Origin of the sequence: Sphingobium sp., assembly GCF_049304695.1 — a bacterium.
Taxonomy (GTDB): domain Bacteria; phylum Pseudomonadota; class Alphaproteobacteria; order Sphingomonadales; family Sphingomonadaceae; genus Sphingobium.
The window spans coordinates 56,960-112,972 of sequence record NZ_JBAQOK010000100.1; the positions used below are offsets into that span (position 1 = coordinate 56,960).

Annotated in this window: 56 protein-coding genes (2 of these 56 only partly in view); 31 read left to right on the forward strand and 25 right to left on the reverse strand. The window is 63.2% G+C overall.

Annotated elements, in window-relative coordinates; all coding sequences use genetic code 11:
• The 4 genes in view from WA070_RS20900 to WA070_RS20915 are tightly spaced (at most 48 nt apart) and all read left to right on the forward strand, a layout consistent with a single transcriptional unit that may run on beyond the window.
• Positions 1-167: the 3' end of an alpha/beta hydrolase family protein gene (locus WA070_RS20900; RefSeq protein WP_422635831.1), read on the forward strand. Its footprint begins 727 nt before the window's first position; 167 of the gene's 894 nt are visible here — the last part of the coding sequence; its start codon lies beyond the left edge, outside the window; it ends in the stop codon at positions 165-167.
• A 48-nt stretch (positions 168-215) separates the two neighbouring features.
• A complete protein-coding gene (locus WA070_RS20905) occupies positions 216-1,229 on the forward strand; it encodes a DUF1838 family protein (RefSeq protein WP_422635832.1) in 1,014 nt (337 codons plus the stop codon).
• Positions 1,226-2,596 (forward strand): MFS transporter, encoded by a 1,371-nt coding sequence (locus tag WA070_RS20910; RefSeq protein WP_422635833.1) that lies wholly within the window; start codon positions 1,226-1,228, stop codon positions 2,594-2,596. The genes WA070_RS20905 and WA070_RS20910 overlap by 4 nt, the downstream gene beginning before the upstream one ends.
• Positions 2,597-2,627: 31 nt before the next feature.
• Entirely contained in the window at positions 2,628-4,886 is a 2,259-nt protein-coding gene (locus WA070_RS20915) for a beta-glucosidase family protein (protein WP_422635834.1), read from the forward strand.
• 153 nt (positions 4,887-5,039) lie between these two features.
• On the opposite strand, the gene WA070_RS20920 is transcribed toward WA070_RS20915, so the two are convergent.
• The 4 genes from WA070_RS20920 to WA070_RS20935 form a co-directional block, all read right to left on the reverse strand.
• Positions 5,040-7,565, reverse strand: coding sequence for a TonB-dependent receptor (locus WA070_RS20920; RefSeq protein WP_422635835.1), 2,526 nt, complete (start codon positions 7,563-7,565; stop codon positions 5,040-5,042).
• A 394-nt stretch (positions 7,566-7,959) separates the two neighbouring features.
• Positions 7,960-9,240 carry an NtaA/DmoA family FMN-dependent monooxygenase gene (locus WA070_RS20925; protein WP_422635836.1) on the reverse strand — a complete coding sequence of 427 codons (1,281 nt, stop codon included), beginning with the start codon at positions 9,238-9,240 and terminating at the stop codon, positions 7,960-7,962.
• The gene (locus WA070_RS20930) at positions 9,237-10,172 is read right to left on the reverse strand and encodes a hypothetical protein (RefSeq protein WP_422635837.1); all 936 of its coding nucleotides are present in this window, start codon (positions 10,170-10,172) and stop codon (positions 9,237-9,239) included. Before WA070_RS20930 ends, WA070_RS20925 begins: the two co-directional genes overlap by 4 nt.
• A gap of 15 nt (positions 10,173-10,187) precedes the next feature.
• Positions 10,188-11,495: a M24 family metallopeptidase gene (locus tag WA070_RS20935; protein ID WP_422635838.1), complete on the reverse strand. Its 1,308-nt coding sequence runs from the start codon at positions 11,493-11,495 to the stop codon at positions 10,188-10,190.
• Between the two features lie 173 nt (positions 11,496-11,668).
• Here WA070_RS20935 and WA070_RS20940 point away from each other — a divergent pair, with 173 nt between their 5' ends.
• From WA070_RS20940 to WA070_RS20950, 3 genes are read left to right on the forward strand one after another with little or no spacing between them, the layout of a single operon-like run.
• A complete protein-coding gene (locus tag WA070_RS20940; RefSeq protein ID WP_422635839.1) occupies positions 11,669-12,511 on the forward strand; it encodes an alpha/beta hydrolase in 843 nt (280 codons plus the stop codon).
• 37 nt (positions 12,512-12,548) lie between these two features.
• Positions 12,549-12,848: a hypothetical protein gene (locus tag WA070_RS20945; RefSeq protein WP_422635840.1), complete on the forward strand. Its 300-nt coding sequence runs from the start codon at positions 12,549-12,551 to the stop codon at positions 12,846-12,848.
• A 25-nt stretch (positions 12,849-12,873) separates the two neighbouring features.
• The gene (locus WA070_RS20950; RefSeq protein WP_422635841.1) at positions 12,874-14,016 is read left to right on the forward strand and encodes a class I SAM-dependent methyltransferase; all 1,143 of its coding nucleotides are present in this window, start codon (positions 12,874-12,876) and stop codon (positions 14,014-14,016) included.
• Positions 14,017-14,070: 54 nt separating this feature from the next.
• Here WA070_RS20950 and WA070_RS20955 read toward each other — a convergent pair whose 3' ends face one another.
• Genes WA070_RS20955 through WA070_RS20965 form a run of 3 tightly spaced genes read right to left on the reverse strand, consistent with a single transcriptional unit; the run spans position 14,071 to position 17,256 of the window.
• Entirely contained in the window at positions 14,071-15,369 is a 1,299-nt protein-coding gene (locus tag WA070_RS20955) for an MFS transporter (protein ID WP_422635842.1), read from the reverse strand.
• Between the two features lie 13 nt (positions 15,370-15,382).
• Complete coding sequence (locus WA070_RS20960; RefSeq protein ID WP_422635843.1) at positions 15,383-16,375, reverse strand: phosphotransferase enzyme family protein; 993 nt, start codon at positions 16,373-16,375, stop codon at positions 15,383-15,385.
• The gene (locus tag WA070_RS20965; protein WP_422635844.1) at positions 16,372-17,256 is read right to left on the reverse strand and encodes an alpha/beta fold hydrolase; all 885 of its coding nucleotides are present in this window, start codon (positions 17,254-17,256) and stop codon (positions 16,372-16,374) included. Before WA070_RS20965 ends, WA070_RS20960 begins: the two co-directional genes overlap by 4 nt.
• Before the next feature lie 241 nt (positions 17,257-17,497).
• Here WA070_RS20965 and WA070_RS20970 point away from each other — a divergent pair, with 241 nt between their 5' ends.
• Together WA070_RS20970 and WA070_RS20975 are read left to right on the forward strand one after the other, a co-directional pair.
• The gene (locus WA070_RS20970; RefSeq protein ID WP_422635845.1) at positions 17,498-18,490 is read left to right on the forward strand and encodes an alpha/beta fold hydrolase; all 993 of its coding nucleotides are present in this window, start codon (positions 17,498-17,500) and stop codon (positions 18,488-18,490) included.
• On the forward strand, positions 18,487-19,497 hold the full coding sequence (locus WA070_RS20975) for an alpha/beta fold hydrolase (RefSeq protein WP_422635846.1): 1,011 nt from the start codon (positions 18,487-18,489) through the stop codon (positions 19,495-19,497). Before WA070_RS20970 ends, WA070_RS20975 begins: the two co-directional genes overlap by 4 nt.
• Here the strand turns inward: WA070_RS20975 and leuD (WA070_RS20980) are convergent.
• The 3 genes from leuD (WA070_RS20980) to WA070_RS20990 are packed head-to-tail and all read right to left on the reverse strand — an operon-like array spanning position 19,482 to position 22,719.
• The gene (leuD, locus tag WA070_RS20980) at positions 19,482-20,087 is read right to left on the reverse strand and encodes a 3-isopropylmalate dehydratase small subunit (protein WP_422635847.1); all 606 of its coding nucleotides are present in this window, start codon (positions 20,085-20,087) and stop codon (positions 19,482-19,484) included. The genes WA070_RS20975 and leuD (WA070_RS20980) overlap by 16 nt on opposite strands.
• Positions 20,084-21,514 carry a 3-isopropylmalate dehydratase large subunit gene (locus WA070_RS20985; RefSeq protein ID WP_422635848.1) on the reverse strand — a complete coding sequence of 477 codons (1,431 nt, stop codon included), beginning with the start codon at positions 21,512-21,514 and terminating at the stop codon, positions 20,084-20,086. The genes leuD (WA070_RS20980) and WA070_RS20985 overlap by 4 nt, the downstream gene beginning before the upstream one ends.
• Positions 21,511-22,719, reverse strand: a complete 1,209-nt coding sequence (locus WA070_RS20990) for a CaiB/BaiF CoA transferase family protein (RefSeq protein WP_422635849.1) — start codon at positions 22,717-22,719, stop codon at positions 21,511-21,513. The genes WA070_RS20985 and WA070_RS20990 overlap by 4 nt, the downstream gene beginning before the upstream one ends.
• 82 nt (positions 22,720-22,801) lie before the next feature.
• Between WA070_RS20990 and WA070_RS20995 the strand changes: the two genes are divergently transcribed.
• Genes WA070_RS20995 through WA070_RS21035 form a run of 9 tightly spaced genes read left to right on the forward strand, consistent with a single transcriptional unit; the run spans position 22,802 to position 31,036 of the window.
• The gene (locus WA070_RS20995; RefSeq protein ID WP_422635850.1) at positions 22,802-23,752 is read left to right on the forward strand and encodes a hydroxymethylglutaryl-CoA lyase; all 951 of its coding nucleotides are present in this window, start codon (positions 22,802-22,804) and stop codon (positions 23,750-23,752) included.
• Complete coding sequence (locus WA070_RS21000) at positions 23,749-24,432, forward strand: isochorismatase family protein (protein WP_422635851.1); 684 nt, start codon at positions 23,749-23,751, stop codon at positions 24,430-24,432. Before WA070_RS20995 ends, WA070_RS21000 begins: the two co-directional genes overlap by 4 nt.
• Positions 24,432-25,337, forward strand: a complete 906-nt coding sequence (locus WA070_RS21005; protein ID WP_422635852.1) for a polysaccharide deacetylase family protein — start codon at positions 24,432-24,434, stop codon at positions 25,335-25,337. The genes WA070_RS21000 and WA070_RS21005 overlap by 1 nt, the downstream gene beginning before the upstream one ends.
• Positions 25,334-26,260, forward strand: a complete 927-nt coding sequence (locus WA070_RS21010) for a polysaccharide deacetylase family protein (RefSeq protein ID WP_422635853.1) — start codon at positions 25,334-25,336, stop codon at positions 26,258-26,260. The genes WA070_RS21005 and WA070_RS21010 overlap by 4 nt, the downstream gene beginning before the upstream one ends.
• Positions 26,257-27,639, forward strand: a complete 1,383-nt coding sequence (leuC, locus tag WA070_RS21015; RefSeq protein ID WP_422635854.1) for a 3-isopropylmalate dehydratase large subunit — start codon at positions 26,257-26,259, stop codon at positions 27,637-27,639. The genes WA070_RS21010 and leuC overlap by 4 nt, the downstream gene beginning before the upstream one ends.
• Positions 27,636-28,232, forward strand: a complete 597-nt coding sequence (gene leuD, locus WA070_RS21020) for a 3-isopropylmalate dehydratase small subunit (protein ID WP_422635855.1) — start codon at positions 27,636-27,638, stop codon at positions 28,230-28,232. Before leuC ends, leuD (WA070_RS21020) begins: the two co-directional genes overlap by 4 nt.
• Positions 28,233-28,236: 4 nt before the next feature.
• A complete protein-coding gene (locus WA070_RS21025) occupies positions 28,237-29,097 on the forward strand; it encodes an isocitrate lyase/PEP mutase family protein (protein ID WP_422635856.1) in 861 nt (286 codons plus the stop codon).
• Positions 29,097-30,221, forward strand: coding sequence for an alcohol dehydrogenase catalytic domain-containing protein (locus WA070_RS21030; protein WP_422635857.1), 1,125 nt, complete (start codon positions 29,097-29,099; stop codon positions 30,219-30,221). The genes WA070_RS21025 and WA070_RS21030 overlap by 1 nt, the downstream gene beginning before the upstream one ends.
• The gene (locus WA070_RS21035) at positions 30,218-31,036 is read left to right on the forward strand and encodes an alpha/beta fold hydrolase (RefSeq protein ID WP_422635858.1); all 819 of its coding nucleotides are present in this window, start codon (positions 30,218-30,220) and stop codon (positions 31,034-31,036) included. Before WA070_RS21030 ends, WA070_RS21035 begins: the two co-directional genes overlap by 4 nt.
• Before the next feature lie 38 nt (positions 31,037-31,074).
• Here the strand turns inward: WA070_RS21035 and WA070_RS21040 are convergent, their stop codons facing one another.
• Positions 31,075-31,368 carry a DUF1330 domain-containing protein gene (locus tag WA070_RS21040; protein WP_422635859.1) on the reverse strand — a complete coding sequence of 98 codons (294 nt, stop codon included), beginning with the start codon at positions 31,366-31,368 and terminating at the stop codon, positions 31,075-31,077.
• A gap of 166 nt (positions 31,369-31,534) precedes the next feature.
• Between WA070_RS21040 and WA070_RS21045 the strand changes: the two genes are divergently transcribed.
• A complete protein-coding gene (locus WA070_RS21045; RefSeq protein ID WP_422635860.1) occupies positions 31,535-32,617 on the forward strand; it encodes an LLM class flavin-dependent oxidoreductase in 1,083 nt (360 codons plus the stop codon).
• Positions 32,617-33,690: an LLM class flavin-dependent oxidoreductase gene (locus WA070_RS21050; RefSeq protein WP_422635861.1), complete on the forward strand. Its 1,074-nt coding sequence runs from the start codon at positions 32,617-32,619 to the stop codon at positions 33,688-33,690. The genes WA070_RS21045 and WA070_RS21050 overlap by 1 nt, the downstream gene beginning before the upstream one ends.
• Before the next feature lie 37 nt (positions 33,691-33,727).
• On the opposite strand, the gene WA070_RS21055 is transcribed toward WA070_RS21050, so the two are convergent.
• Together WA070_RS21055 and WA070_RS21060 are read right to left on the reverse strand one after the other, a co-directional pair.
• Positions 33,728-34,117 carry a hypothetical protein gene (locus tag WA070_RS21055; RefSeq protein WP_422635862.1) on the reverse strand — a complete coding sequence of 130 codons (390 nt, stop codon included), beginning with the start codon at positions 34,115-34,117 and terminating at the stop codon, positions 33,728-33,730.
• Positions 34,117-35,088, reverse strand: coding sequence for an alpha/beta fold hydrolase (locus tag WA070_RS21060; protein ID WP_422635863.1), 972 nt, complete (start codon positions 35,086-35,088; stop codon positions 34,117-34,119). Before WA070_RS21060 ends, WA070_RS21055 begins: the two co-directional genes overlap by 1 nt.
• 159 nt (positions 35,089-35,247) lie before the next feature.
• Between WA070_RS21060 and WA070_RS21065 the strand changes: the two genes are divergently transcribed.
• Entirely contained in the window at positions 35,248-36,627 is a 1,380-nt protein-coding gene (locus WA070_RS21065; protein ID WP_422635864.1) for an MFS transporter, read from the forward strand.
• Between the two features lie 64 nt (positions 36,628-36,691).
• Here WA070_RS21065 and WA070_RS21070 read toward each other — a convergent pair whose 3' ends face one another.
• The 3 genes from WA070_RS21070 to WA070_RS21080 all read right to left on the reverse strand — a co-directional run bounded on the left by WA070_RS21070 (position 36,692) and on the right by WA070_RS21080 (position 40,084).
• Complete coding sequence (locus WA070_RS21070) at positions 36,692-38,128, reverse strand: flavin monoamine oxidase family protein (RefSeq protein WP_422635865.1); 1,437 nt, start codon at positions 38,126-38,128, stop codon at positions 36,692-36,694.
• Positions 38,129-38,221: 93 nt separating this feature from the next.
• Entirely contained in the window at positions 38,222-39,241 is a 1,020-nt protein-coding gene (locus WA070_RS21075; protein WP_422635866.1) for a zinc-dependent alcohol dehydrogenase family protein, read from the reverse strand.
• Between the two features lie 114 nt (positions 39,242-39,355).
• Complete coding sequence (locus WA070_RS21080) at positions 39,356-40,084, reverse strand: GntR family transcriptional regulator (RefSeq protein ID WP_422635867.1); 729 nt, start codon at positions 40,082-40,084, stop codon at positions 39,356-39,358.
• 192 nt (positions 40,085-40,276) lie between these two features.
• On the opposite strand from WA070_RS21080, the gene WA070_RS21085 reads away from it, so the two are divergent.
• The 3 genes from WA070_RS21085 to WA070_RS21095 are packed head-to-tail and all read left to right on the forward strand — an operon-like array spanning position 40,277 to position 41,760.
• Complete coding sequence (locus WA070_RS21085; protein ID WP_422635868.1) at positions 40,277-40,951, forward strand: alpha/beta fold hydrolase; 675 nt, start codon at positions 40,277-40,279, stop codon at positions 40,949-40,951.
• Positions 40,951-41,100: a hypothetical protein gene (locus WA070_RS21090; protein ID WP_422635869.1), complete on the forward strand. Its 150-nt coding sequence runs from the start codon at positions 40,951-40,953 to the stop codon at positions 41,098-41,100. The genes WA070_RS21085 and WA070_RS21090 overlap by 1 nt, the downstream gene beginning before the upstream one ends.
• A gap of 6 nt (positions 41,101-41,106) precedes the next feature.
• Positions 41,107-41,760 (forward strand): hypothetical protein, encoded by a 654-nt coding sequence (locus WA070_RS21095; RefSeq protein WP_422635870.1) that lies wholly within the window; start codon positions 41,107-41,109, stop codon positions 41,758-41,760.
• A gap of 4 nt (positions 41,761-41,764) precedes the next feature.
• Here the strand turns inward: WA070_RS21095 and WA070_RS21100 are convergent, their stop codons facing one another.
• Positions 41,765-42,652: a VOC family protein gene (locus tag WA070_RS21100; RefSeq protein ID WP_422635871.1), complete on the reverse strand. Its 888-nt coding sequence runs from the start codon at positions 42,650-42,652 to the stop codon at positions 41,765-41,767.
• Positions 42,653-42,796: 144 nt separating this feature from the next.
• Between WA070_RS21100 and WA070_RS21105 the strand changes: the two genes are divergently transcribed.
• Positions 42,797-43,522: a hypothetical protein gene (locus tag WA070_RS21105; RefSeq protein WP_422635872.1), complete on the forward strand. Its 726-nt coding sequence runs from the start codon at positions 42,797-42,799 to the stop codon at positions 43,520-43,522.
• Entirely contained in the window at positions 43,519-44,442 is a 924-nt protein-coding gene (bla, locus tag WA070_RS21110) for a subclass B3 metallo-beta-lactamase (protein ID WP_422635873.1), read from the forward strand. The genes WA070_RS21105 and bla overlap by 4 nt, the downstream gene beginning before the upstream one ends.
• A gap of 39 nt (positions 44,443-44,481) precedes the next feature.
• Here bla and WA070_RS21115 read toward each other — a convergent pair whose 3' ends face one another.
• Genes WA070_RS21115 through WA070_RS21125 form a run of 3 tightly spaced genes read right to left on the reverse strand, consistent with a single transcriptional unit; the run spans position 44,482 to position 47,623 of the window.
• Complete coding sequence (locus WA070_RS21115; RefSeq protein ID WP_422635874.1) at positions 44,482-45,006, reverse strand: DUF3598 domain-containing protein; 525 nt, start codon at positions 45,004-45,006, stop codon at positions 44,482-44,484.
• Between the two features lie 23 nt (positions 45,007-45,029).
• The gene (locus tag WA070_RS21120; protein ID WP_422635875.1) at positions 45,030-46,034 is read right to left on the reverse strand and encodes a zinc-binding dehydrogenase; all 1,005 of its coding nucleotides are present in this window, start codon (positions 46,032-46,034) and stop codon (positions 45,030-45,032) included.
• Positions 46,031-47,623, reverse strand: coding sequence for an FAD-binding oxidoreductase (locus WA070_RS21125; RefSeq protein ID WP_422635876.1), 1,593 nt, complete (start codon positions 47,621-47,623; stop codon positions 46,031-46,033). The genes WA070_RS21120 and WA070_RS21125 overlap by 4 nt, the downstream gene beginning before the upstream one ends.
• A gap of 188 nt (positions 47,624-47,811) precedes the next feature.
• On the opposite strand from WA070_RS21125, the gene WA070_RS21130 reads away from it, so the two are divergent.
• Positions 47,812-48,744, forward strand: coding sequence for an MFS transporter (locus tag WA070_RS21130; protein ID WP_422635877.1), 933 nt, complete (start codon positions 47,812-47,814; stop codon positions 48,742-48,744).
• A 30-nt stretch (positions 48,745-48,774) separates the two neighbouring features.
• On the forward strand, positions 48,775-49,074 hold the full coding sequence (locus WA070_RS21135; protein WP_422635878.1) for a hypothetical protein: 300 nt from the start codon (positions 48,775-48,777) through the stop codon (positions 49,072-49,074).
• Here the strand turns inward: WA070_RS21135 and WA070_RS21140 are convergent.
• Genes WA070_RS21140 through WA070_RS21150 form a run of 3 tightly spaced genes read right to left on the reverse strand, consistent with a single transcriptional unit; the run spans position 49,067 to position 52,054 of the window.
• The gene (locus WA070_RS21140; protein ID WP_422635879.1) at positions 49,067-50,464 is read right to left on the reverse strand and encodes an FAD-dependent oxidoreductase; all 1,398 of its coding nucleotides are present in this window, start codon (positions 50,462-50,464) and stop codon (positions 49,067-49,069) included. The two genes, WA070_RS21135 and WA070_RS21140, sit on opposite strands and share 8 nt — an antisense overlap.
• A 7-nt stretch (positions 50,465-50,471) precedes the next feature.
• Positions 50,472-50,831, reverse strand: coding sequence for a hypothetical protein (locus WA070_RS21145; protein ID WP_422635880.1), 360 nt, complete (start codon positions 50,829-50,831; stop codon positions 50,472-50,474).
• The gene (locus tag WA070_RS21150) at positions 50,831-52,054 is read right to left on the reverse strand and encodes a class I SAM-dependent methyltransferase (protein ID WP_422635881.1); all 1,224 of its coding nucleotides are present in this window, start codon (positions 52,052-52,054) and stop codon (positions 50,831-50,833) included. Before WA070_RS21150 ends, WA070_RS21145 begins: the two co-directional genes overlap by 1 nt.
• Before the next feature lie 133 nt (positions 52,055-52,187).
• On the opposite strand from WA070_RS21150, the gene WA070_RS21155 reads away from it, so the two are divergent.
• Genes WA070_RS21155 through WA070_RS21165 form a run of 3 tightly spaced genes read left to right on the forward strand, consistent with a single transcriptional unit; the run spans position 52,188 to position 54,705 of the window.
• On the forward strand, positions 52,188-52,526 hold the full coding sequence (locus WA070_RS21155; RefSeq protein WP_422635882.1) for an REDY-like protein HapK: 339 nt from the start codon (positions 52,188-52,190) through the stop codon (positions 52,524-52,526).
• Positions 52,523-53,344 carry an SDR family NAD(P)-dependent oxidoreductase gene (locus WA070_RS21160; RefSeq protein ID WP_422635883.1) on the forward strand — a complete coding sequence of 274 codons (822 nt, stop codon included), beginning with the start codon at positions 52,523-52,525 and terminating at the stop codon, positions 53,342-53,344. The genes WA070_RS21155 and WA070_RS21160 overlap by 4 nt, the downstream gene beginning before the upstream one ends.
• Positions 53,341-54,705, forward strand: a complete 1,365-nt coding sequence (locus tag WA070_RS21165; RefSeq protein WP_422635884.1) for an MmgE/PrpD family protein — start codon at positions 53,341-53,343, stop codon at positions 54,703-54,705. The genes WA070_RS21160 and WA070_RS21165 overlap by 4 nt, the downstream gene beginning before the upstream one ends.
• A gap of 35 nt (positions 54,706-54,740) precedes the next feature.
• On the opposite strand, the gene WA070_RS21170 is transcribed toward WA070_RS21165, so the two are convergent.
• Positions 54,741-55,655: a polysaccharide deacetylase gene (locus WA070_RS21170; RefSeq protein WP_422635885.1), complete on the reverse strand. Its 915-nt coding sequence runs from the start codon at positions 55,653-55,655 to the stop codon at positions 54,741-54,743.
• An 18-nt stretch (positions 55,656-55,673) separates the two neighbouring features.
• On the reverse strand, positions 55,674-56,013 hold the final stretch of the coding sequence (locus tag WA070_RS21175) for a maleate cis-trans isomerase family protein (RefSeq protein WP_422635886.1). The gene runs 419 nt beyond the window's last position; 340 of the gene's 759 nt are visible here — the last part of the coding sequence; the start codon falls outside the window, past its right edge — the gene reads right to left on this strand; the stop codon is at positions 55,674-55,676.

The following is a 56,013-nucleotide window of genomic DNA, read 5'->3' on the forward strand; positions in this document are numbered from 1 at the left end:
TCTGCGAACCGACGCGCCCTGGCCCGCCCAAATTGCGCGAGATCGCCAGAGCGGCCGACGCTTCGATACTCTTTCTGCGGGCCTATGGATCCGGCTCGACGTCCGCCCGGCGATCGCTGGATGCACGGATCGGTCGCCACGACGGCATGGACATCACGCATAAATAGCGGGCCGCAGGGCCAAGCTCGTTCAACTATAATGGGGAATAAACGATCATGACGAACGATGGAATTACGCGACGCCAGGGTCTGGGTCTGGCAGCACTGGCCGCCGGGGCAATCGCAGCGCCGCGTGTCGCGTCGGCAGCCACGGGCACACCCTCCTTCGTGACGAAAATCGATTTCAAGGATCCCTTGTGGAACCGCGACACATTTGCGCGCCTGGACGGCGATCTTGATCCGACGAAGGAAAAGATCGGCTGGCTCAAGGGCAAGGCATGGGGCGTGCGCAACAATGAAAAGGTCCGCCCGCTCTTTGGCGTGGACGGGTTCAGCGTGGTTCGCGTCAAGAAGCTGGAGGATGGCGGCTGGCGTCGGATGCTGCGCGAGATCGTCTTCTATCGCGATCTGGAAAGCGGCGAAATCCTCAAGACCTGGCGCAATCCCTACACCAACGAGGATGTGCGGGTCGTGCCGATCGCCAACGACCCCTTCAACTTCACGATCAGCGAATTTGTGCCGCAGGCACCCTCCTACGGCGGTTTGCAGAAGACCGTCGCCGCGCCCAAGCCCTTCCTGCTCGACTGGAGCGATGGGCCTGACGACACGCTGGTGTGCCAGACCGGTATCGACATGATGTATCCCAACGCGCTCCAGCCCGACAAATGGCCGCGCGAAAGCTCGGGCGTCATGAACCGGGTGTCCGAACAGTTCATCTATTCGGTCAAGCGCACCGACGTGCTCAACCCCCGCCTGACACACCTGCCCCATGTCGGTGCGTGGCAGCGTATCACGCCATGGCTGCCCTGGATGTTGATGGGGCAGGCGCCCGGTCATATCAGCTACCTGACCAGCTTCGGCACCATGCCCAGCATTGAATCGCTGCCTGCCGATCTGGTGGCGGCGGCGCGGGCGATGGACCCCAAATGGCTGTCCGCGCCCACGACCGACTATGGACCATCGCTGTCCAGCCTTGAAAATTACGCCCGACAGCAGAAGCCCGCGCCAGTGCCTGCCGGCTGGTCGCCGCCTCAGCCGCCCGCAGCCCCCGTCGGGCCGGGCGCGCGATGACCGACGCGGCCGCCATCGCACAGGGGATCGATCCGGCTGAAAGAGGCGAAAGCGCCCTCGGCCTTGGCGGCCAGTTGGCCTATGGCGCGGGACAGATTGCGGGACAGGTGTTTCGCGATCTGCCCTCGCTTTTACTCTTGTTCTTCATGACCACCGTGCTGGGTATCGAACCGGCAGTGGCAGGCGCTGCTATCTTCGTGCCCAAGATGATATGGGGCATCGGCAGCGACATCGTCGTGGGCGTCCTGTCCGATCGCTGGCAACGACGCATCCACCGCCGCTGGTGGCTTGTCGCGGGCGCACTGGGCGCGCCGGTCGCGATGATCCTGCTGTTCCATGTGCCTGAAGGCTCCACCAGCCTGCGCATCGCCTATGTCGCCGCGACCTTCAGCCTCTACATGGTCGTCTTCGCCAGCTTTTCCGTGCCTTATCTGGCGCTGGCTGGCGAACTGACCGCTTCCCCGCGCGAACGCAACGTGCTGATGGCATGGCGTCTGGTGTTCACTGCTGCCGGTGTGATGGTGTCGGGCGCCCTTGCCCCAGCGCTGGTTCAGCGGTGGGGTGGCGGGCAGGCGGCCTATGAATCCATGGCGATCGTGCTGGCGGTCATCTGCCCGATGGCCTTGCTCTGCGCCTTTTTCGGCACGGGCCGTGCGGCGCGGATCCAGCGCGACGCAGCCCCCGGCGCACCGCGCATCCGCCTGACCGTGCGCGAAGCGGTGACCGTCTTGTCGCATCGCCGCTTCTCGGTCCTGCTGTCCGCCAACCTGCTCCAGCTGATCGGGCAGGGCATGTCCTATGCCTCCATGCTCTATTTCCTGTCTTATAATATGGCCCGGCCCGATGCGCTGACCCTGATCGGCGGCATCGTCCTGACTGCGTGCCTTGGCATCGTCGTCGCTCAGCCGATCTGGGTCGCAGCGGCAGCCCGCTTCGGCAAGCCGCGCTGCTATGCGGCGGGCGCGATCATCCATGGCGCGACCTATGGCCTGTGGGCTTTCGGTGCGCATTGGGGCGCTATGGCTGCGCTGGTCTTTTCCTTCGTGTCCGCAATCGGCAATTCGGGCTGGGCGATGCTGGGCTTCTCGCTGGTGGCCGACATATCGGCGGAGGATGATCGCCACGCCGGTCTCTATTCGGCGGTGTGGATCGCGACCGACAAGATCGCTTTCGCCCTTGGTGGCACGCTGCTGACTGGCCTCATCCTGTCGGGTTTCGGCTTCGACGCGGGCCGTGCCGTCATGGGCCTGCCGCAATCGGCCGGGGCGCTGACCGGCGTCATGCTCGCCTTCGGCGTCATCCCCGCGCTGCTCAATCTGGCAGGTGCGATCATCATGGGGCGGAGCCCCCTTTCGCGCGCCGCCTGAACCACCAACTTTCATTTCCGGGAGACTGGCCATGGCTGGCATGATTCCTCGCCTCGTGTCCTCATGCGCGCTCGGCGCGCTCCTCTTCGCGCCTGTCACGGTTCAGGCCGAATCCACGCCCGATCAGCGCGCGGACAAGGCGCTGGCGCAGATGACGCTGGATGAAAAGATCGCGATGCTCCACGGCAATTTCGGATCGATCCTGCGCAGGACGAACCCTGACGAAAAGCGCATCGGCGCAGGCCATGTCCCCGGCGTCCCGCGCCTTGGCATCCCGGATTTGTTCGAAAGCGATGGGGGACTTGGCGTCGGCAATGGCGGCTCGCTCCGCCCCGGCGACGTCGCCACTGCGCTGCCCTCCGCACTGGCGCTCGGGGCGAGTTTCGATCCCGCCATCGCCTATGCTGGCGGCGCGATGATCGGCGCGGAAGCGCGGGCGAAGGGGTTCAACGTTCTGCTGGCAGGCGGCATCAATCTGACCCGCGACGCATGGGGCGGGCGCAATTTCGAATATTTCGGCGAAGATGCGTTGCTGAGCGGCGTCATGGGCGGCGAAAGCATAAGCGGCATCCAGTCCAACGGCATCATCGCCACGGTCAAGCATTTCGCGCTCAACTCGCAGGAAAGCGGCCGTTACGTCCTTGACGCTCGGATCGGTGAGGGTGCCCTGCGCGAAAGCGACCTGTTCGCCTTCCAGATCGCGATCGAACGGGGGCAACCCGGATCGGTCATGTGCGCCTATAACAAGGTCAATGGCGACTGGGCGTGTGAGAATGCCTTCCTCCTGACTGACGTGCTGCGCCGCGACTGGCGCTATACCGGTTTCGTCATGTCCGATTGGGGCGGGGTGCATTCGACCGTGAAGGCCGCCAATGCCGGGCTGGATCAGCAATCAGGGCAGGAACTGGACAAGGCCGTCTATTTTGGCCCCGCATTGAAAGCCGCCGTCGAAGCGGGTGACGTCGCGCTGCCGACGATCGACGCCAAGGTCCGCCGCATCCTGCGCACGATGTTCGCCAGCGGCATCATCGATCGCCCATCTCCCACCACGCCCCAACCGATCGACTATGCCGCCCATGGCCTAGTCGCGCAGCGTGCGGCCGAAGCGGGCATCGTGCTGCTGAAGAATGACCGCAACACGCTCCCGCTTGCACGAGTGGCCAAAAGGATCGTCGTCATCGGCGGCCATGCCGACATCGGTGTGCTGTCGGGTGGCGGATCGTCGCAGGTGCAGGCGGTCAGCGGATCGCCGCTGCGCGTGCCCATTCCCAATGGCCCGAAGAATCTGAGCTTCATCAAGACGACCTATCAGGGCAACGCACCGCTCGCCGCGATCCGCGCGCGCCTGTCGCAGGCCGATGTGACCTATCTGGACGGCGCTGACATCGCCGCCGCTGCTGCCGCCGCGCAGGGAGCCGACGCCGTGCTGGTATTTGCCGAACAATGGCGCACGGAGGCGCTGGACATCGAAACGCTGGCGCTATCGGGCAATCAGGACGCGCTGATCAAAGCCGTCGCCGCCGCCAATCCGCGCACGACCGTTGTCCTGCAAACCGGCGGCGCGGTGCTGATGCCCTGGCTCGCTGACGTCGCGGCAGTGGTCGAGGCCTGGTATCCCGGCGAACGGGGTGGTGAGGCCATCGCCCGCATCCTCTTCGGCGAAGTCGATGCGTCCGGCCGCCTGCCGCTCAGCTTTCCCGCCCATGATCGCCAGCAGCCGCGCGCCGACATTCCCGGCCTTGCCAATGTGAAGGCAGCGATGATCGCCGAAGCCAGCAAGCCCCCGACTAAGGGTGCGACGACGATCGACATCAGCGGCGGCGTGCAGGGCTTCCCCGTCGATTATGTCGAGGGCGCGGATGTGGGCTATCGCTGGTTCGAACGGGTGGGCGAAAAGCCGCTCTTCCCTTTCGGCCATGGTCTGTCCTACACCCGTTTCGCCTATTCCGCGCTCAAGGTAACGGGCGGCGCAAAGCCGACTTTGGCCTTCACCATCCGCAATGTCGGCCAGCGCGCCGGAACGGATGTGCCCCAAGCCTATGCTGCTGTTGCAGGGGCGGACGGAAAGCCGATCCGCCGCCTTGTGGGTTTCCAGCGCGTTGCACTCGCGCCGGGGGAAAGCAAGCGCGTCACCCTGACCGTCGATCCACGCCTGATCGCGCGCTTCGACACGGCCCAGCGCAAATGGAAGGTGCAAGGTGGCAGCACGACTTTCAGCATCGGCACCGATGCGCAAACGATGGTCCTGAACGCTAATGGCCAGATCGCTCGGAGCAGCCTTCGTCCTTAAACCAAAGCCATTCTGCCGGACTGGCAAAGCCCCGGATACCGCAGATGACGCGGTATCCGGGGCTTTTTTGATCCCTGCCTCTTCAGCAGACCATGTGCGACGGGCAAAAAAAGGGGCGGCGATGAGGCCGCCCCTTTCAACGATATGATCGGCTTAGAACGACAGCTTGGCCTGAACGCCAGCGGTCCGCTTTTCACGCAGGCCGACGATCAGTGCCGAGTGCGTGCTGGTGAAGGCAAAGTTTGGCGTGAACTGATAATTGTCGGCGATCGAGGTATAGGCGTCGTTGTTGAACACGTTCGTAACGAACGCTTCGATCGACAGCTTGTCGATGGTCACACCGGCACGCGCATTCACATTATAGAATTTCGGTGTCCGCACGATGTTTGCGGCATTCGAATAGACGCCTGACTTGTAGACATAGTCCGCGCGCGCGAACCAGGTCGATGCGTCCTGACCGCGAATGGCACCACCGAACTGTATGCCTGCGCTGGCAGACCATTTCGACGTGTTGGGCATCTGCTTACCGCTATAGTCGAACAGGCCCGACAACTGGCTGACGGTGGGCGAGACATAGTCCTTGATCTTGGAATCGTTCAGCGCGCCTGCGCCATTGATGGTGATGAGGTCGTTGACCGCGAAGCTGCCTTCGAACTCGATACCTTTCATATCGACATTGCCGGTATTGGCCGTGCCCTGCACCAACTGCGGCGTGCCGGTGTTGGGATCAAGCGATGCCAGCGCGATCGTGTTGATCTGGTCCCGCCACTGCGCGAAATAGCCGTCGAGTGCGTAGCGGATACGACCGTCGAGCAGTTTGCCCTTCAGGCCGATTTCGTAGTTGGTGACCTTTTCGGGCCGAACCGCGATGCCGATACCCGCTGCGATGGCGGCGGCGACCGTTGCGGGCGGCGACGTCAGGAAGCCGGTATTGAATGCGCCAGGGTTCACGCCCTTCGACCAGGACGCATAGACCATGGTGTTTCGGTCGATGTCATATTGGCCGATGATGCGCGGCAGAAAGTTCTTGTAGGTCGCCGATATCAGTGTGTCGCCATAGGCGTAGAAGCCCGGTGTGGCGATCGCGGCATTGGTGATGGTCACGCCGGTTGGCTGGGCATAGGCGTAGAGTTTGTCGATCTGATAACGGCCTTCGGCGTTGATCGTCAGCGCATCGAAGAACTTGTAAGACAGGGCGAAGAAAGCGCCCTTGGTGCGCGAACGCGTTTCGCCTGATGTGGAGGCTACAACATTGGTAAGATCGCCCGTGCCGCCGCCCAGATCAGCCGTGACCCAGTTGTTCAGGTAGCTCGCGCCAATGGTCGCACGCAGCGGGCCGCCATTGTCGAATGTCAAACGACCTTCCTGCGAGAAATCGCTGTTCTTGCGTTCGACCAGATAAGGGTAGGTCCAATATGGTGCGCCGCCTGCCGCAGCAGCAGCGGTGTTGGGAACGGCATTGGATCCGAAATTATCAAGATCCACGAATGTGCTGTACGCTTCCCGGTTCATGGAGGTGATCGACGATACCGTCAGACCGGTGTCGGCAATGTCATAATCGATCGCCAGATGCGCATGGTAATAGCGGCGGAACAGGCCAAAGTCCTGTGTGCCGTCCTTGGGATCAAGGATGCGACCGGTCGATTTGGCCAGCCAGTTCTTGATGTTGGGCGTCAGTTCGTTGTTTTGCGAAGGCGCCTGCGCGCTCAGCTTGGGCGCAACGCCGCAGATAGAGGGGCGGTTGACGCGGATGCTTGCGCCTGCGGAGCCGATCGTACCGGACTGTACGGCGTTCAGCGTGCAGTTCGACTGGTTCGCGGTGATGGTCCGGCCTCCAACGCTGTAGCCGACCGCGGATATCAGGCCCTGTGCCGCCGGACCGTCATTATCCTCGGAATAAAGCCCGAACGCCTTGATCGTCAGGCCGTCGATCGGCTTGGCGACGAGCAGGCCGTTGACGCTCTTGCTCGACTGGTCGCCCAGCGTGCGGGTTCTGACCGTACCTAGCGAGCCGCCGTCATATTTGTTGATGTAAGACCCGCTCTTGGAAAATTTGTCGCCAGCCACGCGGAACGTGAGCGCTTCGCCGAAGATCGGCCCTTCCAGATCGGCATGCAGACGATAATTGTTGCGCGTGCCACCCATGGCGAGCAGCGAGCCATGCCATTCGCCGGTCGGCTCCTTGTTCACGACGTTCACTGCGCCCGCAAAGGTATTACGACCGAAATAGGCGCTCTGCGGACCCTTGAGCACTTCGATCCGGGCCGGATCGGTGATCGAGGTGAGAGCCGTCGGAGAAGAAACCGGCGCGCCGTCGATGAAGGTGGACACGGTGGTCGACAGTGACGTCGATGGCGTGAAACCACGAATGATGATCTGCTGGAAAGAGCGATCGGCGCGGCCTGAACTGTTGTTGTTGATGTTCATGCCGGGCGTGTTCGCGGCCAGATCGGCGACGGACGTGATACCCTTTTTGGCGATGTCTTCGCTCGTCACAACCGATACGGCGACCGGCGTCTTGAGGACGTCTTCGGAACGCTTGCGGGCGGTGACGACGATTTCGCCGGGTTCGGGGGCATCAGCGGCCACCTGCGCATGCAGCGGTGTGACCGCGCACATGATAGCCATGGCCGAACACATGGTGGCTCGGATGACCAGCTTCTTCCCCGTCTTAGTCATTATCTTCCCCTTGTAGAATACGAATAGAAAATCGGAAATATTGATCGCGCCAGATATTTTCCGGCACTATGTTCGATACTTGCTCACGCCATATTTTGATTGGCGTCTGTCACGTTCGTGATTCCTGCTCGGGCTGCCATATCTATGCACAGCTACGCCCGCATGTGAGTTGAAATCTTCCAACGCTGCTTCACATGTCCGATGAACGTAGGGGGGAGACTTTAGGAAGCGCAGGCTGGCGGCAATTTGCATCCCCTGATTCTCCGCTACGCGAATAGTGGCTTTCGACTGTTCGCTGGCGACATCATGCCGTAACAATGGCTTGACGCAATCGGCCCCGCCATGGCGTGATGACGGGGCCGAAGTCCGGGGCATGGATGACAGACAGGCGCGCCTATCGTCGGCTCGACAGGCCCAGATGACTGCGCAGGGTCGAGCCTTCATACGCGCGACGCAGCAACCCCTGATCTTGGAGCAGGGGCACGACCTGATCCACGAACAGCCTCAACTCTTCGGGCATATAGCCGGGCTGCAAGGTAAAGCCGTCGCAGCCGCCTTCATTGATCCAATGACCCATGCGGGCCGCCAGTTGCTCGGCTGTGCCAACAAAGATGGCGTGGCCGCGCGGCTGGCGGGCATAGCCGCGACAATAATCGGCGATCGACTGGCCGCGCTCGACGCCCGGCGTCAGCATCCGGCGAATATCCTCGGCCGGAAATTCGCATTCCGCCACGATCGTATCGATCGGGATCAGGCCCGCCGCGTCATGCCGGGTCAGGTCATAGCCGATCGATTCGCTCAGATATTCGATACACAGGCCGTCGTCCGCCATCTCCAGCAGCTCGCGCTCTTTGCGTTGCGCGCTTTCTTCCGTATCCGACAGGACGAAGGCGAGGCCGGGCATGATCTTGACGCCATCAGGATCACGCCCTGCGCGCGCCACGCGATCGCGAATGTCATTACGAAACGCCTGCCCCGCCTCCAGCGTCGCCGCCGGGCAGAAGATCGCCTCTGCCGTCCGTGCGGCAAAATCGCGCCCGTCGCCGGACTGACCGGCCTGCACCAGCACGGGGCGACCCTGCGGCACATAGGGAGTGTCGAGCCGACCTTCGACATCGAACCATTGACCCTTATGGGTAATGCTTGCCCGCGCCGGATCATCCACCGCGTCCCACAACTGGGTCGCGACATTCACGAATTCCTCGGCCCGCTGATAACGCAGGCCTTTTTCCATCAATGCGCTCTCGCCGAAATTGGGCGCGGAATTGGGATGGGCCGTGGTCACGATGTTCCAGCCCGCCCGACCACCGCTCGCCAGGTCCAGGCTGGCGAAGCGCTCCGCCACGCCAATCGGCGCATTATATGTGGTGGACACTGTGGCAACCAGACCGACATTTTCCGTTACCGCGCCCATCGTGGACAGCAGCGTGAAGGGATCGAGCGTCGGTATGGCGAGCCGCTCGGGCGTGCGCCCGGCGGCATCGCGGCCCTGCAACTGGTCGCCAAAGACGATCGCGTCGAACCGGCCGCGCTCGGCGAGGCGGGCGACTTCCTCATAATAGGCGCGGTCGAATACCGAGCGGGGCTGCGCCAGCGGATGGCGCCAGCCGCCGGGATAAAATCCGATACCCTGAAGAAAAGCCCAGATATGCAATTCGCGTGGGGCCGTGCTCATGCCGCGATGCTCCTCTTGGCGCTATGGGGGGTAGGGGGCACGGCGAGCGACAGTCGCTCGCGCAATGTCGTTCCGGTCGGGGCCAGGCCGATGGGACGCAACTTCGCCAGCGCCGTCGGCGCATCGGCTGCGATGACATGGAACCCGTCCGTCCCCTTGATCGCCCCCGCCTGATCGAGGGGACATGCGCCGGTCACGCCATCGGGCGACACTTTGGCCAGCACCCGCCCCACAAATCCCCCTGCGCGCCATGCTGCGATGGCGGCGGACAGGCTGACCGCATCCTCTCCCCCGACCAGCAGCACGTCGGGCTGATAATCGGTCGCCGTCATGATCGCATCGCCCTCGTCCGCGACCAGCACTGGATACCCCTGCGGCGGACGGGCGGCGTTAAGTGGTCCCATCACATCGAAATGCGTGCCGCGATAATCGACGCGCCGCACCCGGCTGGTGTCGAGATAGCGGCCCGCCGCCTGATCGATGACCAGCGCGTCGGCATCCCAACTGTCCCATAACGCCTGCGTCGCGCGCACCATGTCGATCGCCTTCGCCGGGATATCTTCGTCGGCAACCGCATATTCGCTACCAAAGCCCGTCGCTCGCGATCTGGTGTGGATCGCGCTCGGCAACCATCCCATCGTGCCGCCGGTCAGAAAATCGGCAGCCGACAGCGCGCGTGCGACATGGAAAGGCAGGCTGAACAGCGCAGGCAGGACAGCGACCAGCGCCGCGCCGTCGGCATCTGCTGCCAGCGTCGGCGCACCGATCAGCGCATCGAGACGGCCCGGCACGACGATTGCGCCCTCCTGCCGCCCCAGCAGCAGCAGGTTCGCGCCCGCGCCCTTGCGCGCGGCCAGATCGGCGCGCAGCCGCGCCATCAAATCGGGACCGGCTGCGTCCGCAGCCAGGTCGATGCAGGTGGATAGGATCATGGAAATTGTCCCGGTTCAGACTGTGACCAGATGGTCGGAAATGCTGTGGATCGGTTCGGCGCCATCGGCGGTGATGAGCATCAGGTCTTCGACATGGGCCGATCCGCCCAGCCCCGTTTCGACCACCGGGCAATCCACGCTCAAAATCATATTGGGCTGGAGTGTCAGGTCGTCCTTGCGATAGAAGCCGCCGCCATCGAGCGATGGTTCGTCCGAATGCATCAGGCCCACGCTGTGCGGGCCAAAGCCGACAAGGTGGTCGAACCCGGCCTTGCGCACCGCATCCGCGCCGATCGCCACGATCTGCGAATAGCGCAGGCCCGGCTTCAACTGTTCGCGAATGGCGTCCCACCCGGTCCTGACCGCATCTGCCGCGCGGCGCGCGCTGGCCAGCGGTTCGCCCACAAAAACCGTGCGGGCATAGTCGCCATGATAATGCTGGAAATGCCCGACGCCATCCAGGAACAGCGTCTGCCCGTCGCGAATATGGTCGCTGTCGATCAGTTCGCTCGACACCCTGTCCACCGTCATGAAGACGGCCTGGTTGTCGCGCCGCGCACTTTCGATCGCGAACTGGCGGCGCAGGTCGCCATAGCCCGCGCCCGCCCGCACGCTGCCCATCACGGCGTCCACCGCATCGGCATTGGCCTGCGCGGCGCGGCGCATCAATGCGATTTCCAGCGGAGACTTGATAATGCGGATTTCGCGCAGGATCGTGTCAGCGGGACCATGGCTGCCTGGACGACCATGCCGTTCGCACACCGCTGCGATCACCTCATGATCGATCGCGATCCGGCCGTCCCACAGGCCCAGTTCCCGCATCGCCCCCGCCAGCGCGCCGCCCGCATTGGCAAAGCGTTGCCCCGTGCGAACGCCGTCCATGGCTGCGCGCCGACGATGCTCGACCTCGCCCGGCGCCTGTTCGGTCCGATTGGTAAAGCCCCACATCGGCTGAAGGTTGACCTCTGCACTGCCGTCATTGTTGGTGTCGGCGAACAGGAATGGCGCAAGCGCAGGCTGGAGTGCGCCATCGGCAAAGCTGTAATAATAGATGAAATCGGACGTCACGATAGCGGTCGGCCGCGCCGGATCACGCGGCAATAACGCAAAGGTCGTGGGCGGATGGCCCAGCTTGGTATTGGCGATCTGCGGCCAATATCCCAATATGTGAAACACATTGATCGGGTCGCCCACGACGATACCATCCAGACCGTGCTTGGCCATCACGGCGCGGGCGCGCTCCAGATTGATCGGCCCGCCCTGACGTAACGCCATGCGCAGGGCGTCGTCGCCAGGATAGCCGATCGCGCCTGTGGATGCCATGATGCGCCCCATTCCTTTGCCGTTTGCCTGTCTCTTTTCGATAGACCCGTTTCACCCCGCACGCCGAAATTCTGATCTGCCCTATCCGCCTGTCGGGGATCGAGGGGTGCCGTGCTGCCATGGGCCTGCCCCCGTCGCACTGTGCAACAGGCATAGGTCAGGAGAATGAGCTGGTGAGTAACCTCGTGGACAGAGCGTTCATACGCATTGCCGAGGGGCAGGTGCATCTGCATCATATCGACGCGCCAAAAGCTGATAAGCCGCCGGTTTTGCTGCTCCACGCCTCGCCCGCTTCGTCGCGCTTCATGGTGCCGCTGATGCATGCCTTGGCCGATGGGCGCCGCACGGTGATCGCACCCGACACGCTGGGCAATGGCGATTCGCCTGCGCCTCAGGGTGACGCGCCGGACATCGCCTATTTCGCCGACAGCATGGTGCGTCTGGCCGACGCCATGGGTATCGACCGGTTCGACGTCTATGGCAGCCACACCGGCGCGCGCATCGCGTGCGAACTCGCCGCCGCCCATCCCGACCGGGTGCGCCGCGCCGTGTTCGATGGCATCACCGAATATGACGCAGACGTGCGCCAGCGCATCCTGGACAATTATGCGCCCACGGTCGTACCGGACAATTATGGTCAGCATCTGGTCTGGGCGTTCAACTTCGTGCGCGATCAGGCGCTCTATTTCCCCTATTTCGACCGTCGTGCCGAAAACCGGTTGCCCGGCGACATTCCCCCCGCTCATATCCTCAACGACGTGGTGATCGATGTGCTCAAAGCGCTCGATACCTATCATAAGCCCTATCTCGCCGCCTTCCGCTATCCCGCTTTCGAACGGATGAAGGCGATTGCGGGGCCGGTGCTGCTGCTACGCGCGGCCAAGGAACTGGCGGTGCTGAACAGTGCGATCACCACCGCCCTCGACGCGCTGCCTGACGGACGCAGCGTCGCCGTCGATTCAAGCCCGTCCGCCAAAGCGGCGGCTATGCGCGACTTTTTCGATGCGGCAGACTGATCTCTGCCTATATTCCATCTGAACCAACGGAATTGCCATGACACGTTCGACCAAAAGATTGCTGCCCATACCCGGCCTCGCCAGTGCTGATGAACAGACGATGGCGATGATCGTCGCGCTGACTAGCGAAGTGACCGTGCTGCGCGCGCGCCTTGATGCGTTCGAACGCATCGCCGAGGTGGCAGGGCTGGTCAGCCGGTCGGACATCGACGCCTTCGTCCCCGACGCAGCCGCAGATGTCGAGCGCGCAGCCCTGCGCCGCCGCACCCTGTCCCGAGTCTTCCGTGCCCTGCGCGAAGCGGGGGAGGCGGATCTCGCCGCCCAGCAGGCGGTTTGACCATGATATTCCAAGGAGCGAACCGATGAACGCACCAGCACCCCATCCGATGATCCCCGAACCCTCGCACGACGAAATGGCCGAACAGCTGTTCGTGCGCGATCTGAAACTGTTCGTCATGGGCGATCTGGAGCCGGTCCAGCGCAAGATGGCGATGCAGGTGGCCGACGCAGTTGACGTGCGCGCCACTAACGATCCGGTTGGCAATCTTCGCACCGAAATGATGGATCGGTCCAGTTTCCGCCAGTGGCTGGGCCTGCGCCGTGAATCGCAGCGGCTGTTGTGGGACGTGGTAGGCGATAGTCTGGACCGCCGCGCGGATGAGCTGGCCGATCGCGCTGCCATCGCCCAGCCCAAAGGCTCCGTTCGCACCAATCCCGACTTCCGCGCACCCGGCTATCTGGTCGATGGTGACGTTCATTTGATGCCCGGCGGGTATGAGGCTGATCCGGGCGAGGGATCGGTGGCGCAGGGCGCATTGATGGACCGGGGCGGCGCGATCTATATGCTGGGTCGCAACGGCGGATATCTCAACGACTTTCGCGGCCAGACCGCGATGGCGCACGTTCTGACCTGCTACCCCGACCTCAATCCACAAAAGATCGTGGAACTGGGTTGCGGCGTCGGGTCCAGCACAGCGCCTGCCGCCATCTGTTTCCCCGAAGCGGAAATATATGGCGTGGATGTCGGGGCCTCGATGCTGCGCTACGCTCATGCCCGTGCTGAACGTCTTGGCGTGGCGGTCCATTTTTCGCAGCAGAATGCGGAAAGCACCGACTTTCCCGATGGCAGCTTCGACCTCGTCTATACCTGCGCCGTCCTGCACGAAACGTCGCAGTCGGCGGTCATCAATATCCTCAGGGAAAGCCGTCGCCTGCTGCGGCCTGGCGGCGTCGCTGTGCATCTGGAAGTGCCGCTGCTGATGACCATCGGATCGCTGTGGGACGAACTGTCGGCTGAACTGGAAGCCGACTATAATAACGAACCCTATTGGCGCGGTGCGTTGACCGCCGACTATGAAGCCCTGATGCGTGCGGCTGGCTTCGATGACGTCCGCACGGGCTACCAACGCGCGTCGATGGGCGCGGCGCGCCATGCGAACCTGCACTTCGGCCCCGAAAGCGAAGGCGTGTTCCGCAGCTGGTTCGTGGCGTCCGGCCGGGCGTAACTGGGACAAGGGCGGTTGCAAAAGGGCGGGCGTGACAGCCCGCCCTTTTTTGCGTCAACGCGTGACGCGATGGCAAACCGTATAGAGCAGCGCCGACGCGATAAAGGCGGGCACCGCGACATAGACGATGGCTGCTCCGACCATGGCCGGATCGGCAAACACACGGTCTGTCAGCAAGGCCACCAGCAGCGGCCCGATCGCCGCTCCAATAACCGTATTGACCAGACCCGTTGCCGATACCGAAACGCCCCGCATGTCCGCTGGCATCGTCGCCTGAAGCCAGGCCAGCGTCATCGTGCCCATGATCGCCGCCGCGCCGCCTAATGTTCCTACCAGCAGGATGCACGCCCATAAGGAGGGCAGGGCGACCGCAAGGCAAAACAGCAATCCCAACAGAGGCGCAAAGCGCAACAGCGACAATATGCCCCGCGTACCGGATCGCTTGACCGCCGCATCGACCAGCGCCCCGCCAATCAGCGGCCCGGCAATGCCGAACGCCAATGACACAGGGCTGAGCATCACGGCGACGCTGGCGGCATCCACCCCGAACCGCCGCGATAGCATGACGATCTGCCACCCGAACGCGGCATAGGATCCCAGGAAAAACAGCGCGAACCCGCCATAGAGGGAGAAGAGTGACAGGCGCTGCGCATTGAAATAGCGGATGACGGCACGAAACTGACCCACATCGGTCGCCACAGCCGTTCCCTTACGCGAAGGTTCGCGGACAGTCAGGCAAGCCAAAACGACGATGATGCCCGCCAATCCGCACATCAGGAACATGACGCGCCAGGGTGCCAGGCCGTCCAGCACGGGCACGCCTGCAAAGCCCCCCGCACCGGCGTGCTTCAACAAAACGCCCGCGATCAGGAAAGACAGGCCAGTCGCGACCGACTGGCCCATCAGATAGACGCCGATCGCCTTGCCCCGCTTGGATGGCGGAAACAGGTCCGCGATCAGGGATATGGCAGCGGGCGCAAGCGCCGCTTCGCCAAGGCCCACAAGGATGCGGCAGACAAACAGCGCACCGAAACTATGGGTGAACCCGCTCGCCGCCGTGGCGATGCTCCACAGCGCGATGCCCGCCGCCACCAGATTGCGCCGCGACAGGCGATCGGCGACGAAGCCCAGCCACACGCCGACCACCGCGTAGAACAGGCCGAACGCCAATCCCTGCAACAGGCTGATCTGCACGTCGGTCAGGCCGATGTCGGCCTTCACCGCATCCACGACGATCGCCAATATGCCTCGGTCGATCACCGACAATATGGAGGCGGCGAACAACAGGGCGACGGCCCACCAGGCGCGCGCCGGGCTTTGATCGTTCGCGATTGCGACGTTCGTCGCCTCCATGCCTGTCATGTCCTTACAGCAGACCAAGCGGACGGGCGCGCGATTTGATATAGTCGGACAGCCAGTCCATCCCCTGGAACCGCAACGTGCCGCGACCCACGCTGTTGGATGAATGGGCCATGCCCGCGACCAGACGGAATGCCTTGGCCAGCAGGAACAGCTCCTTGCTTTCCTTTTCCTGCGCGCTGAACGGGCGGACGGTATCGTATCCGGCCTCGAACGCTTCGCCATAGGAAGGCGAGAAGCCGTAGAAGAGGTTCCCCCACACGAAATTCTGGACGTCCTGCATCATATAATCTTCACCCAGTCCGTCGAAATCGAGGAAGGTCATGCTGCCGTCTTCGGTGACATGGATGTTGCTGGGGTGGAAATCGCAATGGCAGATGCCGATCGGCATGTCCGGCCCCTGAATGTCCTGCAGGCGCTGAGGCAGGGTGCGGCTGATGATTTCATAGTCGCGGCGATCGTCTGGCCGATCATAGGTAAAGTCGAGCAGGGCAGGGACCGTGACCTGAAAGCGCACGGCGTTTTCAGTCGTGAACACATGTTTCGGACCGGCATATTCCAGGCCCAGCAGATGCATCTTGGCGAATAGTGCGCCCATGCGGTGGGCGGTGTCGACATTCAGGCAATTGCCGAATTTGGTGCCCTCCGCCCAGTCATACAGAGCGACCGCGCGCTCGCCCTCTGGCGCGTCCAGCTTGAAATAGAGCGATCCGTCGCGCGCATGGATCGGCGTGGATGCGGGAAAGCCGCGCTGCCGCAGATAGTCGAGGAAGTTCAGTTCATAGCTGACCTCGTCCGCGTCGCGATAATCCTTGCGCCATACGCGCAGCGCATAGCGGGTGTCGGCAGTCTGGATGATATAGACGTCGTTCATGCCGCGATACAGCAGCAGGCCGGTCACCGGGCCTTTGACGGAATAACGCTCGGCGACTTCGCGCGCCAGAAAGCTGGCATCCACGACGGAATGGGCGACTTGCGCCCGGACTAATGTGGTGGTCATTGTGGAACTCCTGAAGAAAAAGGATTATCGAGATAGCGGCGCATCGCAAGCGCGAGTGCGGCGATGCTGTCGGGAATATGGAAAATATCGCGATCGAACCCGGCCAGCCGCTTTGCTTGGGCGTTGGGGATCAGCCCGGCTGCTGCGATCGACGCCTCCGCGATGTCTTCGTCGGGTTGCAGCAGCAGCACCGGCTGCGTCACCAACGGCAACCGCGCTTCATAATCGTAGCTCCACACGCCCAGATAGGCCCAGGCGGCACGGTCGAGCGGCTTGAGCTTGTCGATCCACAGCGCGGCGGCATCATCCAGCGTCACGCCGGGACGACGTTGCGCAACAACATAGTCCCACAGCTTGGCGGCCAGATCGAGCGCGACCGAACCGCTTTCGTCCAGCGGCGCGAAATCCTGCGCGGCGCGTAGCCGTTCGGCGCGCTCCTGCGTCGGCCGCATGGGAATGCCTGACAGCACCAGCCGCCGGATGTCGCGTGGCATGGCCAGCGCCAGTTCCGTCGCCAGCAAGGTGCCGGTGTGAAATCCGTAAACGTCGAATGGCCCGCGCAGCAGCGGGGCAAGCGCGTCGATCGCTTCGGCAAAGCAGGCGGCATAGCCTGCCATGTCGATGGGCGCGGGCGGTGCGTCGGACATGCCATAGCCCGGCGTGTCGAGTGCGATTACCACCCTGTCCGTTCCCATGGCGGCGATCAGGTGACGATATTCCAGACTGGACGAAGGATTTTGATGCAGCAGCACGAGCGGAGGCGCGTCGCTACGTGATACGGGCCGCGACAGATGATAGTGGATCTGCCCATATCGGCCCGGCGCATAGCCCCGCTGAACAGCGGGGGCGTCGGATCGCCCGGCAATGATGCTGCTGGTCATGGGTCACGGCTCCGTTGGAGCGCGGGCTGCTAGCATGAAGCCGCGCCGCGAATATTGAAAACTTATGACAAGCCCCGGACCGAACAATTGACGACCCCCACGTATCCGCCAGTCGGATAAACGGGGGCAGAGCGGCGAACGCGCAACTTCCGCTCTGACCGTCCATCGGATAATGATGGGCGGACCGATGCCATGGCCCCGCATGGCCCCCACCATCCGCGCAAATGGGAGGCTCAGACCAATGATGCGATATGCGATTCCGACCCTCTTGATGGCGCTGGCCATCATGCCTGCCGCGCAGGCGCAGGGCGCCTCGTCTGCTCCACTCGCCGAAACTGTGCCACAACGGCTGTCGCTGGCAGAACTGCGTAAACGCTACCAGAAGCCTGGTGATCACTATGTCGATATCAGCGGCGTCGAGCTGCGTTATCGGGATGAGGGCAGGGGGCCGGTGCTGTTGCTGCTGCACGGATCGCGCAGCACGCTCAACGCCTGGGACGGCGTGACCGCGCGGCTCAAGGATCGCTATCGCATCATTCGCTACGACCAACCGCCAACGGGCCTGTCGGGTCCACTCAGCGACGCGGCGCGCACTGCCATCGGCTCGCCCGAAGGGCTGGTGCGGGGCTTCCTCGACAAGCTGGGCGTGGGTAAGGTCATCGTCGTGGGCGTGTCGAGCGGCGGTACGGCGGGCTATTATTTCGCCGCCGCCTATCCTGACCGGGTGGAGGCGCTGGTCCTGTCCAACACCCCGTCCGATCCGGTTCCCAACCTCAAGGTCAAATCCCCGCCAAAACTTGAGGCAGCGGTGGAGAAGTTCAAACGCACCGGCGTCGAAGGCATGGATTTCTGGACCGAATATCTCGCGTCCCTTTATGGCGAGCCAAGCCGGATCAAGCCGGGCCTGATCGACTATTATTACAATATCAACCTGCGCCGGAAGGAGCCGAACCAGCTTGGTCTTTACGCGCTGACGGCGAACGCGGAAACCACGATGGCGCGGTTGGCGGCGGTGAAAGCGCCCACGCTCATCCTGTGGGGCATGCGCGATCATGTGCTCAAGCCCGAAAATGGTCAGGCGCTCTATGGGTATCTGACCGGCGCCAAAAGCCGCTCCTTCGTGGCGCTCGACGATGTGGGCCATTATCCGCCGATGGAATCGCCCGAACGCATTGCCGACCTGATCGACACTTATCTGCGTGATGGCCTCAACTTTCGGAAGAGCCTCAAATGATGGTTAAGCTGCTGCGCCTCATCGCTATCCTGCTGGCCATCCTGCTATTGGCCTTCCTCGGCTGGTTCGGCGCGGCGAAAGCGGGCTGGCTTGGCACGGATCGCGCCGCCATGATCGCGCGCTACGCTGGGCCGCCCTCCCGCTTCATTACGGTCGATGGCGTGCCCATGCATGTCCGGGTGGAGGGGCAGGGCTATCCCGTACTGATGCTGCACGGATCGAACCAGAATTTGCAACAATGGGATCCGCTGGCCGAACGGCTGCGCGCGCATTACCAGATTATCCGGGTGGACTGGTCCCCCTATGGCCTGAGCGGTCCCGACCCCAAAGGCGAATATAGCAATGCCCGCGCCGCGCAACTGGTCAGCGGCGTGCTGGACGCGCTCAAGATCGACAAGATCGCCGTCATCTCGACGTCCAATGGCGCGAACGTCGCGCTGCAACTCAACGCTGACCAGCCGAACCGCATATCCGCCATGTCCTTCTCGATCCTGCCGCTCGAACGGCCCAGTCAGACGCGCGCGATCAACTGGAAGATCAAGGCCGCGCTTGCCTTCCACGAAAAATGGCTACCTTATTATCACCCGAAATTCTACTATCGCTGGATATTCGAGGATACCTCGCATCCCGGCTGGGACGTGCCTGAAGCTCTGCCGCAGATGATGTATGACATGGCGAACATGCCCGGCGTCATCCCACCGCAAAAAGCCTATATCGCGTCCAATACCAGGCTGTTCAAGACGACCGATGTTGGCGCGATCGCTGAAACGGTAAAGGCGCCCACGCAACTCATCTGGTGCGAACTGGACACGGTGATCTCGCAGGGGCCGGAAGCGACGACGCGCCGCTTCATCAACACTCGCGTCGATGTCGTGCGTTATCCCGACGTCGGCCACTGGCCGATGTGGGAGCAGCCAGACCGCTTCGCCAGGGATGTAAAGGGGTTCCTCGACCGCACCGTGGGGCAAATATCCCCCACGGTCGCTGCGGATCAGGCGGGCAGGTAAACCCAGGGGCGGCGTGCCGCATCGGCTGCACGAAAGGCTGTAATCTCCTGCCGCCGCTTGAGCGTCAGTTCGATCGCATCCAGCCCTTCCATCAGCATCTCGCGCGGTTCGTCGGCTAGAGCAAAGGACCATGATGCGTCCCCCGCCCAAACGCGCAGGGTAGCGAGGTCCACGGTCACATCCGTATCGAGCGCGGCAATCTGCGCGATCGCCTCGGCCGACAGAATGACCGGCGCGACGCCGTTACGGATGCAGTTGCCCTGAAAGATCGGGTTGAAGGACGGCGCGATAATCGCGCGAAACCCATATTCCGCCAGCGCCCATACGGCATGCTCCCGGCTCGATCCACAACCGAAATTGGGACCGCCCAGCAATATCCGCGCGTCGTGATAGCGCGGCTGGTTCAGGATGAAGGCGGGGTTTGGTTCGCGGCCACCAACCTGCGTGTAGCGCCACCCGGCGAACAGTCCGTCGGCAAGGCCCGTCTTGGACACCGACGTCATCTCGCGCGACGGGATGATCGCATCGGTATCGATATTCTCGCGCAGTAGCGGGGCGGCAATGGCCGTCAGGCGAACGAGCGGTGTCATGGCAGCGAATCCAGTGTGCGGGGATCGGTTATGCGCCCGGCCAGCGCGGACGCAGCAACTGTTTCGGGCGACGCGAGATGGGTGCGTGTGCGCGGCCCTTGTCGGCTTTCGAAATTGCGGTTGGTCGAACTGATGACCCGCTCTTGTGGCCCGAAACTTTCGCCTCCCGCGAAGAAACACATCGAACAGCCCGACTCGCGCCACTCGAAGCCAGCGTCGGTAAAAATGCGATCCAGCCCTTCGGCTTCCGCTGCCAGCTTCACCTGACTGGAGCCAGGCACGCAGATCGCCCGCACGCCAGCCGCGACCTTGCGTCCTTTCAGGATCGCGGCGGCACGGCGCAGGTCGGTGATGCGGCTGTTGGTGCAGGATCCGATGAAGGCCGCGTCGATAGTCAGATGGTTCAGCGACTGGCCTGCCTCGATGCCCATGTAGGACAGGGCGCGATCATAGGAATCCCGGCTGTCGCGTGCCGCCGCCGTGCTGAAATCGGGTACAGCCGCGCCCAGCGCCATCGCTTGTTGCGGGCTGGTGCCCCATGTCACCATCGGCGTGACGGCGGCGGCGTCGATCACATGTTCTGCCGCGAACATCGCGTCGTCATCGCTGCGCAATGTGGACCATAGCGCGATCGCCTGATCCCATATGTCTCCGGTCGGGGCATAGGGACGACCGCGCAAATAGGCGAATGTCTTCTCGTCCGGCGCGATCGTCGCGCCGAAAGCGGCCAGTTCTGTAGCCAGATTGCACAAAGTCATGCGCGCTTCCATGTCGAGCGTTTCGACCGCCGCACCGGCAAATTCGACGATATGCCCCTTCGCCCCCGCCGACCCCAGCGTTGCGACGATGTGCAAAGCCAGATCCTTCGCCGTGACGCCTGGCGCAAGCTGGTTGTCGATGCGTATTCGCATGTCCAGCGGACGCGCGACCCGCAACGTCATCGTCGCCAGCGCATGTTCCGCCTCGGTCGATCCGATGCCCCACGCCAGCGCCCCGAACGCGCCCTGGGTGCAGGTGTGGCTGTCGGGGCAGACCAAAGTCACGCCCGGCAGCACGATGCCCTGTTCGGGGGACACGACATGGACGATCCCCTGTCGCGGATCATGCAGGTCGAACAAAGTGATGCCCGCCGCCAGCGCCCCTTCGCGCGTCGCGGTCAGGAACGCTGTGCCTGTGGGCATCAACGTCTTGTCCGACCGGCCTGGCAGCGTATCGACGATATGGTCCATCGTCGCGAACACCTGCTGCGGCGCCATCACGGTGCGCCCGGCGTCGGCCAGGCTTTTGAGCGCCACGCCGCCCGTTCGTTCATGCAGCAGAACGCGATCGATCAGCAGCAGGTCGGTGCCGCCGTCAAGCTGCATCACGCTATGCGCACGCCACAGCTTTTCAGCCAGCGTCAGCGCCTTGTCAGGTGCCGTGGTCATGCGAGCGCTCCCTCCTCCGCACCGATCACCCCGCGCGCGCGCAACGCAGCGATCGCGGCGTCGTCCAGCCCGATGTCCGTCAGGATCGCCGTCGCATCTTCACCTGCACGCGGCAGGCCGCGCGCACCATGAGGGCGCTTGCCGTCCAGTTCGACCGGCAGGGCGGGCAGGCGCGTGCGCGTGCCGTTTTCCAGCTCCAGTTCGACCAGTCCGCCGCTTTGATTGAGGTGCGGATCGTCGAACAAATCCTCTGGCCGGGCGATCGGCGCGAAGGCGACGCCGGACGCTTCCAGACGAGGCACCAGATCCGCGCGCGGATGGCGGGCAAATAGCGCGCGCACGACCGGCAGAATGATGTCGCGGGCACGCACCCGGTCGTTGTTTTTGGCATAGGCGGGGTCGCTGCCGATCTCGCCCAGATCGAACGCCTTGACGAACGATGCCCACTGCCCGTCGCTCACCACCCCGACGAACAATTGTTCGTCCTCGTTCGCTGTTTCAAACACGTCATAGATTGCCCAGGCCGAAATGCGCACTGGCATGGGCTGCGCGGCGACGCCCGTCACCGCCATCTGCGCCATATGCTGCCCCACCAGAAAGGCGGTGGTTTCATAGAGCGAGGATTTGACCTCGCCACCTATGCCCGTGCGATGACGCCGCTCCAGCGCGGCCAAAATGCCTATGACGCCGAACATTCCGCCAGCCACGTCGATGACCGACGCGCCCGCGCGCAGCGGCCGTCCGGGCGGGCCGGTCATATAGGCCAGGCCACCCATCATCTGAGTGACTTCGTCCAGCGCCGTGCGATTCTCATAGGGACCGGACAAAAAGCCCTTGGCGGAATAATAGATGAGGCGCGGATTGCTCTGCTGAAAACGATCGGGACCAAGGCCCATCTTCTGCAGTGCGCCGGGCCGGAAATTTTCTACCAGCACGTCCGCCGACTCTACCAGCGATGCAGCCAGCGCCACGCCTTCTGCCGTCTTCAGGTCGATGCAGATGCTGCGCTTGTTGCGGTTGAACATCGGGAAATAGCCAGCGCCCGATCCCATCAGGCGGCGGGTCTGGTCGCCGCCGATCGGCTCGACCTTGATCACTTCAGCGCCCAGATCGGCCAGAATTACGCCGGTCGATGGACCCATCACCATATGGCTGAATTCCACCACGCGGATACCTGCGAGCGGCAGCTCCCCTTTTGTCGTCATCTTGCCCACCCTTGCCTCACTATCTATATGCGCTATTTGATATAGAATTATAACAAATAGCGCAAGCGAGGGCGAGAAGGCGATGACGGACATATTGATCAGCGAAGTCGGACCGCGCGACGGCTTGCAAAGCATCAGCCAGATCATGGCGACCGCCGACAAGAAAGCGTGGATCGACGGCGCGGTGGCGGCCGGCGTGAGCGAAATCGAGGTCGGCAGTTTCGTGCCCGCAAAGCTGCTGCCGCAACTGGCCGATACTGCCGAAATCACTGCTTATGCCGCGACGATCCCCGGCCTGACCGTCGCCGTGCTGGTCCCCAACCTTAAAGGCGCGCAGGCGGCGATCGCGGCGGGCGCGCACAAGATCACGTTGCCCCTGTCGTGCAGCGAAACCCACAGCCTCGCCAACCTGCGCCGCACCCATGATCAGGTGCTGGCAGAGGCGAAGGCGATAGGTGATCTGATCGCGACCTTGCCCGTCGAACGTCGCCCCCATTTTGAGGGGAGCCTCTCGACCGTGTTCGGCTGCACGCTGGAAGGCGCGATCCCCGATGCGCAGGTCGCCCGGTTGGCCGAGGCTTTGATGGCGGCAGGGTGCGACGAGGTCGGGCTGGCCGACACGACCGGCTATGCCGATCCGTCCGCCGTCCGCGCAATCGTCAAACTGGTGCGCGGCGTTGTGGGGGAAGCGGCGCTGACCGGCATCCACCTGCACAACACGCGTGGGCTTGGCCTTGCCAATGTTCTGGCGGGGCTGGACGCCGGGCTGACGACCTTCGATAGTTCGCTAGGCGGCCTTGGCGGCTGCCCCTTCGCGCCGGGCGCGAGCGGCAATATCGTCACTGAGGATCTGGTCTTCATGTTTGAGGCGATGGGTCTGCGTACGGGCATTGATCTGGACGCTCTGTTCGCGGTGCGGAGACTGGTCGCCGCCGCGCTTGAGGGCGAGCCGCTCTACGGCTTCACACCGGAAGCAGGCCTGCCGCTTGGCTTCCATCCGGCCAGCGCCCGCAGCCAGGGAGTAGCGGCATGACGACAATCGGCACCCACATGGTCAGCGACGGCCGCACTGCCCGGCAGATATTCGAGGATGTGATGGCCAATCCGGCCCGCGCAAAGTTCGGCTTCGGCACCAAGCTGGCCATCGTCAATGTCGATTTCCAGAACGCCTATACCCGGATCGACACCTATAAGACCGCCTATGAAACCGATCCGCGCCAGATAGAACATGCGAACACCATTTCCCGACTGGCGCGTGAGAAGGGGATGCCGGTCATCTGGACCCATGTCGGCTATATGGACAATGGTGCCGACGCAGGCGTGTGGGGCACGCGCACCGATACGCCGGACTCGCTTCAGAATATCAAGGTGCCAAGTCATCGCCATGATTTCGACGGCCGCTGCCAGATCGACGCCTCGGTCGATGCCATTTACGTCAAGCGGATGCCCTCGGCCTTCTTTGAAACGCCGCTCAACTCCTATCTGCGCTGGCACAAGGTCGATACGGTAATCGTCACCGGCGGCTCGACCTCAGGGTGCGTGCGCGCGACGGCGGTCGATGCGCTGTCCTACGGCTTTCGCACCATCGTCCCCATTGAAACGACCGCCGACAAGCATGAAAGCTATCATTTCGCGAACCTGACGGACCTTTTGCTCAAATATGCCGATGTCGAGCCGGTTCAGACCGTGATCGACTGGCTGGAGTCGCACTGATGCAGGAAGGTGTTGCCGATCCCGGCCTCTATCCCTACAGCCCGTATCGCGGTCGGCCCAAGATCGAATGGCCCGGCGGCAAGAAGGTCGCCGTGTGGATCTCGCCGAATCTCGAATTTTACGAACTCGATCCACCCGCCAATCCGCATCGCAAAAGCTGGGCGAAGCCGCATCCCGACGTGGTCGGTTACAGCCATCGCGATTATGCCAATCGCGTAGGCCATTGGCGCATGGCCGAGATGATGGAAAAGCATGGCTTCAAGGGATCGGTCTCGCTCTCGGTCGCGCTGTGCCAGCATGTTCCCGAAGTCGTCGCCAACGCCAACGATCTGGGCTGGGAATTCTTCAGCCACGGTATCTACAACACCCGCTACAGCTACGGCATGGACGAGGTGCAGGAACGCGCGATCATAGAAGATTCGATCCGCACCGTGCGCGACGCAACTGGCCAGACGATCAAGGGCTGGCTTGCCCCCGCGCTCACCCACACGCCACGCACGCTCGACCTGATCGCCGAATATGGCCTGACCTATACCTGCGATCTCTATCATGACGACCAGCCCGGTCCGGTGTCGGTCGCGAAGGGACGGCTCATCTCCATGCCCTACAGTCTGGAGGTGAACGACCATTATGGCTTCTTCATCTACAACATGTCGCCCCGCGACTATGCCGAAACGCTGATCCGCCAATATGACCGGCTGGCCGATGAAGGCGAACACTCCGCCACCGTGATGTGCATCCCGCTGCACAGCTATCTGATCGGTCAGCCCCACCGGATCGGCGCGTTCGAGCGCGTGCTGGAACATATCGCGGCGGATGGCCGCGCCTGGATCACGCGCAGCGGCGACATCGCCGACCATTATCTCACCCACTATTATGACGCGGCGGAGGCGCAAGGCGCATGACCCTGGACCCCGCCTATCTGGACTATCCGCATCGCAGGCAGGGCATGGACCATGACCTATATGGCTGGTCCAACATCTTCACCCGCCCGCCGATCGCATGGGATGACGGTAAACGCGTCCTGACATGGATCGTCGTAGATCTGGAATGGTTTCCGATTCTAGCCGAAGACAAGCCGTTCCGCGCACCCGGTCATATGCAGACCGCCTATCCCGACTATCGCCACTATACCGCGCGCGATTATGGCAGCCGGGTCGGCATCTATAGACTGCTCGACGCGGTGGAGAAGGTCGGCGCGCGCATATCGGTCGCGGCCAATGGCGCGATCGCGCAGCGCTATCCTGAACTCATCCGCGACATCGTGGCGGGCGGGCATGAGATTATCGCCCATTCGACCGACATGAACGGCACCATCGCCACCGGCATCGGTGAGGATGCCGAGCGCGCGTTGATTACCGGATCGCTCGACGCGATCGAGGCGGCGTCGGGCATCCGACCCACCGGCTGGCTCTCCATCGCCCGTTCGCAAAGTTTCGATACGCCGCGCCTGCTGGCACAGGCGGGGCTGACCTATATGTGCGATTGGGTGAATGACGACCTGCCCTATCCGATGCAGACGGCGGCGGGGTCTATTTTTAACCTGCCCCTCAACCACGAGCTGTCCGACCGCCAGATACTGACCGTGCAGCAGCAGTCGGTGGACAGCTATGTCCAGCAGATGCAGGACGCCTTCGGCTGGCTGGATGGGGAGGCGAGGGCGCATGGCGGGCGGATGCTGCCGCTGAACATCACCCCCTATATCATGGGCCTGCCCTATCGCATCGCGGCGTTCGAACGGCTGCTCTGTTGGCTCGCCGCGCAGGACGGACATGGCTTCGCGCGCGGCGACGCGATCGCGGCCCAAAGCGCCATGGCGCTGTCATGACCCCAGCGCGCACGCTCTATGACAAGCTGTGGGATGCACATGTCGTGGCGGAAGGGGCGGACGGGCAGACCCTGCTCTACGTCGATCGCCATCTGCTGCACGAAGTCAGCACGCCCCAATCCTTTGAGCTGCTGCGCGAAGAAGGCTTGAGCGTTCACCGCCCCGCGACGCAACTGGCGGTGGCGGACCATAGCGTGCCCACCCATGATCGCGACCAGCCAATCGCCGACCCGCAGGCCGCCGCTCAGGTCGCCCTGCTCGAACGCAACTGCGCACAATCTGGCATAGAATATTTGGCGCTCGACGGACCGGGGCAGGGTATCGTCCATGTCATCGGTCCCGAACAGGGCTTTACCCTGCCGGGGATCAGCTTCGTCTGCGGCGACAGCCACAGTGCCACTCATGGCGCATTCGGCATGCTGGCCTTCGGCATTGGCGCCAGCGAATGTGGCATCGTCATGGCGGCGCAGGCGCTCTGGCAGGTGAAGGCAAAGCGGATGCGCGTCACCTTCACCGGCGCGTTGCAGCCCGGCGTGACGGCCAAGGACATGGCGCTGGCCATGATCGGCCAGATCGGGGCGTCCGGCGCGGTTGGCTATGCCATCGAATTTGCGGGCGAGGCCGTGCGCGCCCTGTCGATGGAAGGGCGTATGACCCTGTGCAACATGGCGATCGAGGCCGGTTCGCGCACGGGGCTGGTCGCCCCGGACGAAACGACCTTCGCCTATCTCGAAGGCCGCCCGCGTGCGCCGCAGGGCGATGATTGGAACACGGCGATCGTCTATTGGCGCACCTTGCCCAGCGACGCCGATGCGCAATTCGACGTGGAAGTCACCATCGCCGCCGATGCCATCGCACCCCATGTCACTTTCGGCACCAGCCCCGATCAGGTGCTGCCCGTGACCGCCAACGTGCCGCACGGCGAAGCCAAGCTCGCCAGGGCGCTCGCCTATATGGACCTGCAACCCGGCGAAGCGATGGATGGCCTCGCCATCGATCATGCCTTCATCGGCAGTTGCACCAATGGCCGGATCGAGGATCTGCGCGCCGCCGCCGCCATCGCTTCGCGCGGCCATGTCGCAGTGGGCGTCCGCGCGCTGGTCGTGCCTGGATCAGGCGCAGTCAAGCGGCAGGCGGAGGCGGAGGGTCTGGACCGTATCTTCATCGACGCCGGTTTCGAATGGCGCGATCCGGGCTGTTCGCTCTGCGTCGCCATGAATGACGATCGCTTGCCGGCGGGCGCACGCTGCGCCTCTACCTCCAATCGCAATTTCGAAGGACGGCAGGGCGCGGGCGCACGCACGCATCTGATGAGTCCCGCCATGGTCGCCGCCGCCGCCATCACGGGCCGCATCGTGGACGTAAGGACCATGGCATGACCCCGCTCGTCACCGTCACCGGTCAGGCGCTTTCGCTGCCGGACGCCGATGTCGATACCGACATCATTTACCCCGCTCGCTTTCTCCTCATTACGGAGAAGAAGGGGCTTGGCCGCTACGCATTCCACGACCGCCGCAACGCGCCCGGTTTCCCGCTCGCGCCGGGCGTCGATCAAGCGCCGCCGGTGCTGGTCGCCGGTCCCAATTTCGGCTGCGGGTCCAGCCGCGAACAGGCGCCATGGGCGCTCGCGGGATTGGGCATCCGCGTCATCATCGCGGAAAGTTTCGGCGAGATATTCTTTTCCAACTGCTTCAAGAATGGCCAGTTGCCGATCCGCTTGGACGCGTCGATGATGGAGCGCCTGCACACAGCCGCCCGCGCGGGCCTGCCCTTCGCCATCGATCTGGAGGCGCGGACGCTGACCGTAGGCAATGACGCGCCGATCGGCTTTACCGTGGACGATGGGCGGCGTGAGGCGCTGCTCAACGGCTGGAACGACATATCGCGCATCCGCGCGTTGCACGGAGCGGATATCGCCCGCTTCGAACAGGCGCAGCAGCAGGCCGCGCCCTGGCTCTGGACAAAAGGATAAACTGATGGCCGATTCCCGTTTGCGCGAGAAACTCGCTGAAAAACGCTTCTTCGTGGTCCCCGGCGTGCAGGACATGATCGCCGCCGTCACCGCTGATCGCGTGGGCTTCGATGTGATATATGGCACCGGCTACTGGCTGACCGCATCGACCTACGGTCTGCCGGACGCTGGCATCGTGGGCTATGCCGAAATGGTCGATCGCATGGCGACGGTGAAGCGCACGTCGAAGGCCGCGCTGATCGCGGACGCCGACACTGGCTATGGTGGCCTGCTGAACGTCCATCACACCGTCAAGGGCTATGAAGCGGCAGGCATTTCCGCCATTCAGATCGAGGATCAGGAATTTCCCAAGAAATGCGGCCACACCCCCTATAAGCGCGTGGTCTCGATGGAGGACATGGCGCAAAAGGTGAAGGTGGCGGTGGACGCGCGCGAGGACATGCTCGTCATCGCTCGCACCGACGCGCGCCAGTCCGAAGGGCTGGACGGCACGCTCCGCCGCCTCGAAGCCTATGCCAAGGCAGGCGCGGATGTCCTCTTCCCCGAAGCGCTCCAGAGCGAAGAGGAAATGCATCTCGTCTGCAACGCCTTCGACCTGCCGGTGATGGCCAATATGTCTAACGGCGGCCTGACCCCGCCCTTGCCCGGCAGTGTCTTGTCCGACATCGGATTCGCCTTCGCCATCTATCCCTCGCTCACCAGTCTGGTGGCGGTGGCGGCGATGGAAAAGGCGCTGACCCGCCTGAAGAACGAAGGAATCGGCGAACCTGACGCATCTGAACTGTTCGACTTCAAGACATTCTGCTCGATGATCGGGTTCGAAGATGTCTGGGCCTTCGACAAGAAATGGGGGCAGGCAGGCTGATGCGCATTACCGCCGCCGTTCTGGATCGTTCGGGCGACAATGCGCGCCCCTATGCCGATACGCCGCCGCTGCGGCTCGCCGAGCTGGAACTTGACGCGCCCCGTCCCGGCGAATTGCTGGTGCGGATCGACGCGGCGGGCCTGTGCCATTCGGACCTGTCGGTGGTGAATGGCGACCGGCCACGCCCCATGCCGATGGCGCTGGGGCATGAAGCCACCGGCATCGTCGAGGCGACCGGCACGCCGGACGATAGCGGCTTTGCGGTGGGCGACCGGGTGGTGCTGGCCTTCCTGCCGTCCTGCGGCGAATGTGTGCGCTGCCGCTCTGGCGAACCCTATATGTGCGGCGTTGGCGCTGCGGCCAATGGCGAGGGGCGATTGCTGAACGGGGGCCGCCGCCTGCACGATCATGGCACGGACGTGCATCATCATCTGGGCTGCTCGGCCTTTGCGACCTACGCCGTGGTCGATCGCCGCTCAGCGGTGAAGATCGATCGCGACATCCCTGCGGAAATCGCCGCTTTGTTCGGCTGCGCCATATTGACCGGGGCAGGGGCAGTGATGAACTCCGCCCAATTGCGTCCGGGCGAAACGGTGCTGGTCTATGGCTTGGGCGGCGTCGGCCTGTCGGCGTTGCTTGCCGCCCGCGCGAGCGGCGCATCGACCATTCTGGCTGTCGATCCCTCCGCCGAAAAGCGCGCGATCGCAATCGAACTGGGCGCTCAGGCCGCTGCCCCCGACGATGTCGCTGCCCTGCTGCCCACGCTCTTCCCCGATGGCGGGCCGGACGTTGTCGTCGAAACGGTGGGCAAGGCTGTCGTGCTGAAAGCTGCCTGGGCCGCTGTCCGTCGTGGCGGGCGCGTGGTCACGGTCGGTCTTCCCAATCCCAAGGAAATATTCGACATCCCCGCCATCTCGCCAGTGGCCGACGGCAAGACGCTGATCGGCAGCTATATGGGATCGTCCGTCCCCGCGCGTGACATCCCCCGCTACATCGCCCTGTGGCGCGCAGGCCGCCTGCCAGTCGAAAAATTGCTGACCTCGGTCAGTCCCTTAAGCGACATCAACAGCCTGCTGGACACGCTCGCCGATGGGCAGGCGATCCGTCAGGTGATGGTGCCATGAGCGTGCCTATGCGACGCGGCTATGTCGATGGCCGGTTCGGCCAGATCCATTATCAGGCCGCGACCGGAGAAGGCCGCCCGCTGGTACTGCTGCATCAGGCGATCATGACGTCCGATCAATTCTCGAACGTCTTCGCGCCACTAGCCGCCCATGGCCTGCGCCCGATCGCGATCGACCTGCCTGGCTTTGGCATGTCCGATGCGCCATCGACGCCGCCGACGATCGCGGACTATGCGACCGGCATCGTGCCCGTCCTCGACGCGCTTGGCATCGCTCGCGCGGCTGTCGGCGGGCATCATACCGGCGGCCTTGTCTCGACCGAGGTCGCCCTGGCGCATCCCGACCGGATTGATGCGGTGATCCTGCACGGCGTGATGATTATGGCGGACGAAACGCGCCAAGCGCTGACCGCCGACATCGTCGCACGGGAAAAGGCGTTCCGGCCATTACCGGGCGCGGCACATATGGTGGAGATCGCCCGTATCCGCGATCATCTGTCCGATGGCGCGCTGGGTCCGGAACGGATCAGCGACTATGTGGTCCAGGCGATGATGGCGTGGGACCGGGGTGCTTACTGGTACGGCCACGCCGCCGCCTTTGTCTATCGCCATGAAGAGCCGCTGGGCCGCATCACCCAGCCGGGGCTGATCCTGACCAACACCGGTGACATGATGCACCAGTCGGCACTGGCCGCGCACGTTCTCCGTCCCGATTTCGCCTATGCGCAGATTGAGGGCGGCGGCATCGACATATGCGACCAGAAGCCGCAGGAGTGGGCAGACGCCATCGCCACCTTCCTGAAGTCTCTCGATTGAGCCGATGAAGGGGCCGCCATCGCGGCCCCTTCATCGCATCAGGCCGGATCGACCAGCAGACGGGTGATGACCGTGCCGGCGCCTTCGCGCAGCTTCGCCCCGGCCAGATATTCAGGCGACTTGGCATAGCCGCGTGCGGCTTCCGCAGTGGGGAAGCGCGCCACGACGACGCGTTCCTCGGCGTCGATATCGCCTTCCAATATTTCGGCCACCTTGCCACGGACGACATATTCGCCGCCATGCGCTTCCGACAGACCGGCGATGGCTTTGACATATTCGCCGAACTTGGCGGGGTCGTCGATACGAACGGTGGCAACGATATAGGCGGCCATGATGTGCTCCTTTGGAATGATGTGCCCCAGAGCCTAATCCGCCATCCCGCAGCCATGCCCCCTTCGTCGCGTGCGACCGTCAGGCGGATAATGAAGCGACGGACCATTTGCGCGGCAGTGCCACAGCTATCTTTTTTCGGAACAATTCGGACCGGAGAGCCGCATCATGCCTGTCGAAATCAATGGCCTGCTCAATCACAATCTGGGCAGCGAACTCGTCCCCACGCCCATGTCCCATTTCGACATGGACGCTATCGCCAGACAGGCACGCCTGCATGATGAGGGCGGCTATGACCGGGTGCTGATCGCCAACGCCGCGACCATGCCCGACAATATCAGCATCGCCGCCTATGTCGCGGGGATCACGCAGCGGCTGGGCGTCATGCTGGCGCATCGGCCCGGTTTCATTGCGCCCACCATGGGCGCGCGCCTGCTCGCGACGCTCGACCATTTGCTGGAGGGCCGACTGGCGGTCCATATCATCAGCGCGGCGAGCGACATCGAAACGCAGGCCGATGGCGATTTCCTGACCAAGGAAGAACGCTACGCCCGCAGCGGCGAGTATATCGCCATCCTGCGCGCCATCTGGGGCAGCGATGCGCCGATTGACCATGACGGCGCTTTTTATCGTTTTCGCGCTGGCTTTGCCGAAGTGAAGCCGCTGCAGAAAGCTGGCATTCCGGTCTATTTCGGCGGCATGTCGCCCGCTGCGCTGAGTGTTGGCGGTCAATATGCCGACACGTTCGCAACCTTGAGCGACACGGTGGAGGGCATGACGCAGGTGGTCAGCACCGTCCGCGCCGCGGCTGCGCCGCACCATCGCGATCCCGCCTTCCTCATGTCGATCCGCCTGATCGTCGCTGACGGCGAAAAGGACGCCTGGGCGCGCGCGGACACAGTGCGCGAACAGATCATCGCCGCGTCCCCGCGTCTGGCGCAAAATATCGTCGCGGCCAAGGCGGACGGGTTCCAGCGCACAGCCGAACTTGCCGCGCGCGGTGACAGGCTTGAAAAATGCTTCTGGAACGGCATCAACCAGTTGCGCGGCGGCCAGAGCAACAGTGGCACGCTGGTCGGCGATCCCGACCAGATCGTCGATGCGCTGCTGGACTATTATGACGCCGGGGTCGCGAAATTCATCCTGCGCGGCTTCGATCCGGTGGAAGACACGGTGCGGATCGGCCGCGACGTCATCCCTCTATTGCGCGCCCGCGTGGCTGAACGTGACGCTGCGAAGGCTGCCGCCTGATGCCCTGCGAGATCGTCGGCCTGCACTATTTCGCCAATTCTTCCGAAATCCATCCCAAGCGCGGGGTGTTCGATCCAGCCTTCATCCGCGATTATGCCATCGCGCATGAAGAGGCCGGGTTCGACCGCATCCTGATCGGCCAGACCGCGACCTGGCCCGACGGTCTGGCCACCGCCGCCCATGTGGCAGCGGCAACCAGCCGCCTTAAATTCATGATCGCCCATCGTCCCGGTTTCGTCGCCCCTACCATGGCCGCGCGCATGTTCGCGACGCTGGACCAGATCAGCGGCGGGCGCGTGGGTGTGCATATCATCACCGGTGCCAGCGACATCGAAACCCAATGCGATGGCGATTTCCTGACCAAGGACGAACGCTATCGCCGCAGCCGCGAATATGTCGATATCCTGCGCGCGATCTGGACCAGTGATCGACCCTTTGATTATGAAGGCGACAATTACCGGTTCAATGGCGGCTATGCCGACGTGAAGCCGGTGCAGGACGCGATCCCGATATTCTGGGGCGGCGCGTCCGACCGCGCCATCGAACTGGGCGCACAATGCGCCGATATCTATGCCGTCGGCCCCGGCACGCTGGAACAGACAGGTGCGCTCGTCTCCCGCTTCAGGGCGGAGGCAGTGAAGCATGGCCGCAATCCGGGCATCTCCATGTCGATGCGCGTCATAATCGGTGAAACGGAGGAAGCCGCATGGGCCAAGGCGGCAGCGGTATTGGAGGCCGTAACCGGCGTTCAGGCTGGAGGCATGACATTAGGCCGCGAAAAGGAAGCCGGCGATCCCGGCACACGCGACGCACTGGCGCTGGCGGCGTTGGGCGCGCGTGTCGATGACCGGCTCTGGACCGGCATTACGCAGGCGACGCGGGGCCGTCTGCACGCCACCGCTCTGGTCGGCACGGCGGAGCAGGTGACGCAGTCGCTGATGGCCTATTACGACATCGGCGTCGATCGCTTCCTGCTCAACGGCTTCTACACGATCGATGATGTACGGCTGTTCGGGAAGGAACTGATCCCGATGATCCGCGCCGCCGTCGCCGATCGCGACGCACGGGCCTGACAAGAAGTCAGCCACCGCGTGTTTTGTGACGCGGTGGCTATAACTGCCCTTTTTCGGCGCGTGTCAGCGACAACCGGCCGAACGTATAGCGGCTATTATAATTGAGATAATGGCCCTGCGCGCTCTGGCCGTCTCGTTCGAAAATATAGCGCACCAGCCCGAAAAAATCATGGCTCGCTGTCGCCTCATGCGCGGGGTCGGCCACATAATCATATAGCAATGATGATCGCCCGTCCGGCATCGCGCGCAGTTGCGCGCCGGTGCTGACGGCGCGGGATTTTTTGCCGCCTTCTGAATCGACGGTCACCTGCACATGGTCGCCTTCCTCCGGTTCGATCCGGACCCGCGCCGCCCAATCGTAAAGGACCGACCCGTCCAGATTGAGCGCCTGCGCCGTCAGCACCCATTGCCCGTAAATATCGGTCATTATTGCGTCACTCCGTAAACCTTGTTCAAAAAGGCTTCCAGGTCGTCGCCCGTCTTTCCCGGCAACTCGATCATCGGATAATGGCTGACGTCGGGATAGTGGATCAGCGTCACCGGCGCGTTGCTGAATTGTGCGACGGCCTTGTCCGCCAGCGGCGCGGCCAGCACGGGATCGCGGTCGCCCCATTGCAGCAGCACTGGGACTTTGATCGACGCGGCTTCCTTGCCCGCGCCTTTCGACCACACGGCCTTCTTATTGGCCTCATAATATTCGCGGACGCGCGCAAAGCCGCCGGGAATATTGTTGGTCTCATAATACCAGTCGATGACGTCGGGCTTCAGCCGCGAAGGCTCACCATACAGGCTGGCCATCACCGACTTGTAATAGAATTTAGGATAATAGTTGGGCACCACCGTTTCGTGGGTCCAGATCATCGCCTTTTCCCAGCGGGAAAACTCGGTCTGCGGTGGGGCTGCCAGCGGCAGGGTGGACAGCGCCAGCGCCTTGACCCGCTCGGGATGCGCGGCGGCGTAGAGCACCGATAGGGTCGCCCCGCTCGAACTGCCGATCAGCGTGAACTGCCCCAGTTTTTCCTGATCGACGAACCGCTCGACCAGTTTGACGACGCCCCCCAATCCCGTGGACGGCTTTGGATCCACGCTCAGGCCATAGGGTGGCCAATCCAGCCGGATCACGCGATAGCGACCCTTGAAGCGATCGGCATAGGCGTCCCAGATGCGCAGGTTGCTCATCGAACTATGCAGCATCAACAGGACCGGGCCTTGACCCTCGTCGCGAACATGGAGCAGTACGTCGCCGACCTTGACGAATTTGGACGGCGGCGTCGCCTGCCGCGTCTTCACCGTCTCGTAGCTGGGGTTCCACAGGCCAAGCCGCATCGACCCCAGGAACAGCGCCAGTATCAACAGCAGCGCGCCTGTTCCAAGGCCAGTCCATCGCAAGATCTTCATGCCGTGCTCCCCATGTCGTGATGGGCGCAGACTATGGAGCGAACCGGGCGGAGCGACCGGCCCTGCATGTCTCCCCGCTTGCCGGATAAACATGACGCCACGCGTGGCGCCTCGTGTCGCTGTGCCAGCCTGACTGCTGATGAATAGCGGGAGACAGGCATGAGCGGAGAATTGCAACGGGGCGGAGGATCACAATCGTTGTCGGCCAAACCGAACTGGTCGTTGCGCTTCGGCTTTGTCCTCATCCCGATCAGCCATTCGGCGGGGATGAACATCATCACCCTGCTCGCATTTCGCTTCCTGACCGATAATCTGGCGATTTCGGCAGGCGCGGCGGGCATCATGTTCGCGCTTGTGAAAATCTACGACGGTATACTTGACCCCGCAGTGGGCGCGTGGAGCGACAATGCGCGCACGCGTTGGGGCCGTCGGCTCCCCTTCCTGTTCGCAGGCGGCATATTGATGCCGCTGGGCATCGCCATGGTGTTCAACACGCCCGATTTTAAATCCGTCATCGCCGCGCAAATCTTCGTCACGGTCGCGCTGATGCTGCATGCCAGCGCCTACACCGCGCTGACCATCCCCAGCATCGCCATGCTGGTGGAAGGATCAGACGATTATAATGAACGCACGACGTTGATGGCCTATCGCGTGTTCGGCAATTCGCTTGGCGTCGTGATCGGTTCCACGCTTCCGGCCATGCTGCTTGGCTATTGGGGCGCGACCCGTTCCGGTCATGCGTGGATGTCGCTGGTGGTGGCGGGCATCACGCTGGTGGGCGGCATGGCGGGCATCTGGCTGCTGCGCAACGCCCCCCGCACGCAACCGGAAGATGGTCCGCGCAAACGCTACAGCTTCGCCGATCAGGCAAAGCTCGCATGGGCCAACCGCCCGTTCCGCATCTTGGCCATCGCCCATATCTTTGTGTTGTTCGGCACGGCCATCACCTCGATCGGCAGCGCCTATTTTAGCAAATATGTGCTGCTGCTGCCCGATGGCTGGCTCGGGACCTATTATATGATTGCCACGATCGGTTCTGTCGGGTCGATGCCGGTCTGGGTGCGCGTGTCGAAACGCATGGGTAAGAAATGGGCCTATATCGCCGCGATGACGATGTTTGGCGCGCTGCATCTCGCCTGGTTTACCGCCCTGCCTGGGGAGGCGAACTGGCTGCTGTTCCTGCGCGCCATCGCCATCGGCATGTCGTCGGGCGGTGTCATCCTGTGCGCCTATTCGATGATGTCCGACGCGATGCGCTACGATTATATCCAGACCGGCCTGCGGCGAGAGGGCGCTTTTGCAGGCTTCACGACCCTGTTCGACAAATTGTCGGCGGCGGCAGGTATCGCCATCATGGGCGCGTTCCTCAGCGGCATGGGCTATATCGCTTCCACCACCGGCACGGTGCAGCAGCCCGCCAGCGCGATCATGGCCATCTATATCTGCCTTGCCATCGTGCCCGCGCTGGCGATGCTCTGCGCGATCCTGGCGCTGACCCGCTATGATCTGGACGAATCGATGCTGGTAGAACCGGTCTGATACGCAAAGGGCCACGGCGATGTTTCTCGCCGTGGCCCCCTACTCTCTGACGCTGACGAACCCGTCAGGCGGACAGGATTTCCAGCACCGCCCGTTCGGACGATTCCAGCGCGCCCTCCAGCCCGCGATTGCTCACTGCCGTATGCTCGCCGCAGAAATGCAGCCGCCCGGCTGGCACTGCCATCGCCTGGCCAAAGCTGCTGACCTGACCCGGCGCGAAATAGGCCCAGTCGCCGCCATTGAACGGTTCCAGCCCCCAACTGTGGAAGGCGGCGCCCGTCACCAGACCCTTCGACGCCGGGCGCACCCGCGCCATTTCCTCGACCACCAGTTTCAGCACCGCGTCCTTGCCCAGCCGATCCCAATATTGCGCCAGCCGCCCGCGTGCGAAGAGGCTGAGACCCGTCACCTGCTCGTTGGTCGCGCCATAACGCTGCGCCAGCACCGTGCCCATCGGCCCGTCTGTCCACATCGACACCGGAAGCTGGTCCTTTTCCCAATAGGGTTCGCGCACCGTCAGGAACGCGATCGACAGCGGCTGGTAGGGCAATGTCATCACTGCCTGCGCCTGCGCGCCGGTCAACGCCGGGGTCAGGCTGATGTTGCGCAAAGTCGAAAAGGGCAGCGAAGACAGGACTTTCCCGCCCTTGTAACGGCTGCCATCGCGGCAGGTGACGGTCGCGCCGCCCGGCCCGCTTTCGATGCCGATGACCTCCTTGCCGCGCAGCAGGTCGCCCTTTATCATCTTCGCCATCGCGTCGGTCAGCTGCTGATTGCCGCCCTTCACCGCGAAACTCTGCTGACTGCTTGCCATCTGGTCTTTGGTCCAGCCGAAATTGAAATCATAATTGACGGCGGCGGAGTCATAGGCGTTGGTGCCCGCATAGGGCGCGGTATCGAACACCAGCCTGATCGCCGCATCGTCCAGCCCCTGCGACGCCAGATAAGCTTGCACCGAAATATCCTGCGCCGGGGCGACGCGGATCCACTCGTTCCAGTCGGGCAGGTGCGGCGACTTCATGAACAGCGAGGGCAACACCTCCCACGGCATCATCCCCTTCAGGGCGTTCGGCAGCGGATTGAGCGGCGATGCGGTCCATTGCTCACGGGTAAAACTTTGCCCGCCGACCACCAGTTGCTGCCGGGGATCGACCATATAGCGGGGCGCGACATCGACCAGCTCGACTCCAGCACGCTGCGCTGCGTCGATGCCCCGGCCATAGCCTGCCGCCATGGAATTGAACCCCATTTCGGGATAGCCCGGCTGGTCCATCAGCGTCAGCACCCGGCCACCCACGCGCTGCCGCGCTTCCAGCACCAGAACCTTTGCGCCCTGCTGCTCCAGCAGATAGGCGGCGTTCAGGCCGGAAATCCCCGCGCCCAAAATGATGACATCGGGTTCGGACGGTCCCGCCGCCTTCTTCACCGCCGCCCCCAGCGGAGACGCCGCCAGTCCCAACAGCGTGGCCCCGGCAATGATGTCACGACGATTGATCTGCATGGCTTACCCTTTTGTCCCGATCCGCCCTGTGCGTGCGATCATGACGCAAGAGGCAGGGGCGTGACAGTCCCCTTGCGCCCATTCGTTGCGTGGTCAGCCGACCTTTATCAGCACCTTGCCGACATGCGCGCCGCTATGCAGATATTCGTACGCTGCACGCGCCTCATCGAACGGGAAGGTGCGGTCGATCACAGGCTGTATGGCATTGGCTTCCACCGCGCGCACCAGCCGCGCCAGCATCGCCCGACTGCCTTCGGCAATGCCCTTGAGCATCAGATTCTTGCCAATGATCGCGCCATAATTGCCGAGGCTCTCTCCGCTCGCCCCGGCCAGCGCGCCGATGATGACGATGCGCCCATTGGGCGCCGCTGCCGTGATCGACTGGCTCAGCGTCGCCTGACCGCCAGTTTCGACCACGATGTCGGCACCCTTGCCGCCGGTCGCCCTGGCGACTTCGGCCGCCCAGTCGGGCGTGGTGCGATAATTGATCGTGATGTCCGCGCCCAGCGACCGGGCCAGCGCCAGCTTGTCGTCGCTGGACGATGTGATGACAACGCGCGCGCCATTTGCCTTTGCGATCTGAAGCGCGGCGATCGATACGCCGCCGGTGCCCAGCGCCAGCACGGTGTCGCCCGCCCTGACCTTGCCGACTTCGACGACGGCATGCCAAGCGGTCAGCCCGGACGACGCCAGCGGCGCGACCTGCTCGTCGCTCAGCGCTGTCGGCACAGGGATCAGCGCGGCGGCGGGCACCTTGACCTGCTGCGCCAGCCAGCCGTCATGGGTGATGCCCAGATCGTTTGCGAATGCGGCAGGTGAGAAATCGCCATCGATCCACGTTACGAAATGCGCGAACACCGCGCGGTCGCCGACTTTCACCGACGTCACGCCTTCGCCCACCGATATGACTTCGCCCACGCCTTCGGACAGCGGGATGCGCTCTTCGGGACGGCGCGCGCCATAATGGCCCTGCAGCACCAGCATGTCGCGATGGTTGAGGCAGACGAGCTTGACCTTCAGCACCGCTTCCCCCGGTCCCGCGACGGGGTCAGGCCGCGTTGTTGCAGTCAGGGAGTCGAGGCCGGTCTGCGATCCGATCTGATAGGCTTTCACGTCTGTCTCCTGACCAAAATAATTGGGATCATGGGAAAGCCCGGACGACGCCGTCAGGCAAAGCCTCACCCGATCTTGTTCGCACAGCGAGCAGCCGACCCGGCCACCGCGTCATTATTTGTGCGAAAGGTCGAGCCGGACGTGGAATCGGTCGGACCGGTAATGCGCGAACGTCAGCAGGATCGGCGTGCCGCTCAGATCATAGGTCGTGCGTGTGATCCGCAGCAAGGCGGCGGGCGGTTCGATGCCCAGCGCGCTCGCCATGGCCGAGTCTGCCAGCATCGCACCGATCGTCTGGTCGGCGGTTTCGGGCCGATGCCCCGCCTGTTCCAGCAGGCGCAGCATCGGCGTGTTCGTCAACGTCTCTGCATTTAATACCCCTGCGAAACGAACGGGAACATAGCTTAGCACATAGCCAAGCGGCATGGCGTCGAGCGATCGTATGCGCACGGCCCGCACCACCTGATCGCCCGCGTCCAGCCGTAAAGCCTCCGCAACGCCGGGGGATGGGGTTTCCGTCGCCACCTCCAGCACCGTCACGCTGCTATTGTCGCCCAGCGCCAGCAACGAATCGATTGCCTGATCGATATTGGCCTCGATCGGAATCGCCGGGGACGGAAAGGTGACGGTGGTGCCTATGCGCCGTCTGCGCATGACATAATGCTGCCGTGCCAGATCATCCAGCACGCGCCGTGCTGTAATGCGCGACACGGAAAACATCGCCGCCACATCCTGCTCGGTCGGCATGGCGCTGCCATGGGGGCGCTGGCCACTGACGATTTCGTCACGCAGTTGCAGATATATCTGGTGATAGAGCGGCATCGCCGCTGCGCGATCGACCAAGATTGCCCCTTTCTGTCGGTCCTCTGGATAGGCGTCCTAGAGGTTAAGGCGTTGCCGCTCAACGGCAGCCGCACCCCCCTTCAAAAATCCGTCTGCCGGACACTCCTGTAATCCGGCCACCCGATGCTGTTGTTGCAGCGAGTTTGGCATCCGGCAAAACGGCGAATCGCCATGAAGGGGAGACCGATCCAGATGACGATACGGCGTGCATTTCTCGATCTGCCCGATGGCCAGATCCACTATCGCCAGACAGGCGATGGGATGCCGCTGCTTCTCCTTCATCCCTCGCCGGGCAGTTCGCGGCAGATGGTCGGCCTGATGGACTCCCTCCAGTCGGAATTTCACCTCGTTGCCCCCGACACGGCGGGCAATGGCGACAGCACGGCCCTGACGATCGATAGCCCTGACATCAGCGACTATGCCACGCGCCTGCCCGCCTTGCTTGATGCGCTGGGGCTGGATCGGGTCGCGGTCTATGGCTCCCACACCGGCGCGGCGATCGCCTGCGAACTGGCGATCCTTCGCCCCGACCGGGTCAGCCATGTCGTGCTGGACGGCATCGGTCGTTGGTCGCCACAGGAACAGGCCGAACTGATCGATCGCTACGCGCGCCCGTTCACGCCGGACCTCGATGGCGCCTATCTCATGCGCGCCTATCATTTCTGCCGCGACCAATATCTTTTCTTCCCCTGGTATGACCGCACCGCCGCCGCGCGACGCGACGGTGTCATGCCACCCGCAGTGGATTTTCACGCCTGGTATGTGGAGGTGCTGAAAGCGGCTGCTACCTACCACCACGCCTATCGCGCTGCCTTCTCCTGGGATGCAGCCGGACGCTTGCCCAGGTGCCATGCCCTGCGCTGCTGATGGCCGCGCAAAACGACCCCCTGCACGACATGACCTGCAACGCGACAACCTTGCTACAAATTGGACGCTTCTTACCCCTTCAAAGGTATGATGCGTCCAATTTCGCGGCAACCCGCGCCGCCGCCATCACCCAATTTCTGAAGGACTAAACTTCCGTGGCCATCACCCTGCTGACCCTCCTGCATATCCTTGTCCTTGTCTATTGGCTGGGCGGCGATCTGGGCGCATTCTATAGCTCAGCTTTCATGGTGGACCCCAAACGCACCGTGGTCGAACGCCAGATGGCGCTCAGGATCCTCAACAATATCGACATGGCCCCCCGCACCATGCTGATCCTGGCATTACCGACCGGTCTTGCCCTCGCAATAGTGAAAGGATGGCTGGTCCTCACTCAGGAAATCACCGCGCTGATAATCCTCGCCAGCCTCGTCTGGCTGGCGCTCGCCTGGGCCGTTCACCTCAACCATGGCGGCGGCACGACCATCAAGAAACTCGACATCGCGATCCGCTGGTGCGTCTTGATCGCCCTCTACGCCATCGGCATCGCGGGCTTTGCCAAACTCATCGACCTGCCGCTCTTCATCGCGCTCAAGCTGATCGTGCTGGCGACCTGCATCAGCCTGGGCCTTGTAGTGCGCAGGCAACTGGTGCCGCTGTTCGTCGCCTTCCGCGAAATGGTCACGACCGGCCCAACGCCACAGACCGATGCTGCCATTGCGTCGGTCAACAGCAGGGCGCGCCGGTCGGTCATCACGCTCTGGATTTTGCTGCTGATCGCGACGTGGCTCGGCATCGCCACGCCGCTCTGACGTTTCAGCCTTCCATCACTTCCAGCAGCGCGCCCTCCGGCGTCTTGAGCACACCCACGCGCCGCCCGGCATAGAGCGCACCATTGCGCACGACGGGCGCTGCAAACCAGTCCGCGTCCAGGCTCTCGAAATCGGGATGGGCCAAAGTGCAGATCGACACGCCGGGCGGCAATGCCCCGGCCTGCGTCGGCCGTTCGACCGTCCCTTGCGGATATTGATCGAACTCCAGAAACACGTCGCCACGATATTTGGCGGTGACGATATCGTGCAGGTCGCTGATCGGCAGGCCGAAGGCGAGCGAGATCATCGAATAGCGGATCGCCATCGGATCCGTGAGGTCCAGCTTCAACGTCCGTGCGAACCAGTCGGCGGTCGCGCGCATGTCGGCGCAGGCGAGGACGAGGATGAACAGCTTGTCGATCAGCGATCCTGCCTTGGGTAGTCCGCTGTCGGGCGCGTCGGTGGTGATCTGCGTGAAATAGAGCGTCTCCTGATCCGGCCCACGCACCTGCATCGGATAGATGCTGTCGATCCCGGCGATTTTGGTCGGCGGTCCGATCACCGGAAACGGCGATTGCGGCGACAGCATCCGGTCGTTCACGGCCAGCACGTCCTGCACGCAAATCTCGATCGCGGCCCAGCCATAGCTGCGGATCGGCAGATAGTCTGGCACCGGGTAGCCTTCCACGAAGCGCAGGAAGACCTCCGCGCCCGACGCAGGCTGCATCACGACATAACGCTGCCCGGCGCTCGCAGGCGCATCCCATGCGGCGGCGAGGTCGGCAGGAACTGTCCCTTCCTCCACCACGGCATAATCGAGCCACTCGGCAAAGCGCGCCTTGGCGGCACCCAGATCGACCACGCTATGCGTGGCGCAGCGTAACAGGTTCATGTGTTCTCCATGTCGGAAGGAAAGGAAGGCATCAGGCAAAATGGCTGCTGTGCGGTCAGGTCGATCATCGCATCATGGCCCCGAACGTGCCTCTGCCACCATCGTAGCGAATTCTCTTCGCAGGAAAGGCAGGAAAGGCAGGCCATGCAGCATCGGACCATCACGGGCAAAATCCTCTACACGTCGCGCAAACCCGACCGCATGGGCGAAGTACGTGGGCGTGAGACGTTCACCTTCACCGTGCATGGCGACGGCAAGCGGATCCTGCGCGCGCAATGCGAGATCGAGGAACCCAGCCCCACGGTCCTTCGCGATATTGTCTATGCGATGGATGAGAATGACATGCCGATGGACTGCTTTGTCCGCCTGACGATTGGCGATCGCTTCATGGGGGCGGGGCTGTTCATCATGGGCGACGGCCAAGTGATGTGCGAAAGCTACGGTCCATTGATTGGCCGCGTTTCGCAGACGATGAAGATCGTCGGCGACTATGACGGCTTTGGCACCCATCCGATCCAGGGAGACGCCTATATCACCAAGAAGGTGGATGTGTCGAAGGGATCGCACACGCACAATCTGCGCGTATTTCTGCCATCGACCGATCATCGCGGGGCGACCCCGCCGATCATCGCTGAAGCGAACATGCAGCTTGCCTATGTCGGAGAGGAAACGGTGACCGTGCAGGCCGGCACCTTCGCCTGCCGCCATTTTCGCTTCACAGACGAGCAGGGCGGCATGGTTTCGGATAAGGGCGCGCATCCCGCCTATGACCTGTGGGTCACGGCGGACGAGGATGCGATCTTCGTCCAGGGCGGCGTCGGCGGTTATATGCAGACCTGGTACGAACTGGTCGAACTGGACCGCTCGTGAAGAACTGGGGTATCCCGATTGGGGCGGCGCTGATCGGCATGATGTCGGTCGTCATGGCCACGCCGACGGCTGGAGGCGAGGACCCGCTTCTCCGTCCGGTCGCCCCCGATCTCGCGCCCTTGTGGCTTGAACGGCAGACTCCGGTCCGGGTTCATGGTGGAACCTGGCTGGTGGGCTTCACGCACCTTAATATCGTGCTGATAGACAGCGGCGCGGGCCTGATCCTGATCGATGCCGGACTGCCGCAGGGCGTTCCGCTGCTTGAAAAGACGATCGAGGAAGCGGGCTTCCATATGCGCGATGTCAAGCTGATCCTGAGCAGCGAACCGCATTACGATCATGCCAGCGGGCTGGCCGCACTCGCGCGGGACAGCGGCGCCACCGTGCTGGCCAGCGCATCCGCTGCTGCCGTCCTGCGCGCAGGACATAGCGGCATGGAGGATCCGCAACGCACGACACTGTTCGCTTATCCGCCTGTGAAGCGTCTGCGCGTCGTGCGCGATGGCGAAATCATAAAGCTGGGCAATGTCCGCATCACGGCGCGCGCGTCTCCGGGCCACACGCCCGGCAGCATGAGCTGGACCTGGACATCCTGCGATGCGCGGCAGGATTGTGTATCGATGGTCTTCGCCGCCAGCCTCAATTCCCTGACCGACGGCCAGTATCGCTATGCCGATCCAGCCCATCGCGCCGTCGTGCAACGATTCCGGCGGACCTTAGCGATGATCCGCGCGCTGCCGTGCGACATTCTCATCACTGGCCACCCCGAACATTCCGACGGCGCAGCGAAGCGAGACCGGCAGGTGGCAGCGCCGGACAACGATGCCTACCGTAATCCGGGGACATGCCGCATGCTTGCTGACCGTTATGAAGCCGCGTTCGAGGCCCGACTGGCTCAGGAAGCGGGCAAGGCTCCTTGAGCCGACAGGAGCCGGGACGATGCCCGGCTCCCGCCAATATCAGACGTTGGGCATGCCCGGATCGACGAAATTCTGCCAGTCGCGCGTCACCAGCGTCTCGTCGATCAGCGTGCGCATGTAGCATTCGCCATTACGAAACCACTGCCATGTCCGCGCGCGCTTGGTGTGGTCGTCGTTCGCCTGAATCATTTCATACAGATAGATGTCGGGTTCGTTGTGGCGGGTCCAGTTGAGACAGGTCGAGCGATTATAATCGTCCGGCTGCATCGCCGCTGCCCAACCCTTGATCAGGTCATTGTCCCACCAGATGCGGCCTTCTTCATACCATGCGGGGAAATCGCGCACTTCGGTGCGTCCGTCGTCCCAATAATAATGGTTGGTCTGGTGATATTCCTCACGGCCGATCTCGCCGGTCAGGCGGCAATAGAGACGCGAGCGATGCTGGTCGGTCAGCAGGCCGGTCTTGGCATCATAATAACGATACCAGCCTTCCCAAATACCTTCATGCCTGACCAACAGAGGCATCGCCTCGCGAATACCAGGTTGCGACGATTTATTTGCCATATCTGCCTCCCGAATGTCGGCCTTCAGAGGTCGACGACCACCTTGCCCATCGACTGCCCAGACAGCAGCCGTTCGATCGCGTCATAAATGCCGGGCAATCCTGCAAAGGGGACGTCATCGAAAGTGACCGCAATGCGGCCATCGGCATAGAGTCGGAACAAACGTTCGCGCGCCTCATCCCAATAGGGCGTCAAAAGCCCGTTCATGAAGCCGCGCACCGACGCGCCTTTATAATAGATGCTATGCGCGATGCGCGGGGCGGTCACGACTTCGGGTCGTCCTTCCAGATCGGACGCCGCGCCACCGACCACCAGTCGCCCATGATAGGCGATGTTGGCGAGAAAGGCATCGAATATGCCGCCGCTCACCGTATCGATGGCGACATCGATCCCCTTGGGATATTCCGCCGCCAGCACCGTTGCGACATTTTCGCTGCGATAATCGATGACGCGCTGTGCGCCCAGTGCAGCGACGAAATCGCATTTGCGTTTTCCTCCGCATACCGCAACGACATGGCATCCGCGCAGCAACGCCAGTTGCACCAGCAGATGGCCCAGCCCCCCAGCAGCAGCAGATATAGCGACGGTTTCCCCATCCTTCACTTCGCCGATCCGCTCCAGCGCGAGCAAGGCTGACACGCCAGTCGATGCCAGTGCCAGATAATCACGGCTGACTGCAGGTGCTTTGGCGAACTGGCTGGCTGCGCCGACATTGGCTTCGCGATAGCCACCGGTGAAGCGCACCGTCACGGCCGCATCGCCGACGGCGAAGCCAGTCACGCCATCGCCCACGGCATCGACCAGGCCGATCGCTTCCACCCCGGTAAAAGTCGGCAGCTTGATCGGCACATAATCGACCAGATCGCGTGCGATCTGCGTATCGAAAATGCCGTTGATCCCGCAATGGCGATTGCGCACCCGTATCTCGCCCGGTCCCGGCAGCGTCAGTGGCGACTGCACGATGTCTGCGCCCGCCCGAAAGTTTTCGGCGATACGCTCCAGCCTGATCGCACCATAGGTTTGGCTCATGCGTCGAAGCCTAATGCGCCCGGATTGAACTGACGGGCCGGATCGACCACAGCCTTGATCGCATCGAGCAAGGCTTTCGACGCATCGTCCCGGCTCTCGCGATAGGGGTAGGCACGTCCGATCTGGAAATGGGCCGCGCCATGGCGCGCAGCGATCGTCTTCACTGCTTCGCGCGCTTTGGCCACGACAGCAGTCGCAGCAGGATTTTCAGGCAATTGCTTGAGCCGGGCGAGGTGAGCAGGTTCCATCATAGAGGCATGGATGGGGCGATAACCGTGGGGCCAGAAAAAGACCGGCTCGATCGTGATTGCATTGGTGGACAGCGAACTGAACAGGAAGCCGGTGTGGATCTCGTGCGCGGCGAGCTCTTGCGCCATCTGCGCGAACAGCGCCTGGATGTCGGCGAACATCGCGGGCGCGTCGGACAGGGATGCATGGCCATGGACGGGAACCCAGCTTTCCCCCTCCGGCCCCAGCATCGAATTGGGCGCGGGGAAGGGCATCGCCCGGATCACCTTGGCAATCGTATTTTCGATTTCCACGCCGTCATACTGCGTCGCGATGGCGCGCGCGGTCGCCATGTCGGTGGCAACGCCCTCCTTGGACCGGCCCTCTGCCGTCATGTGCAGCGGATAATCGTCCGCCTCGATGAAATCGCGCCCGCCCAATGCTATCTTGGCTGCCGCCATAAGCCCTTTGCCCAACGACTTCTGCTTTGTGATCACGGCCCCCAGCGTTTTGACGTCGTTCATCAACGACATCCGCTTCATGCGGATCTTGGTCAGGCCCGGATCGAAGCCACATGTTTCCGCCGCGACGCCCGCGCGCGCCATTTCCGCCAGCGCTTTCAGCATCGCTTCCCCGCTCTTGAAGGAGAAAGAGGCCGAGTCCTCATGCGCAGGGGTCCGCATCAGCCGCATAGTGACTTCCGCCTTGATACCCAGCGCCCCGCCATCGCCGCAGAATAGCCCGGCAAGATCGGGGCCATAATGGCGGTAAAAGGGCGTATCGCCATCCGGCCCGCGTGCGCCGGTGCGCAGCAACTGTCCATCGCCCAGCACCATCGTCAGGGCGATGACGCTTTCGCTCGATGTGCCATGATGACCCGCCCCGAACATGGCGTTCAGGTTCGACAGCCCGCCGCCGATGGTCGAATAGATGCCCGACATCGGCCCCCAGAAAGGCGTGCGCAGTCCATGCGGGGCGAGCGCTTCGTTCAGCGCCAGCCAGGTGCAGCCCGCTTCCACCGTCACGGTCATGTCGTCGGGGCTGATGCGCAGGACGCGATTCATGCGCGTCATATCCAGCGTGATCGTGCTGTCAGTCGCGGGCAGATAGCCGCCGGTATAGCTCATCCCCGCACCGCGCGGGGCCAGCGCCACGCCAGCCGCATGGGCGGCGGCGATCACTGCGCTTAATTCCTGAGTCGATCCCGGCGCGACGACCAGCATCGCGACATGCGCGCTCGCTTCCCACACATCTTCGCTGAACAGCTTACGACGCGCCTGATCGTCGCTGACATGTTCTGCGCCGACTATCGCGGCGAACGGGCCCTTCAATGGCGTTACGGTCGGAGCGTCGGCCTGCATGTGACTATCCTCTTATGTCGGCCGGGGACGGCCGTTCGTTCATCGCAGGACTATGACGAAAGCGAAGGGCGCCTCCTGCCGTCTCGCATGCGACTATCCGCCCTGCGGATCATGATCCGCGCCGGGTTGCGGGCAGCCTGCGACCAGCGCCCATTTCAGGTCGATCAGAATATAAGGATATGCCGTCGATGCACCTTGCCATGGAGCAACCCCTCAGCCGCCCGGCGTCAGGCTATGGCGAGTTTCGGCGCGGCTGGCAGGTGGTGCTGGCATCGTTGCTGGGCATTGGGCTGGGTCTTTCGCCCATGCCCTTCTACACGCTGGGCATGTTCGCGCCGCATCTGGCGCGGGAATTTGGCTGGTCGATGGGCCAGATCATGGGCGGGATCAGCGTCATGACCCTGATGGTCCTGTGGGCAGGTCCTGGGGTCGGGATTTTGGCGGAACGGCTCGGCGTCCGTCGTGTCGCGATGACGTCGCTGGTCCTGTTCGGCTTTGCTTTCATGTCGCTCGGCTTGTCGACCGGGTCGCTGGTCCAATATTATGCTAGCTGGGCAGCGATCGCCATATTGGGCGCTGGGACGCTGCCGATCACCTGGACCAAGGCGGTCAATCACTGGTTCGACCGGCGCAAAGGGTTGGCGCTTGGCCTGTCTTTGATGGGGACAGGTCTGTTTGGCGTCTTTTCCAAACCCTATGTCGGCTGGCTGATCGGCTATTTCGGCTGGCGCGGCGCTTATGTCGGTCTTGGCCTCCTGCCGTTGCTGATCGCACTGCCGGTCGCCTGGTTCCTGTTCCGCGACACCGACGAGCATCCCGATGCCGTGGTCCGCACGACGACGCCAGGTGGACTGACGCTGCGTCAGGCGTTTCGCGACTGGCGGTTCTGGCTGCTGGCCATCGCGCTAGTGCCGATTTCCTTTGCGTTGGGCGGTCCGGTGCCTAACATGGAAGTCATCCTGACAAGCAAGGGGATCACCGCCGACAAGGTTCTGGCCCTGACCCCGATCATCGGCCTGTCCGCACTGATCGGGCGGATTGCGGGCGGCTGGCTGCTCGACCGATTCTGGGCGCCCGCCGTTGCCTTCGTGATCCTGTCGCTGCCCGGCCTGTCCTGCTAGCTCCTCACGATCGATGGCCTGGGCTTTGGCATGGCGGCGGTTGCCATCTTCCTGATCGGCTTTGCGCTGGGCATCGAATATGACGTGATGGCCTTTTTCGTAGCCCGCTATTTCGGCCTGCGCAGTTATGCCGCCATCTATGGCATTCTCTATGTCTTCTTCGCCATGGGTTCAGGCTTCGGGCCGCTGGGGTTTGGCTGGGATTATGATGCCCACGGCAGTTATGATCTGGTGCTCAAGGCGTCGTTCGTCATGCTGTTGCTGGCCGCCGCCGCATTCCTGCTGCTGGGCCGCTATCGCGTCTTTGCCGAAGAACCGATCGTTAAGTAAGTGCCGCCTGCGCCAGAACCTGCCGCGCCGCCGTCTCGCCAGCGATCCGTCCCAGCGTGACGGCGGTGCATAGCCCCATGGCGGGCAGATAGCCCCAGCTTGACGGTCCCGACACGCTGCGGGCGGACCCGCCACCGGCAAAGGCATTGGGCAGGGCGCTGCCATCGGCGCGTAGCACACGGGCTGCGCCGTCGATCTGCAAGCCGCCCTGCGTATGAAAAATCGCGCCGACGACCTTGAGTGCGCGGAGCGAACCCTTTGGGGGGGCGTCCTGTCCCCAGTCCCTGCCAAACCCGTCGGGCGCTCCTGCCCGTTGCGCGGCATGCGCCTGCGCCAGCGTGTGTTCCAGCGCATCGGGATCGACGCCGATCGCCTGCGCGAGCGCTTCTGCCGTGTCGCCATGCTTGGCGGCGTTCAGTTCCATCAGCGCCTGTGTTTCGGGGATATAGGCGCAGCGCCCCTCGATCCCGGCGTCAAAGATTACCCAGCAATGCGTGCCCGGTTGCGCCATCACCGGATGGCACATGCCCGCTATGTCGGCGCTCTCGTCGGTGAAGCGCTCGCCAGCCAAATTGACGATTAATCCGCCTTCGACGAGGATGCCCGGCGGGACCGGAATGCCCTGCGGTTCGGTCAACATGGCATAGCCCTGATAAGCGCCCATGTCGCCAAGCGCCGCGCCGATGCGTTCGCCCATCTGGATGGCGATCCCCTGGCTGCGTTCATGACCATTGTTCCGCGCAGTCGCCATGTCGGGCATGAATTGCGCGACCATCGCATGATTGGCGGCGAAGCCACCTGCCGCGAAGATGATCGTTTCGCACCCCACGCGCTCTTGCGATCCATCCGGGCGTTCAAGGACCACGCCCAATACCCGACCGTCGTCGGTCGCGATGACATCCACCAGTTTGGCTTCCAGCAGGACGTCCACGCCTTCTTCGGCCAGCTTCTGGTGCAGCAGATCGACCATCTCCTGACCGCCATGCCCGCGCCAGCCATGGACCCGGAAACGGCTGTTGCCATAGGCCGGACGAAATCCGGTATCGAGTTCCCAGGGCAGGCCATGGCGCGCGACCATCCAGTCCAGCGTCGGCCCTGATTGCTCGGCCAGTGTCCGGGCGATCACGGGGTCGGTTTGGCCCCGCGTCTTGGCCATGATGTCGGCAAAGAAGGTGTCGGCGTCATCCTCTATACCCAGCGCGGCCTGCGCCTGCGTGCCTGCCGCGCAGATCAAGCCCTGCGACATGCCGCTCGATCCCATCGGCCGGGCGTCGGCCTCGACCAGCAGGGGATCGACGCCGGCATCCTTTGCCGCCAGCGCCGCGATGCAGCCGCATGCGCCGCCGCCCACGATCAGGACGGGGACGGTGAATTCGAAATCGTCGTTCATGACCCGATCATGCCGATGTGGCTATTTCGTCGCCGACGTCGCCGGACGCCATGTCGCCGCTGGCCAGTGCCGCTTCGTTTTCCTGCTGCACGATGCGCAGGATGCGGGCGATATATTCCTGGTTCCACATGGCGCGCTCGGCCGCTGCCTGCGGGTCGGGTGCGAAGCCTTCGATCTCTGCCGCCGACACGATCCCCCTCGCCGCCAGCAGCCGTTCGAGCGTATCGACACGCTGCCGCGCGACGGCCAGTTCCTGCGCAATTCCCATAGTGAGAGCCAATAGTTTTTCGACCTGTGGTTCCAGGAAATAGGGTCGCTTGCCCGCAGGTTTCGCACCTGCTTCGTTCAATGCATCCGCAAAGCTCATCAGACCATCGCCCCGATTACATGCCAGGCCGCCTTTCGGCCATAATCTTCCGTTTCATCCTCCTGCGCATCGGGGAACAGGTCGCGATCGACCACCGCCGTCACGCCGCCATGGATCAGGCTTTGCGGACTGAACCCCGCCTCGATCATCGCGGCGTCGAGGTCCATTTCGTGCATCCGGCTCCAGAAGGGTTCGTTGTTGTAGAAGGCGTCCCAGTCGCGCATTGCCTGTTCGAACAGGGGCATGCCGGGCGCATATTGCGGTTGTTCCACATGCAGAACGATCCCGCCCGGCTTGAGTAATCGCCGCGTTTCGGCGAAGATATTGCGTAGTGCGCTGGTCGACAGTTCGTGCAGGAACATCGTCGTCTGGATCCAGTCGAAACTCTGGTCGGGAAAGATCGACAAATCCTCGCCGCTCGCCTGCACGAAGCGGATATTGTCCACGCCGAGCGACTTTGCCCGGCCCAGCCCGTAGCGCAGCATGGGCGCGCCAAGATCGACCACCGTCATGTCGGCATCCGGGAACGCTTGCGCCAGCGGCAGGCTGCTATGACCTACTGTCCCACCGATCTCCAGAATCGTACCCGGATTGAAATCGGGCAGATTGCGCCTGACCCATTTGACGACAGCATGGCCGCCGCCGTCGGAATATTTCCCCAGCAGGCCGCCAGTCGTTACGAACCCGGCATGATCGTAATTGGCGCCATTGGCGATATCGCCAGGAAATGCCTGCATATGATAACTGCCGGGCATACAGTGATGATCGACCGCCGATACATAGCGGGGAATGGACAGAGACGGATCGAGCGAGAGCCGATCGTCGCCGTCGGTCAATTCGGCAGCGATACGCGCCAGCCGTTCGCGCTGGCGGATCACGGTCCAGCGCCCGGCCTGCTGCCGCTGTTCCATCGTCATGCGGCGCAGCGCCGACCATGTCTGGAACGCGGGATCGCGGAGCAACGCCTTGCGCGCTTCGTGGCGGTCGGCAATGGGGCGGCCCTGTTCCGCCTCGAACCGGGGAGCGACACGCTGGTCATAGGCGGCCTTCACGCCGGGCACGACCCGCGCGGCGAGGTGGCGGTTCATCTGGGCAAGGAAGTTGATCCGTTCGATCTCGTCATGCCCCATCTGCGGGAACAGGGCGTGCCGGCCGACGACACGATAGTCCGGCGGGCCGTCATATTGAGCGGCTGGATCGTTGCTGGGGGTCTCGTCCACCACGGCTTCCTCATTACATATGTCGATGCCGTATCAGAGCGGGTCGGCGATTTCGGGCAAGGCGATGGCGCGGTATCACCGCTTCGCGGACAAAAGCATGCGGTCACTGCGCGCGGGCCGTGCCGCGCGCTAACCCGTGTCACCCACTTATCGCGAGGATGACATGATGCGCCTGATCGCCCTGTTGAACCTGAAGCCCGGTATCTCCGTCGAAAGCTATGAACAATGGGCGCGCACTGTCGATCTGCCGACGGTCAATGCGTTGCCTTCGATTGGCCGTTTCGACCTGTTCCGCGCGACCGGGCAACTGGGCACAGATGCGACCCCGCCCTATCAATATGTCGAGATTATCGATGTCGATGACATGGAGCAGTTCGGGCGCGACGCCGCGACCGACAGGATGCAGGCGGTCGCCGCCGCCTTTCAGGACATGGCTGACGTGACATTCCTGACGACCGAGCAGGTCCATCCATGAGGTTTGCGGGCAAGACCGCAGTCGTCACCGGATCGGGACGGGCGGGCGGCCTGGGCGAGGCGATCGCACGGCGGCTGGCGGACGAAGGCGCAGCGGTCGTCATATCCGACGTCGGCGCGTCGCGCGATGCCGCCACGCCCGACGGCATGATCGGTGGCATGGACGAGATGATGCGGATCGCCGCTGCGCTTGCAACGCCGGGTTCGACTTTTCCTTGCGATGTGCGTGATCCCGATCAGGTGCGCGCACTCGCCGCGCATGCGCAGGCGACCCATGGATCGCTCGATATCTGGATCAACAATGCCGGCATCGGCTATATCATGAAGCCGCTGATGGACGTGTCCGCCGATGACTGGCGCGCGGTGATCGACGTCAACCTGACCGGCGCTTTCTTCGGGCTTCAGGCGGCGGCGGCGATCATGATCGGGCAAGGCAATGGCGGGCGCATCATCAATATCGCCAGCCAGGCGGCCAAGTCCGGCTTTCCCCATGCGCAGGCCTATACTGCGTCCAAGCACGGCCTTGTCGGCCTCGTCCGGTCAGCGTCCATCGAACTGGGAGGGTATGGCATCACCGTCAACAATGTCTGCCCCAACCATGTGACGACGGGCCTTGGCCAGTGGCAGAACGAACATTTCGCCGCGCTTCAGGGGATTTCGGTCGAAGAATATCTGGCGCGCATGGCGGCACGTATTCCGATGGGGCGTCCGGGCGTGCCGGGCGATACCGCAAGCGCCGTCGCCTTCCTCTGTTCGGACGAAGCCATCTATATCACTGGCGAAAGCATGAACGTGTCGGGTGGCGAGGAACCGCATTGAGCGCGTCTGAAACGCTGATCGATCATGCGCTGGGCGTCACTTGGGACGCTACGCCCGGCGCGGTGCAGGATGCGGTTCGCACCTTCCTGCACGACAGCCTGTGCGTTGGGGTAGCCGGACGCAACGCCGCCCATGCCGACGCGGTGCTGGCGATGGCGCAGGGATGGGGAGAGGGGGGCGCTGCCTCCGTCCTTGGTCGGCCCGGCGTGATGCTGCCTGCCGCATCGGCGGCCTTCGTCAATGCGTTTCAGATCCATGGGCAGGAATATGACTGTGTTCATGAACCCGCCGTGCTGCATCCGATGGCGACAGTGCTGGCCGCGTTGCTGGCGGAAGCGGAGCGGGATGCGCCCGTCTTAGGCCGAGATTTCCTCGCCGCGATCGTCGCGGGTGTGGATGTCGCCGTCACACTGGGCTTAGCCGCGACGGGGCCGCTCAGCTTTTTCCGGCCTGCTACGGCGGGCATATTCGGTTGTGTCGCCGCCATTGTCCGGATGCGGCGGATGGACCGGCAACAGGCGCTTGATCCGTTCGGTCATGCGCTCGCCTTTGCTTCGGGCACGATGCAGGCGCATGTCGAGGGCAAGCCTGCTTTGCCGGTGCAGGTCGCCAATGCGGCGCGCTCCTCCCTTGTCGCGATCGACCTTGCCCGCGCTGGCATGCCGGGCGTCGCCGCGCCGATCGACGGGCCTTTCGGCTATCTGGCGTTGCAGGAGGTGAGCCACGACCTGCCTGCCGCGCTGGCGCTGTTGGCACGAGGGCATGCTATTGCCCAAGTCAGCTGGAAGCCGTTCCCTACCGGGCGTGCGGGGCATGGCGGTATCGTCGCGACGCAGCAGTTGATGGCCAAGCAGGGGCTGCGGCCTGAACTGCTGGATCGGCTGGCCTATCATGCGCCGCCATTGATCCATCGTCTCGTCGGTCGCCCGGCCAAGCCCGACATGGAACCGGGTTATGCGCGCTTGTGCCTGCCGTGGCTCATCGCTGTGACGCTGACACGCGGCACGGTGGCGCTGGCCGATTTTCGACGTGAAAGTCTGGACGATCCGGCGCTGCTGGCGCTGGCGGCGCGCATCACGGTCGTGAACGACGGCAATCCCGATCCGGCGGCCTTCGTGCCTGCGCGGGCATTGGCCCGGCTGTCGGATGGGCGTAGCGTGGAGATGGCGATCGACGCTCAACTGGGGTCGCCGCAATGGCCGCTGACACGGCAGCAACATGATGCCAAGGCATTAGGCTGTCTCAGCTTTGGCGGTCTTGCCGCGGCGCATCAGCCATTGATCGACGCGGTTGCCGGACTGGATGATAGCGAAGACGCTTTAGCCAGTCTGCGCGCCACCGGTATCATGGGCGCGGCGTAAAAAAAGGGGAGCATTGCCGCTCCCCTTTGAGTGGTTCAGCCAAGCTGGCCGGGAATGTGGCTTTCATGGTTCTGGAGATACCATTCGGCAATCTCTTCCCGCGTCGCCCACCACACGCCGGGTAGCGACTGGGCATGTTCGATAAATTCCCGGATCGCCCGGATGCGATGCGCGCGGCCCGACACATGCGGATGCAGGCCGACATTCATGATCCGCCCGCTGGTCGCGCCTTCTTCATACAGCACGTCCAGTTCCTCGATCAGCGCTTGTGCGAACTGATCGGTGGTGAAATTCTTGCGCGTAATGAAGGTGAAGTCATTGATCTCGTTGGAATAGGGCACCGACACGATCGGGCCATGCGGCGTTTTCAGCAGATAGGGCTGATCGTCGTTCATGATGTCGCAGTAGAAGGTCGCGCCATATTCGGCGAGGATGTCCGCCGTCTGCAACGTGCCGCGCAGCGAGGAGGAGAGCCAGCCCTTCGACTTGCGGCCGGTGAATTTTTCGAACTGGTCGAGCGTGCGCAACACGACTTCGCGCTCCTTGGCCGGATCGCCCGCGAAATTGGTGAGCAGTTCGCCCTGTTCCCAATTGTGAGTCAGCAATTCCCACCCGCGTTCCAGCACCGCGTCGGTCATCGCCTTGCGCCGTTCGAACGTTACGGCGTTGGTGGTGCAGCTCGCCTTCGCGCCCAGCTTGTCGAACAGGTCAAACAGGCGCCAGATGCCGACCCGCTGGCCATATTCGCGCCAGGTGAAGTTGGGGAAATCAGGCGTGTTGCCGGGCAGGATGTCGGGCAGGATGGATGGGCCACCGGCATAATAGGGCTTGTCGGTATCCTTCGTCAGATCCCAGGTTTCCAGATTGAACGTCAGGATCAGCGCGACGCGCGCGCCGTTGGGCCATACCAGCGGCTTGCGCTGGGGAAGGGGGATATAATCATAGTCCATGTCGTACGACCCTTATGCTTAGAAGCGGCTCAGCAGCGTGCCGAATCCGTCCATCTGGTCCTGAATGCCCATCGAACGCAGTGCGTGCCAATAGGTAGCGGTATTGATCGCGATCACCGGCTTTTCCAGCCAGAATTCGGCGATGGCGGCGACTTCGGCAAAGGCCAGGTTGGTGCCCGCCTGGATGATCGCATCGACGCCTTCGGACACGGCGATGGCGGTGCGCTTCAACGTCTGCTTGGATTCATGCGCGATCATCATCGGCGATGGGGATTTCAGGCCGATGATATGGACGACCTCATAGCCCTGATCTTCGAAGAATTTCTTGACGTTGGCGTCGCCCACGGGCGCGTAGGGG

Coding starts and splice junctions, on each gene's coding strand:
- WA070_RS20905 (WP_422635832.1), top strand. CDS start 216: ATGACGAACGATGGAATTACGCGACGCCAGGGTCTGGGTCTGGCAGCA.
- WA070_RS20910 (WP_422635833.1), top strand. CDS start 1,226: ATGACCGACGCGGCCGCCATCGCACAGGGGATCGATCCGGCTGAAAGA.
- WA070_RS20915 (WP_422635834.1), top strand. CDS start 2,628: ATGGCTGGCATGATTCCTCGCCTCGTGTCCTCATGCGCGCTCGGCGCG.
- WA070_RS20920 (WP_422635835.1), bottom strand. CDS start 7,565: ATGACTAAGACGGGGAAGAAGCTGGTCATCCGAGCCACCATGTGTTCG.
- WA070_RS20925 (WP_422635836.1), bottom strand. CDS start 9,240: ATGAGCACGGCCCCACGCGAATTGCATATCTGGGCTTTTCTTCAGGGT.
- WA070_RS20930 (WP_422635837.1), bottom strand. CDS start 10,172: ATGATCCTATCCACCTGCATCGACCTGGCTGCGGACGCAGCCGGTCCC.
- WA070_RS20935 (WP_422635838.1), bottom strand. CDS start 11,495: ATGGCATCCACAGGCGCGATCGGCTATCCTGGCGACGACGCCCTGCGC.
- WA070_RS20945 (WP_422635840.1), top strand. CDS start 12,549: ATGACACGTTCGACCAAAAGATTGCTGCCCATACCCGGCCTCGCCAGT.
- WA070_RS20950 (WP_422635841.1), top strand. CDS start 12,874: ATGAACGCACCAGCACCCCATCCGATGATCCCCGAACCCTCGCACGAC.
- WA070_RS20955 (WP_422635842.1), bottom strand. CDS start 15,369: ATGGAGGCGACGAACGTCGCAATCGCGAACGATCAAAGCCCGGCGCGC.
- WA070_RS20960 (WP_422635843.1), bottom strand. CDS start 16,375: ATGACCACCACATTAGTCCGGGCGCAAGTCGCCCATTCCGTCGTGGAT.
- WA070_RS20965 (WP_422635844.1), bottom strand. CDS start 17,256: ATGACCAGCAGCATCATTGCCGGGCGATCCGACGCCCCCGCTGTTCAG.
- WA070_RS20970 (WP_422635845.1), top strand. CDS start 17,498: ATGATGCGATATGCGATTCCGACCCTCTTGATGGCGCTGGCCATCATG.
- WA070_RS20975 (WP_422635846.1), top strand. CDS start 18,487: ATGATGGTTAAGCTGCTGCGCCTCATCGCTATCCTGCTGGCCATCCTG.
- leuD (WP_422635847.1), bottom strand. CDS start 20,087: ATGACACCGCTCGTTCGCCTGACGGCCATTGCCGCCCCGCTACTGCGC.
- WA070_RS20985 (WP_422635848.1), bottom strand. CDS start 21,514: ATGACCACGGCACCTGACAAGGCGCTGACGCTGGCTGAAAAGCTGTGG.
- WA070_RS20990 (WP_422635849.1), bottom strand. CDS start 22,719: ATGACGACAAAAGGGGAGCTGCCGCTCGCAGGTATCCGCGTGGTGGAA.
- WA070_RS20995 (WP_422635850.1), top strand. CDS start 22,802: ATGACGGACATATTGATCAGCGAAGTCGGACCGCGCGACGGCTTGCAA.
- WA070_RS21000 (WP_422635851.1), top strand. CDS start 23,749: ATGACGACAATCGGCACCCACATGGTCAGCGACGGCCGCACTGCCCGG.
- WA070_RS21005 (WP_422635852.1), top strand. CDS start 24,432: ATGCAGGAAGGTGTTGCCGATCCCGGCCTCTATCCCTACAGCCCGTAT.
- WA070_RS21010 (WP_422635853.1), top strand. CDS start 25,334: ATGACCCTGGACCCCGCCTATCTGGACTATCCGCATCGCAGGCAGGGC.
- leuC (WP_422635854.1), top strand. CDS start 26,257: ATGACCCCAGCGCGCACGCTCTATGACAAGCTGTGGGATGCACATGTC.
- leuD (WP_422635855.1), top strand. CDS start 27,636: ATGACCCCGCTCGTCACCGTCACCGGTCAGGCGCTTTCGCTGCCGGAC.
- WA070_RS21025 (WP_422635856.1), top strand. CDS start 28,237: ATGGCCGATTCCCGTTTGCGCGAGAAACTCGCTGAAAAACGCTTCTTC.
- WA070_RS21030 (WP_422635857.1), top strand. CDS start 29,097: ATGCGCATTACCGCCGCCGTTCTGGATCGTTCGGGCGACAATGCGCGC.
- WA070_RS21035 (WP_422635858.1), top strand. CDS start 30,218: ATGAGCGTGCCTATGCGACGCGGCTATGTCGATGGCCGGTTCGGCCAG.
- WA070_RS21040 (WP_422635859.1), bottom strand. CDS start 31,368: ATGGCCGCCTATATCGTTGCCACCGTTCGTATCGACGACCCCGCCAAG.
- WA070_RS21045 (WP_422635860.1), top strand. CDS start 31,535: ATGCCTGTCGAAATCAATGGCCTGCTCAATCACAATCTGGGCAGCGAA.
- WA070_RS21050 (WP_422635861.1), top strand. CDS start 32,617: ATGCCCTGCGAGATCGTCGGCCTGCACTATTTCGCCAATTCTTCCGAA.
- WA070_RS21055 (WP_422635862.1), bottom strand. CDS start 34,117: ATGACCGATATTTACGGGCAATGGGTGCTGACGGCGCAGGCGCTCAAT.
- WA070_RS21060 (WP_422635863.1), bottom strand. CDS start 35,088: ATGAAGATCTTGCGATGGACTGGCCTTGGAACAGGCGCGCTGCTGTTG.
- WA070_RS21065 (WP_422635864.1), top strand. CDS start 35,248: ATGAGCGGAGAATTGCAACGGGGCGGAGGATCACAATCGTTGTCGGCC.
- WA070_RS21070 (WP_422635865.1), bottom strand. CDS start 38,128: ATGCAGATCAATCGTCGTGACATCATTGCCGGGGCCACGCTGTTGGGA.
- WA070_RS21085 (WP_422635868.1), top strand. CDS start 40,277: ATGACGATACGGCGTGCATTTCTCGATCTGCCCGATGGCCAGATCCAC.
- WA070_RS21090 (WP_422635869.1), top strand. CDS start 40,951: ATGGCCGCGCAAAACGACCCCCTGCACGACATGACCTGCAACGCGACA.
- WA070_RS21100 (WP_422635871.1), bottom strand. CDS start 42,652: ATGAACCTGTTACGCTGCGCCACGCATAGCGTGGTCGATCTGGGTGCC.
- WA070_RS21105 (WP_422635872.1), top strand. CDS start 42,797: ATGCAGCATCGGACCATCACGGGCAAAATCCTCTACACGTCGCGCAAA.
- WA070_RS21115 (WP_422635874.1), bottom strand. CDS start 45,006: ATGGCAAATAAATCGTCGCAACCTGGTATTCGCGAGGCGATGCCTCTG.
- WA070_RS21120 (WP_422635875.1), bottom strand. CDS start 46,034: ATGAGCCAAACCTATGGTGCGATCAGGCTGGAGCGTATCGCCGAAAAC.
- WA070_RS21125 (WP_422635876.1), bottom strand. CDS start 47,623: ATGCAGGCCGACGCTCCGACCGTAACGCCATTGAAGGGCCCGTTCGCC.
- WA070_RS21130 (WP_422635877.1), top strand. CDS start 47,812: ATGCACCTTGCCATGGAGCAACCCCTCAGCCGCCCGGCGTCAGGCTAT.
- WA070_RS21135 (WP_422635878.1), top strand. CDS start 48,775: ATGGCGGCGGTTGCCATCTTCCTGATCGGCTTTGCGCTGGGCATCGAA.
- WA070_RS21140 (WP_422635879.1), bottom strand. CDS start 50,464: ATGAACGACGATTTCGAATTCACCGTCCCCGTCCTGATCGTGGGCGGC.
- WA070_RS21145 (WP_422635880.1), bottom strand. CDS start 50,831: ATGAGCTTTGCGGATGCATTGAACGAAGCAGGTGCGAAACCTGCGGGC.
- WA070_RS21160 (WP_422635883.1), top strand. CDS start 52,523: ATGAGGTTTGCGGGCAAGACCGCAGTCGTCACCGGATCGGGACGGGCG.
- WA070_RS21170 (WP_422635885.1), bottom strand. CDS start 55,655: ATGGACTATGATTATATCCCCCTTCCCCAGCGCAAGCCGCTGGTATGG.